Source organism: Allomuricauda sp. R78024 (assembly GCF_044596045.1).
In the GTDB taxonomy this organism is placed as follows: domain Bacteria; phylum Bacteroidota; class Bacteroidia; order Flavobacteriales; family Flavobacteriaceae; genus Flagellimonas.
On sequence record NZ_CP138995.1, the window covers coordinates 3,583,529 to 3,641,199 of the forward strand.

Here is a 57,671-nt window from a genome sequence, read left to right on the forward strand (position 1 = left end):
AATAAGTTTAATTTTTTAAAAGTAATGCTTTAAATAAAATCAGTGCTAAAAGTAATTCAATAATGCTGATATACCGTTGTAAGAAATAAGACAGGCGAACATCAAAGAAAGTATTAAAATCATATTAATCCATTTGCTGGTACGATGCTCTTTCATTATTTTTTTATTGTTGATAAGAAGAAGAATCCCAATAATTACAAGCGGTAAGACAAACACATTAAATACTTGAGATACAATTTGCATCTCAATTGGATTGGCACCAAAAATGGGCACAATTAAGGCGAACAGACATGCAATGGCCGTAATTATCCTGAATTGTCGTGAATTGGTATCTAATTTTCCAGATTGATAATCTGCTAACAATATAGGCGCAATCAATAAACATGGAAAAATTGAAGAAAGTCCTGCACTTAGTGTTCCAAAGAAAAATAAGGTTAGCGCAAACTTCCCCGCTACGGGTTCTAAAGTTGAAACCATATCTAAAACATGGGTTACAGGTTTTCCTTGATGGAACAACGCTCCGCTTGCCACTGCCATGATAGACGCACTTATAACAAAGACCAAAACAGCTGCTAAAATCGCATCTTTTTTCTGTTGCCCTCTATTGGTCATATCCCAACCCTTCCCTTTTACAAAGAGCGGTCTGGACAAGAACGTAGCTGCCGCCATGGTAGTGCCAACAAAGGCGGCAACAAGCATTTTACCCCCTTTTACATCAGGAATTGAAGGAATCAATCCTTTAGCGACTTCTATTGGTAATGGATATACCATAAAAAGTGATATTAGAAAAGATAATCCCATAATGGAAACAAAAATCACTAATATCTTTTCAAAGAAGGTGTACTTTCCTATCAACAGCAAACCATACATTATCGCTATTACAACAATAGCAATCAACAGAACAATCTCATATTCTGATGCTCGAAGGTCTGGAAAATAAATAGCAAATATTTCAAAAATAATATTGGCACAAATACCTAAAATGCCCATAAGGGAATTCCATTGACCAAATGATATCCCTATAATAATGAGGATTGCTATAAGTTTACCTCCCTTAATGTGCCTTTTAAAACTATACAGCGCTGTTTCTCCAGAAATCAAGGCATAATTACCATATGCATACATTAATACACCAGAAAAAAAACAACTAAGCAGTAACACCCATAACAATTGCATACCATAGGTACTTCCTGCAACAATCATTGAAGTCACGCTTCCTGTGCCTATCGTATAGCCAATAGCAAAAATACCTGGCCCAAAACCCAATATCAGACCAAGTATTTTCTTTAATAGTGATTTTTTCACCTCCATATTAGATCATTAGGTAAAAACAGTGATGAAAAAATCTATGAACACAATTAAGCTCTTAACTTTTGTATTGTTGTCAAAGTACTTTTAACCAACTGCTCGAGGCCGTTAAAATCATTTTGCTCCAAAATCTCTTTTGAAATCAGTTTGGAACCCATTCCCACACAGGTCACTCCAGCATCAAACCATGCTTTTAGATTGGACTCTTCCGTGCTGACGCCTCCCGTAGGCATAATGCTGGTCCAAGGCTGTGGGCCTTTTATTGCTTTTACAAAACCGGGGCCATAGGTAGATCCAGGGAATAGTTTTACAACTTCACAGCCCAGCTCTTCTGCCCTATTGATCTCCGTCAACGAGCCACAGCCAGGCGACCATAGAACTTTTCTTCTGTTACAGGCCATGGCTATGTCTTCTCTTAAGGATGGGGTAACAATAAAATTCGCCCCCATCTGCATGTACATCGAAGCAGCGGCCGCATCCGTAATGGAGCCCACTCCCATAATCATCCCAGGGAGTTCTTTTATGATGAACTTGTTCAGTTCTGAAAATACTTCGAAAGCAAAGTCGCCTCTTGCCGTGAATTCCATGAGTCGCGCTCCGCCATCATAACATGCCCTTAATACTTTCTTGCCCAGTTCGATGTCTGGGTGATAAAACAAAGGAACCATGCCCGTTTCTTGCATCACCCTTACTACTTCTATTCTTGAATATTGTGCCATTGTCCTTATTATCTTGCTACTCTTCCTGATGCATCCCCGCTCATCAATTTTTCTACTTCTGAAACCGTTGCCAAGTTGGCATCGCCTTTTATGGTATGCTTTAAGCATGAGGCGGCCACAGCAAAGTTCAGTGCGTTTTGGTCATCTTCAGGGTATTTCAACAAGCCATATATCAATCCGCCCATAAAGGAATCTCCCCCTCCAACCCTGTCCACGATATGTGTGATCTGGTATTCTGGGGACTTGAACATGGTCTTTCCATCATAGAGTACCCCTGCCCATGTGTTATGGGAAGCTGAAATGGAACCCCTCAATGTCGTAATCACTTTTTTGGCCCTTGGGAACTTTTCCATCATCTGTTTGCAAACGGAGAGGAACGCTTCCGCTTTTACATGCTCTCCCTGGGTGGTAATGTCCAATCCTTCCGGTTTAATGCCAAAATGTTTCTCCGCATCTTCTTCATTGCCCAAAACGATATCACAATAAGAGGTCAGTTCTGTCATTATGGCTTCACGGTCTCCCCTGTATTTCCACAATTTGGCCCGGTAATTTAAATCTGTTGAAATGGTAACTCCCAACCTACTGGCTGCTTTCACTGCTTCCAAACAGGCATCTGCAGCTCCTTGGGAAATTGCCGGTGTTATCCCGGTCCAATGGAACCATTCCACATCTTCAAAAACATGCTCCCAATCAATCATTCCCTTTTCTATCTCCGCGATTGCAGAATGTGCCCTGTCGTAAACCACCTTGCTTCCCCTGCTCACAGCACCGGTCTCCAGAAAATAAATGCCCAATCGGTCTCCTCCGTATACGATCTTGTCCGTGCCAACGCCTCTCTTGCGCATTTCCATCAATGCACATTGTCCTATATCATTGTCCGGAAGACGCGTTACAAAATCAACAGGGACACCATAATTTGCAAGGGACACCGCCACATTCGACTCTCCCCCTCCATATACAACATCAAAACTGTTGGTCTGGGAAAACCTTAAAAATCCAGGAGGTGCCAATCGCAACATTATCTCTCCAAATGTTACTACTTTTTTCATCTAACTAATATATTTTATTTGATTGATTTTATTGTTGTAAAAGTTAACTAAAGGCTAATCCACCATTTATATCAATATTATTCCCAGTTACGAATGAAGCCTCATCTGAAGCTAAGTACGCCACCAAATCGGCAATTTCGTCAGCATTACCTTCTCTTCGTAGAGGTGTCCCGGCCGCAACTTTAACACGTATTTCATCTTTAGTAAAATCATCATGAAATTTCGTTGCTATTAAACCCGGACAAATTGCATTAACTCTAATTCCTTTAGGACCAAGTTCTTTTGACATAGCTCTAGTAAATGTGGTTACGGCACCTTTAGAAGAAGCGTATAATGAAGACCCACCACCACCACCATCTCTAGCGGCTTGCGAAGAAAGGTTAATAATTGAAGCTCCTTTACCCATTAAGGGTTCAAATACCTGGGTTACGAAAACGGTAGACTTAAAATTAACATTCATGACTAAGTCATAGAATGACTCATCTAGTTCTTGAAGGGTTTTACGTGCAAAAAGACCTCCTGCATTACTTACTAAAACATCTACTTTATTTCCAAAAGTTTCAACCACTTTTGTCTTTAAATTCTTAATATCATCTAATTTTGAGACATCCGCTTTGACAGCAATAGCTTCACCTCCAAAAGATTTTATAATATCTAATGTTTCATTAGCTCCGGCTTCAGAATTAAAGTAGTTTACAACTACTTTGGCACCTTCTTTTGCTAATTTAACAGATATTTCCCTACCTATGTCTCTAGCACCTCCAGTAACAACTGCTACTTTGTCTTTTAATCTACTCATTTTATATTCCTAAAGCTTGTCCACCGCCAATTTGGATAGTTTCTGCTGTTATGAAAGATGCATCCTTGCTTGCTAAGAAAGAAATAACGCCAGCTACATCTTCTGGTTGACCTAATCTTCCCAACATAATATTATTTGCCCAAGACGCAAAAACTTCGGGTTTCGTTGCTTTAATTTGAGCATGAAATGGAGTATCAATAGTACCTGGTGATACTGCGTTTGCCCTAATCCCATATTCCGCTAAATCTTTTGCCAATGCTCTAGTTATAGCATGAACACCTGCTTTAGAAGTTCCGTAAATTCCAGCTCCTGGTCCACCAGCGGTCCACCCTGCATTTGACGTATAGTTAATTATAGAAGGGTGTTCTCCTTTTTTAAGGAAAGGGATTGCAGCTCTTGAAGCAAAAAATACAGAATCAAGATTAAGTGCCATTACAAATCTGTAAAAATCTGTTGTCATTTCTTCAAACCTAGATCTTCCGCCCAATCCGCCAGCATTGTTAACCAGCACATCTATTTTTCCATATTTTTCACCAATTTTGGTGATGTTAGAAGTTACAGCTTCTTCGTTTGTAACATCAAAACCGTAGTATTCCGCTTTTATTCCTTGTGCTGTAAGTTCTTTCACTCTTTCTGCTCCTGCGTCATCTTCTATACCATTTAAAACTACGGTATATCCATCTTCACCTAATCTTTTTGCAACTTCGAAACCTATACCTCCTGTAGCCCCTGTAACAACGGCTATTTTCCCTTCGATTTTACTCATTTATTTTATTTTTAATTCTAAAATTTATTCTTGTTTTCTTTATTACAACTCTACTGTTTTTCTTACCGGTTCTATATTCTTGATCAAAGCGAAAATTGCAACAACCCCAAGTACAACCGAAACACAGATAGCAATAAATGCTGGCGTATAGGACTGGGTTGTAATTTGACCAACAAACCAATTCATAATCATTGGAGAAACGGCAGCGATTGTACCTGCCAGTCCAGCCAAAGTCCCAACTGAGGGTCCTCTAAACAAATCACTCGAAATCGTTTGGATATTACCGATTGCAAATTGAAACCCAAAAAGTGCCAATCCTGCAAAATAAATGAAGGTCATAAAATTGTTTTCCTTTACCAGTGTTATAATACAGACAAAGGCTATTAATATTAGTACTCCTCCTAAGGTTATTGTTATTTTTCTTGCTGCATCTACCGAAAGCTTCTTCATTAATTCTTTGGTAAACATCCCGCCAAGAATACTTCCAGCCGCAGCCATAAGATAAGATATCCACATGGTCGCTGCGATTTCTTCAATACTTAATCCGAATTTATCATTTAAGTAAATTGGCATCCATCCTGCAAAAAACCACCAGATTGGTTCTATAAAAAATCTACATAACAATACACCCCAAGATTGCTTATAACTTAATATTTTACCAACACTTAGACTTTTTACTTTGGCATCAATATTCTCTTCACCTTTATCTATTCTACTATCAAGGATTAAACTTCTTTCTTTCTCTGTCACCCAAGGATGCTTTTCTGGGGTTGATTTGTTTAAAAACAACCATGGTATTACCCATAGCATACCCACTGCTCCCAAAATTATGTAGGTGGTTTGCCACCCAAATTTTGTATATAAGAATACTATAATAAAAGGCGCGATAACGTTTCCAATAGAAGCTCCTGCATTAAAAATACCTTGTGCTATTGCTCGCTCTTTAACAGGAAACCATTCACCATTGCTTTTTACGGCACCTGGCCAATTACCTGCTTCTCCAAGACCTAACAGCCCTCTGAAAATAGAAAGCGTAATAATACCCCGAGCAAAGGCATGAAACGCCGAAGCAACTGACCAAACAATAATGGAAACTGTAAAGCCCAAACGTGTTCCAATGGTGTCGTATAACTTTCCGGATGCAAATTTTCCAATAGCATAACAAGCCATAAAAACATTTAGCATGATAGCATAGTCAGACTTATCCATTCCTAAATCTTCACCCATTTGAGGCCAGAGTAAGGCAAATGCTGTTCTATCAATATAATTGATAACAGTAGCTATAAATATCAAGCCTATTATCCACCATCTTAAGCCTTTAACTTTCATATTAGTTGGTTTTTATAGTCAATGGGATATTATAGAAATGTAATCAAGGAAAGTACCATTATTGATTTTCCTATTATACAGTCTCTCACAACATAAAACTTATAAAAACTAAAACCTGATGGATATGGTAAGCCGCATATTGGCAGGATCTATAATGTTCTTGTTAAGTTTTACTTCCCTCCTTTTTTTATAATTGAAGACAAAAGCGTGCAATTTCATCCTCTATCTTATTTTTTAATCTTTTATATTATAACAGTATTGGTATAAAATTTTAAAATGAACCTTCATTTTTTCTTTTGCCATCTTAGGATCTTGATTTTTTATTGCTTGATAAATATCCTCATGCTCCTGAATGCCTAAAAAAGATTGGTTATTATCACAAACATGATACTTTTCAAAATTGGTGATAATCTCTGGGGTTATAATCAACATAAAAGTATTCATGGTACTATTCTTACTGGCATTGGCAATGGCCAAGTGAAACAACAAATCCTCCTCTACTGCATCTTTCCCATCTAATACTTTTTGTCTATAAGCATCTAATGCTTGGCGCATTTTTTCAAGGTCTTCTTCTGTTCTTCTCAGGGCAGCCAATCTTACCGTTTTTAATTCGAGTAAAATTCGAGTTTCGACAAGGGATTTAAAATCTGGATCCTCCAATCTCAATATATCATCCAACATTCCACTCATGGCCACTCTTCCAATATTGGCGATAAAAGTACCGCTCTGTGGTCTTGATTTTAGGATGCCAAAAAACTCCAGTTTTTGAATAGCCTCTCTGACATTACTTCTGCTAACTTCAAACTTTTCTGACAACATCCTTTCAGATGGCAATTTGTCTCCAGGTTCTAAGTTTTTATAATTTATTAAATCCCTCAGTTTAGAGATAATACCTTTCTGTACCTCTTGATTTTCATTCTTTGTAAGTATCTCAACTCTCATATTCTTATATACACTCTAAAATTGGTTAACCAGATTGGTTTGTTAAATTTAAGCAAATTAGTTTAACCTATAAAGCATTCTTTTTATTCTTATTCACTTTAATTTCCAAGTCTGGATAAAAAACTATTGGCCAAAAATTTTAGCCAATAGTTTTTGGTATTCAACTAAACTAACTCAAAAAAATACTCTTAATGTTCAACCTCTAAATCATAATATTTTACCCGAGCATATGAACCTTCATCAGACGTTTGCAAATAATTTCCTGCCTTGAAATAGTTCTCAAAAACACCCCATTTTTTTATATCATCACTTTCATATACGACTGATTCTGTATCATTTAAAATCACCTCCATTCTTCCATCAGAAACCAAGACTTCCAATGAAAACGTATTGAACCCTACTTCTTCGTTAAAATTAAAACCTTCATCATCCGTCCAAGAATCAGTGCGTAAGATGTCTGTATTGGAAACATTTGGGTCTTTTAAAACCTTTGTCTTTACCCTTACTTCACCATTTTGCCAGTAAATCTTAAGCATTGGTGGCGCATTATTATCTTTTTGGCCAATTAAATCTCTTTGTTCATTTGTCAAACGACCATGAATCTGCATAATGATGGTTCTATGGTATTTGTCATCTGAATCTTTAGAAATATCATCCATTGCCAATGTACCTTTAAGCCTCCCTCCTTGGGAAAACGTCCAATTAACCGAATTGCTGCCAGGTTCCATCTGTTCTCTAAGTTCTGTTCTTGATCTAGAGGAATTTGCGGTAGTGGCTCCGGGATAAGTGTAGAAAACCAAAGCACCCTCGATAGAGTCATTATACATGAACGATTTTAGCTTTTCATTGGTAGCGTATTCCAATATTTCTGGAGGCTCCACCTCATCAGGGCGTCCTATTGGCAGCGTTACTTTCCAATTGCTCAAATCAATTTCCGGTAAGATAAAAGAAGTTTCTTCCGGATCTGGATCTGGAATATCTACTACATCGGTTGTGGGCTCATCAATAGATACTTCTTCTTTTTCTTCAGCAACTGAATTGTTATCCTGACATGAGCCAAGAATTAGCAAAAGACAAATAAGACTGGGTAGATTTTTAAACATTCGTAATTGGATTAAAACAGTCATTTTTTTATTTGTGGTTTTGAAACAGTTAATGTTCAACAGATAACTCGTAAACTTTCACGTTCGCAAATGCTCCTTCATCTCTTGTCTGGAAATAGTTACCAACCTTAAAGTAGTTTTCAAATATTCCCCATCGTTTTATACTTGCATTATCGTAAACAAAAAATTCACTGTTATTTAAGGAAACTACCATTTTACCGTCACTGACCTTAACTTCAATCGTAAATTTTCGAAAACCTACTTCTTGCTCAAAATTTTGGCCTTTATCATCTGTCCACGCTTCTTTGTGTAAAATTGCTTTCTGGTCTACACCTGCGTATTTTAGCAATTTAGTTTTTACACGGATTTTACCATTTTGCCAATAAATCTTTAAAATGGGTGGAGCATTATTATCTTTCTGTCCGATCAAATCTCGTTGTTCATTTGTTAGTCTACCATGTATTTGGGCAATAATGACCTTATGATACTTTCCGTTTTCAGCCCTTGAAACATCACCCATGGCCATTCTAGCTTTCAAAGTACCGCCTTGAGCAAATGTCCAATTTACTTTATCGTTACCAGGTTCCATTTGTTCCCTAAGTTCTGATCGCGAATATTTAGTATTGGCCGTGGTGGCATTGGTTGGATAGGCGTGAAAAACCAGCGCACCAGAAGTTGAGTCATTGTACATAAAAGGTGCTAAAACATCACTGTTTGCATAATCAAGAATTTTTGGCGGTGAAACACTTATTGCACCTCCTTTACCTTTACCCTCTGGAATAGTAACCTTCCAATGGCTTAAATCTATTTGAGGAAGTTTTACCTTCTTCTTTTTCTTCTTCTTATCGCGTTTTTCAATTTTACTATCCGATTCTGCAACGCTACTTTTCTTGTTTTGAGAAGTAGCACTAACAGTTAGAAATACCATTAAAAAAATTGCTAGGGATTTCTTTCGGAAAATTTTCATTTTATAAATCAATTATTAATTGTAATAGTTACTGATATATAACCACCCAGTCCCAATTTAAAGCCTGGGTGGTTTAATCCTATAATAGTTTGTCCTTCCCCTTATTAATCAGTGATTTCTATGTTATCAAAGAAGGCCTCGGCAGAACCATCTACAACATCTATGTTCCTGACATAAATAACTATCTCATTTGTAGATGCTGTGAATTGAAATGTACTGGTAGCATATGCATCACCATCCGTGGCGAAAATGTTCGGAATAGCAAAGTATGCATCAATGGCAGCATCAGAAGTAGAGGCATTAATACCTGTTTCATCTGCGATTTCTGTATTCAATATGAATACCTCGGAAGTAATACCTGCTGCAGTATGGCTTGCATCAATAGAGAACGTGTATGTTGAACCTTGCTGAACTGTTACCACTTGATACAAACGACGGCCTCTCTCATCTAATTTAGCTCCTCTAGTGCCATCATTTCCGTCACTGGTTGATCCAGCTTGCTCGCTATTATCACCGTATTCTGTGTCAAGCCAGCTATCCAATGGGCCATTATCCCAAAGGTCTGCGTAGGGACTGGTAATTTCCGCTCCATCACAATCGAGAATAGTCGCATTAGTTGTCATATCCCATGGGTCTGCGTTGTCACCAGTACTTTCCCCATTACATCCTGGTGTTGTACCGTAAAGGTCAAAATTTCCATTGATTACCTGCACAACAAAGCCTTGAGCCACTACAAGCTCTTCGGTCGCGGCGCTTATGTTTCCAGTAATACTTGTGGCCGTTAAAGTTACAGTGTAAATACCATCTTCCGCATAAGTATGTGAAGGATCCATTCCTGTAAATTGGAATCCATCGCCAAATTCCCATAATAGAGATACTGCATCCACTGAAGCATCCGTGAAAGTATACGTTCTGTAGTCCATTGCATCAACCTCGGAGGTGAAATCTGCAGTGACCGGTGCTTGTATATCTATGGTCTGACTTAAGGAAGTGGATAGATTTGTATCGCCTGTAGCCGTAAGTGTAACCGTATATTCAGCAGGATCCATATAAACATGGGTAGGAGATTCCTCTGTTGAAGTATTTCCATCGCCAAAATCCCACTCATAAGTTACGGCGCCAGTTGATGAGTTCGTAAATGTATATTCTAAAAAATTGATTTCACTTTGCGCAGAACTAAATCCTGCCGAAGGAGGCACAGCACCGGCAGCTCCAACCTCAATGGTGAAATCATCCAATCTAGTTTCAACATTGGCATCATTCCAAAAATAAATGGCGGCCATGTTATTAATTCCAGAATTAAATGACAACTTCTGTTGAACATATACTTCAGGATCTTCAGTATCATTTACTGTAACCGAAGCTATAATGCCAGCTTCTGCATCTGCAATACTGCCAATTGGCCCATGCTCCGTAACTCCCACAACAGCAATTATTGCCCAAGGATCGGTAGAATCATCTTTCATGGTATACCAGAATGTTATGTCATAATTTGTTTCTGGCTCTACCACAAATTCTTGATAACCCTGCCTTGCATTACTTGCTTCCAGTTTAGCAGCCTGATCTCCAAAGGTTACTGGACTGCCTGAAATACCAAAAATAGCTCTTTCATCACTCCAATCGGCTCTCCATGAGTCTCGTCCATCCCCGCCACCTTCTGGCAGCGTGTCATCTTCAAAACCTGCTTCTAGAATAATTGGTTGGAATGGACCTTCAACAACCATAACGTCAATGGTTATAGAACCCGTAATACCATTTGCATCACTTGCAGTTAATGATACCGAATAGGTACCCTCTCCACCTTCAAATGTAAATAAGGGATCCTCTTCGGTTGAAGTATTTCCACCTCCAAAATCCCATGCGAACGTAGAAGCTTCAGAGGAAAGGTTTGTGAATTTAATCGTTCTAAAATCATCTTGAATGGAAGCGTATGAAAAATTAGCTGCCGGAAATATAGTGTCCGCTTTGGAATTAGCGTCCGGCAAATCATCTCTAAAAAGGCTCTCATCACAACTAGAAACACTACTAGCCATAATTACACTCAAGAGTAATAATGTTGTTTTATGGAAAATATTTATTTTATTTTTCATAGTTCACGTATTTAATATTAATATCCTGGGTTTTGTGTTAAAAGACCATCGCTTATATTTATTTCTCTTGCTGGAATTGGTAGCAATAAGGCTCTGGAACTATAGACATATCCCATTTCGGCTGCGTGAGCTGTCAATATCTCATCCGCAACCCCAAATCTTAACAAATCAAACCAGCGCTGATTCTCAAATGCCAGTTCCACGCGTCTTTCAAGTAAAAGTTCATCTTTTGATATACTTGATATTAGGTTTGGAGCAGTATCTGGAAACGCTCTATCTCTTATTCTTTGGAAAGAAGTCAAAGCACCTGGAACACTTGTTGACGAACCTCCCGCCATAATAGCTTCAACATGCATTAACAGCACATCGGCAAAACGTAAGGCAATGTAATCGTTACCAGCGTTTCTAGCACTTGGACCGTAAGGATCAGGATCGGCATTCACATCAAATCCATCCGGGAAAAACTTTGCTACTTCATTTTCATCAGGTGCAAGTGTCCCATCAAAATCGGTAATGGAAGTTGCTGTTCTTATTCCCCCACTGGAACCAAATGCTATTCTAAGATTATCATTTACAATGTTTTGACCATCTTCTCTACCTGCACGAACAGCGGATGTAAATTCAGATGAAAAACTTTGACTTTCCTGAGCATTTCCTGATTCATATTGAATTGCAAAAATTATTTCATCATTCAATTCTGAATAAAATACGTCAGCATAATCACTTTCTAAATCAAACTCTCCACTATTAATAATAGCTTCACATAATTGTTGTGCACCTGTATAATTGGGACTTGCCTGAGTTAAGTACACCTTGGCCAGTAACGCCTGAGCGGCAGCTCTAGAAGCTCTTGATTTAAATGAGTTGTCTAAAACGTCAACGGCTTCCAACAAATCTTCAACAATTTGCGCATAAATCTGTGCTTCTGGTATTCTAGTAAAAAGAGCTTCTTTATCTATAGGTCCGACTACTTCGGTTACCAAGGGGACATCGCTAAACAACCTAACCAATTTAAAGTACGCATAGGCTCTTAAGAATTTGGCTTCTGCCGTATAACTTGCTTGATTACTTGCGTCTGCAACATCAATAAAATTCAAGATATTATTGGCTCTAAAAATCACCTCATACATGGAAGCATAATAATCTTCAGATTCTACATTGTTAGCATTTACCACATATCTATGAAAATCAGATTTTGAACCTTCAAGTGTGGCATTTCTAGTGTTATCGGTACGATGCTCCGTTAAAAGATGTTCAAATTGTATCCCTCTGTTCGCATTACCAATATTTGTTACGGTATTTTCATTGACCCCTTGAACGGCATCATAGATTCCAATAACTCCAGCTAATACATCTGCATCGGACTGAAAAAATGCATCTACCGCAACTGAGGTATCTGGTAATGGGTTCAAAAACTCATCACTACAGGAAGTGAGAACAAATCCTGTGATGGCTAAGATTAAATATTTTATATGTTTCATAGTTTATTTTTTAGTAATTAAAAATCAATGTTCAACCCTAATGTCATGGTTCTGAATATCGGTGTTCCTGCTCTTTGGGAGCCATAGGCTCTTGGATTACCATTATCATCATGTTCTGGATTGAAACCGTGATAATCATCAGCAGTGATATAAATCAGATTCTGACCGGTGACATAAATTCTTAAAGCGCTTAAACCGAATTTGGATAGTACATCATCTGAAAAATTATAACCAAGGTTTACATTACGTAGCGAAAAGTAATCTGCACTTGCAATAACTTCACTTGTCAATACTTTTTCTTGAATGAAAGATGGATGTGGAACAAGGCCATCGGCTACTGCTTGTAATTCGCCACCACTTCTGGTCCTATTTCCAAACCAATTATAGAAGTATTGATCTCCAATGTTATTTACTTGGGCCCCTAGGCTTCCTTGAACCTGAAATGATAAATCGAAGGCGCCTAATTGAAAATCATTGGTAAAACTGTACAACAAATCTGGATAAGGGTCTCCTAAAATAGTTTTGTCCTCTTCAGTAATAATTCCGTCACCATTAAGGTCTTTAACGATGGTGTCATCAGCTTGGCCGTTAATTCGATTCCATGGATTGTCGACATATGTTGTTCTAAACTGGGTATCATCATATACATCAGTATCTACAACATAACCCCAATAAGATGATATTGGCTCGCCTATTCGATTGATCCATTGAGAATTTCTACCGTAGGTATCCTCTATAAGTGCATTGTTCGAATCGCCAAAACTCAACAATTCATTTTGGTTGGTAGAAGCAATTAAAGTAGAGCTCCATCGAAACTTCTCGTTAACAATATTTCTCGTTCTAAGTTCAAGCTCCAACCCTCGGTTTTGTACTTCTCCCAAATTCACGATACCATTATTAAAACCTGTGATATATGAAACCGGATTATTTAATAGTAATTCGTCACTATTTCTTTGGTAATAATCTATGGAACCGGAAATTCTATTGTTTAAAAAACCGTAATCCAATCCAACTGTGAATTCTTCAGAAGCTTCCCATTGTAACAATGCATTTGCAATATTAAGTGGCGAAACACCCGGAGCTACACTACCATCAACAATGGCGTTGGAATTTTGCAACAAGGCCAAGTATGGCCAAGTATTTACAGTTTGGTCTCCTACATTAAAATTCTCTGAACCAGTAAGACCATAACTGGCCCTAAGCTTTAAATTGGTGACAAGGTCGCTGTTAATTAAGAAGTCTTCCTTGGCTACATTCCAACCTGCGGATACGGCGGGGAAATTACCATATTTGGAATTTATACCAAAAACAGAACTACCATCACGTCTAAAAGAGGCATTAAATAAGTACTTGTCCTTGTAGGCGTAATTAACCCTGGCAAAGTAGCCCACCTTTCTAAGTTCGGTATTGACCTCTGAAAAACTTGCGATTGCCGTTGCTCCTTGTAGGTTTTTAAGTAAATCATTGGAATATCCATTACCTGTAGTAATACTTTCTTCGGATTTCCGTTGCTGCACTGTCATCCCCGCAAGAAAACCAAGATCGTGATCACCAAATGTTTTGCTGTAGTTCAGCGTATTATCGGAAATCAGTCTTGTACGGAATCTGTTCTGTAAATTATATTGAGCTCTGCTGTTACCAGCGGCATGGTGCTTTGTGCCATCCCATCTTCTTCGTGTTCTTTGCTCTAAAGTTATCCCTAAAGATGTTTTTGCTGTAAGTCCATCCAAAATTTCGTAGCTGAAATATGTGGAACCAAATAACTTGGTGTTATCCTCGAAATGTTCACGTTCAACGTATTGGGCGAATGGATTTGAATCACCTGAAGTACGAGGTCTTTCCGTATTGCCATCATTGTCATAATCTCTGTTTTCCAAATGGTTTTCAAAGAAATAATCTCCAACACCTACATCTGGATAATTGCTTCTATTTATAAATTCAAGCGTTTCCTCAGTATGATAGATAGGCAACCATGGTGACTGACGTGTTGGGTTATGTATTGATGTTGGTAACCTTCTTTGCTCTGTGAAAGATGGTGAAGCTCTAAGCCCAAATCTTAATTTGTCAGTCAATTTTGTATCCAATTTCAAATTTACGATGTATGATGTATAGTCATCTGTGATAACAACACCCTCATCATGTAGTGACCTTAAAGATGCACTGAACTTGGTATTTTCAGAACCTCCTCTTGCGGAAAAAGAATGACTTATAACGTTTCCTCCATCAAAGAAAACATCTTGCCAATCTCTGTCAATTCCAGTAATCCTAACAAGATCCTGCGCGTATAAGGTTTCGCCAGAAAGTGTACCGGTAGCGGCTTGCTCTATTCTTGACCAATCTGCAACACTCTTCCTATAATCATCACTTCCATGAGCTTCCTTAAAACCTAAGTAGGTTTGATAGCTGAATTGTGTTTTACCAGCCTTACCAGTTTTTGTGGTAATAAGGATAACACCGTTAGAGCCTTCACTACCGTAAATAGCCGCCGATGCTGCATCCTTTAATACTTCGAACGATTCCACATCGTTCATATCAATATTTGCCAAAAATTCAGAGCTTACAACTATTCCATCGACCACTAATGCAGGGCCAGAGTCCGCAGTTATCGATCCAAAACCACGAATGGTAATTGTAGGAGCGCCACCTGCTTCCGCATTGGTTGCTTGAATATTGACCCCGGATACTTGACCAATAAGGGCTTCATCTACCCTTGACACCGCAATTTGGTCCAAATCATCATTAACTACTTTGGAAATAGAACCGGTTAATGTCGATTTCCTCTGCGTACCATAACCAATAACGACAACCTCATCAAGTTGGCTGGTATCTTCTTGTAGCGTTATGTTTATTGATGCTTGCCCACTAATAATAATAGTTTGCGTAGCATAACCAATATATGAAAACTGTAATACGTCTCCATCGGAAACCTGGATGGAGTAATTACCGTCAAAATCGGTTTGAGTTCCTCTTGTTGTATTTAAAACAACAACATTCGCTCCAGGGATTGGAACGCTGTTTGCATCAGTAACTGTGCCCGCAAGACTGTAGTTCTCCTGGGCAAACAATTGAATATTGGACAGCAATATTGCAATTAATAATAGTTTAGTTTTTAAATTCATTTGTTTAGTTAGTTTCAATAATTCGTGTCAATTAACATTACAATTCCATCCCTTTAGCGTAGCTGTGATGGCATCTCACTTTCACTGTTAAAACACGTTTAGCCAATAAATTAAATTTCCTTAATTTTGACCTATGCATTTTTTAAGTAAAGTGTATCAGTTTAAGTATTACTTCCCTCCAAAGAAGTGATATCATTTAAAGGATAGGCGTGCACCTATCCTTTTTTTTATTGCGTTACATTTTCATAATAGTGTTACTTTAATTGGTATTCCAAACTGGTCAACCAAATTGGTTTACCAAATATATGTTATATAAAGGTTAAAAAAAAACCTATTTAAGATTAAAATGTTAAAATTTTAAGGTATTATTCAATTCAAGCTTAGTAAAACATCAAGAATTGATTTATAGATGCCTTTTTTTATCGGTTTAGCATAAAGTCTTCCCGTATTGGGCTAAATACATCTATTAAAACTCCGCTTTTTTTACAGATTGCTCCGTGCATGGCGTGTGGAGGGATGTAGAAAGAATCGCCACCTTTCAAGGTTTGTGTATTACCATCTATAGTGACATCAAAACTTCCACTTTCAATGTAGGTTACCTGAGAATGGTAATGTTCGTGCATTTGACCAACGGCCCCTACTTCAAAATGAACCTTTACCAACATAATCTTATCGTCATAGCCCATAATTTTACGTTTTAGGCCTTCGCCCACGACCTCCCAGTCAAGGTCTTCTCCTTTTATGAATTCTTTACTTGCTCCGAATGTTTTCATATAATAGTGTTCTTATAAAATTCAAAATGTAATTCTCTCAATTGTGTTATTTCGATTTAGTTTGGTGGAATGCCAGGACCCACGGTTCCTTCTCTAAACCATACTTCCGTATAACAACCATTCTCATATTGTTTGGCAATATCACCTCCATAGGTCTCCGCCCCAGCGCACCAAACCCTGTTGGTTTGAGGATCTTTTCCATTGGTTTGGTTATAAGCTCCTTGTTTGAAATAACCTAACTCACCTTTATAGGCAGTTGCCCGTTCTGTTCCATCTTGCCCAATAGGCACAAAGAGTCGCTTCACCTGTTCTGGAAGATCGGATGGATTGACATAATCCGATACAATAAGATTTTTTGTAAATGTTTTTGTTTCGTGGTTATCACTTTTGAAAGTCAGATACATGATGCCTTCATATACATTTACCTCGTAGCTAAACTCTTCTCCCAATTCAATACCATCCGATGGCTCCTCTGGATAGTCATTTTTATCTTTTCCAATAACGGACATATCATGACCCCATACCGCGCTTGAGAAATCCCATCTTTTAGAATTATCGTCACCTGCTGTGTTTATCTCATAATTCCAAAAGACGGAGCCTTTTGTATGGCCAGGGAATTTTTTGTAAAATATTTTTAGGGGTTCATTTTCATGGCCTTCACCACCATGAATTTGCCCAACAACCACAGAGTAAGAAGCTGCAACCGTTGCATCACCTGAAACAGAGACCTGCATAACCTTGCATGTACCTGTCAGATTACCTCCTTCTTCAGGTGTCCATTCTCTTTTTTCATGCAACTCGGTTCTTGTATTACTGGAGTTTTTTGAGGTAACACCTGAATTTGGTGTTTTGTAGACCACCCATCTCCGGGTACCATCAATTGCAGTGTAGAAAAAATCCTTGTGTTCGAAATCGATAAGGTCTTCCACATGCGTTCCATCCCCCATCAGAATTTTAAACTTGTCCATAAAAGGAATTACCTCACTGGGGTATACCGATTTTGCACTTAGGCCATCATTTGCTTCAAAATACCCCGCATTGGATATGGCATCTTCCGGAATAGTGATACTTGCGGATTTAAACCAGACTTCAGCGTAATTTTCGCTTTCATATTGTTTTTGCAAATCGCCACCATAGGTTTCCGCTCCGGAACACCATACCTTATTTACCTTAGGGTCTTTTCCGTTTGTTTGATTATAACACCCCAGCTTAAAAAAGAGTCCTTCATTAGCGTATGCATTTTTACGTTCTATACCATCTTGCCCTATGGGCACAAACAAATTTTGAACCTGTTGAGGGATGTCCTCCCGTTTCGAATACTCGGAAGTTATCAAGTTCTTAGTGAATGTTTTAGTCTCATGCCCTTCACTGGTGAACGTTAGGTTCATGATGCCACCCTTAATTTCCACTTCATAGCTGAACTCTTCACCCAAAGCTATTCCATCTTCTGGCTCCGGAGGATGCGTGTTTTCATCTATTCCAACCATGGAGAAGTTATAGCCCCAAATAGGATATGAATAATCCCATCGTTTAGAATTATCATCCCCTGCTGTATTGATTTCATAATTCCAAAAAACAGAGCCTTTAGTATGACCTGGAAATTTTTTGTAAAATATTTTTAATGGTTCATTTTCATGACCATCCGCACTATGAATCTGACCAACAACAACAGAATACGTTGCTGCAACACGGGAATCCCCAGTAGTGGCCACATTCATTACTTTAAGGGTTGCCTTCATATTGGCTTCAGTTTTTGGCAACCACTTTTTTAATTGAGCAAGTTCGGTTCTGGTATTGTTTGAAGTCCCATGTGTATTGCCAGCATTAGGTGATTTAAATACTACCCAATCCGCCTTGTCGTCACCTGTGGCATAAAAGAAATTCTTATTCTCAAAGTGTGTCGCCTGACCCACGTTGGAACCATCGCCCAAAATTAAATTCCAATGTTGGAAAAAGGGTATGATGTCGTTTGCATTCATCACCATTGCTGATTTCTCAATCTGCTTTGCCAAGCTTTGCCTTTTGTCAATATTTCTGCAACTACTCAGTAGCAAGACAGCACTCGCCATTAATGAATAACAGCCAAAAGTTGATTTAGTTATTTGAAAGCTCATGATATTTCTTTTATATGGTACAATTAAAGTTGTTACAATATCCAGTTTAGCTTTTCAACATCCAATTACTTCTTCAAGGTAGAAATGAGGCTGCTAAGAATCAAAATAAAGCCACATTATTATTTAAAGAATACTGAATATCAATAATTGGTTAACCAGATTGGTTGACCAAAAATACATATATTTGCAAGACTTCCAAATTTTTAACACAAATTCTATGGACAAAACACAAATCAGCATTTGATTATGAAAAAAGATGAAAAAGGTATTTCGAGAAGAAACTTTACAAAATTGTCGACCACTGCATTAGGAAGTATTCCAATTATGGGCTTTAGCAATACGCTATTAAATACGTTCCCAAATCAGAAAGATGATATCAGAGTAAATTTGTTCTCCAAACATTTACAATTTCTTGATTACAATGAGATGTCGGAAGCTGCGGCAGAAATTGGTTTTGATAGTTTGGATTTGACGGTTAGACCAAAAGGGCATGTGCTACCTGAAAAAGCAGTTGATGATTTGCCCAAAGCGGTGGAGGCGATGAAAAAATTCGGAATCAACCCAAGTATGATGACCACAAATATCTGGGATGCCAACAATTTAGGACAGCGTACCGTTTTAGAAACTGCAAGTAAGTCTGGTTTCACACATTATCGAACGGGTTGGTTAAAGTACCCCGAAGACCAAAGCATTGCTGAAAGTCAGGCATTATATGGGCAACAAGCCAAGAAATTAGAAGCACAAAATAGTGACCTGGGACTGATTGGTTGCTATCAAAATCACGCGGGTAATCACGTAGGAGCGCCTATCTGGGACCTTCCTCCTATTTTAAAGGCAACCAATAACGAACATTTTGGTATCCAATATGATATTCGACATGCGGTCGTTGAAGGCGGAAGCAGTTGGGAGCTTGGTTTAAGACATATCAATACATTTATAAAATCCATAGTCATCAAAGACTTTAAATGGGGAAAAGAAAATGGTAAATGGAAACCCATAAACACTCCATTGGGAAAAGGGATGGTTGATTTTGACCGCTATTTTTCACTTCTTAAAAAATATCAAATCAATGTACCGATTTCGCTGCATTTGGAATATGATTTGGGGGGAGCGGAGCATGGAGCCTCCAAGATAACCATCGCCCAAAAAGAGGTCTTTCATCAAATGAAAAAAGACTTGACCTTTCTGAAGGAAACTTGGAAAAATGCAGAATAATTATAATTGAATAAAATGAATGACAATTCAATCTCCATAAAAGAAAAACTAAAACAGGTAAGTACGGCGACGATTGCAACTTGCCTTTTTAAAAAGGGACTGAAAAATCAGTTTATCCAAGATGTAAGTCCTCTCAAAAAAGGAAAACCAACCATGGTAGGTGAAGCCTTTACCTTAAGATATATTCCCGCTCGGGAAGACTTAAACCCTATAACGGTATTCAAAGACCCAAAACATTTACAACGAGTAGCTGTTGAAAAATGCCCAAAAGGGGCTGTGCTTGTCATTGATAGCAGAAAAGACGCTCGAGCCGCTTCCGCAGGTTCAATATTAGCCACTCGATTGATGAAACGCGGTGTCTCAGGATTGGTCACCGATGGCGGATTTCGGGATTCCGCTGAAATAGCGGATTTGGACTTTCCAACATATCATAATAGACCTTCGGCACCTACCAATCTTACATTGCACCAAGCTATTGCCATTAACGAACCTATCGGTTGTGGAGATGTGGCGGTTTTTCCAGGAGACTTTATGGTTGGTGATAATGATGGTGTTATGGTCATACCTCAACATCTGGCTGCTGATGTAGCGGACGAATGCTTAGAAATGACTTTGTATGAAGAATTTGTAATTGAGAAAGTTGGTGAAGGTGCATCTGTGATTGGGCTTTACCCTTTAACCAACAATACACTCAAAACTGAGTTTGAAACTTGGAAACTCTTAAACAAAAAAGTCTGAAAATCATAGATCTTCAGACTTTTTAGAATCAAATAAGAGCTTTTTGTGACCACGGTAGGATTCAAACCTACGACCGCTGGAGCCGAAATCCAGTGCTCTATTCAGCTGAGCTACGTGGCCCTATTTTATGAGCTTAATTTTGCCTTAACAATGCTCGAAATGGCTTTTCCATCTGCTTGTCCAGCCAATTCTTTGGAAACAATCCCCATAACCTTTCCCATATCTTGCATACCTGATGCGCTTATGGAATCAATGGTCATGACCACCACTTTTTCTATTTCTTCTTCTGTTAGTTGTTCTGGTAAAAACTTTTCAATTATGGCCACTTGTGCCAACTCAGGAGCTGCCAAATCTTCTCTTCCTTGTTCCGTAAAAATTGCAGCACTGTCCTTACGTTGTTTTACCAGTTTTTGAACAAGTTTTATTTCATCTTCTTCAGAAAGTTCTCCTCCACTACCTTTATCGGTGTTGGCCAACAAAATTGCAGATTTAATCGCTCGCAATGATTCCAATGCAACAGTATCTTTTGCTTTCATTGCTGTTTTCATCTCTATCATTACCTGATCTTGCAAACTCATTTTATCTCTATTTTGGGGAGCGAAGATAAAAAAATAAACCCGAAAGTCTCTTAACCAACGGGTTTATGCTTTCCATCTAAAATGGATTTCAATTTAAACACTACTAATCAACATTATCATGCAAAAAAGAGTTGTTGGAACGTAATTGTAAATCGTCATTACTATCCTCGCTCAGTGTTGTCCTAGAGACCTTTTGCTCTTGGGGAGTATCATCTAAATCCACACCCTGTCTCTTATAAGCAGGCTGCTTTTCAATCTCATCTATACTATTCCTATTGTTCTGGAATTTGTAATTGAAATTCTTTAATTTTTTTCTACGTTCGTCTGCACGGTCTTTTAATAGATCATTTATGGAACTATTAAAAGGATCTACATTTCCCGAAGCATTTTCCCCACCTGTAGAAGCTTCTGTTTTTATGGTCTTTTTCTCAAACACCAATTCATCTTCAACCAATTTGGGCTCATGGGTTTCCGCCACAGATCTAGCACCTGTCAATTGGGTTTCCAACTCCATGTACTCTTCTAAATTGTAACGGGTCTCTCCTTCTTTTTTATACTCCAGCACTGGCTTTACCTCTACATATTCATTTACATCAATATCTTTTAAGCCATCATCTAAATTGAATGTAATGGTATGTTCCTTTTCTTCTTCTACCTCTGTTTCTTCAGTCCTGTTTAATGGCATATCAAAAGTCAATGCAAATTGATCTTCCGCAGCCTTTGCCGAAATAACTTCTGGATCAATTACCTCAATATCATTAAGTATGCTCTTTGCCTCTATAATTACAAAGTCTTCTTCAACACTTTCAGGAACGACTTCCTCATAGAAAACATTAAAGTTTCGGATGTAATTTGTTGTTGGAATAAGCTCTATTTCTTCTGCTTTTGGCTGTACTTCTTCCACTTTTTCCTCCTCTTCCATTTCCAGCGTATGTTTAACTATCACTGGTTCCATCTCCATTGGTGCTTCAATTTTAATTTCTTGAATTGTAGTAGTATCAGGAGTTAGCTCCTGCTCTGCAATTTGCTCATCTTCAAGGGTATAAAAAACCTTTTTGGTTTCTGTATTTACAATATCATCTTGCTGATCAATGTTAAATCCCGTGGCTATAACAGTTACCGCAATGGCGTCTCCCAAGTTTTCATCTTCTCCAACACCCATAATAATGTTTGCGCCGTGTCCCGCTTCAATCTGGATATAGTCATTGATTTCCCCTATTTCATCAATGGTGATTTCTTGTGAACCAGAAACAATAAGTAACAATACGTTTTTGGCTCCATTTATTTTGTTATCGTTCAATAACGGTGAATCCAATGCTTTCATTATGGCTTCCCCTGCCCTAGCAGAACCAGAGGCTGTAGATGAGCCCATTATAGCGGTGCCACTATTGGAAAGCACTGTTTTAGCATCCCTAAGGTCAATATTCTGTGTATAGTGATGTGTAATTACCTCCGCAATTCCCTTTGCTGCGGTTGCCAAAACTTCATCTGCCTTTGAAAAGCCTGCCTTGAAACCAAGATTGCCATAAACTTCTCGTAATTTGTTATTGTTGATTACAATTAACGAATCTACGTTAGAACGCAATTTTTCAATACCGGCTTGCGCCTGTTTGTTACGCATAGCCCCTTCAAACTGAAAAGGTATGGTAACAATACCCACTGTAAGAACATCCATCTCTCTAGCCACTTTGGCAATAATTGGAGCGGCACCTGTTCCTGTACCACCACCCATACCAGCGGTAATAAAAACCATCTTTGTGGTATGCTCCAGCAATGTCTTTAAATCTTCCATGCTCTCCAATGCTGCTTGCTCACCAACATCTGGATTGGCACCAGCGCCAAGTCCTTCTGTTAAGGATACGCCCAATTGAATCTTATTTGGAACTGTACTATTTTGTAAAGCTTGGGCATCTGTATTGCAGATTACAAAATCCACTCCATTGATACCAGCCTGGAACATGTGATTGATGGCATTGCTACCTCCACCACCTACGCCAATTACTTTTATTACGTTGCTTTTGTTCTTGGGAAGATCAAAACCTATGTTATCAAATTCGGTGCTTTTACTCATGATAGTTTATTGTTACTTATTAGGGTATGCTCTCTAGGGTTATTACTCCGCGTTGTCCAAAAAGTCCTTTAGCTTTTCAGACCACTTGTCAAAAATGGATTTTCTTTCTTTCATCGACATATTTGCCGATTTGCTGCTTGGCACATGCTCTTGACCTACCAAAACCTGTTCATCTTCTTGCATTTCTTCTTCCAGAACGGTGTTCATGGATGTCGTTTCCAAAGCATTCATTAAAAGTCCTACAGCAGTTGCGTATAACGGGCTTGCAATTTCTTCTTCTGAATCTCCAGCCAAATGCTCATTAGGATACCCAATACGTGTATCCATTCCTGTGATATATTCAACCAACTGCTTCAAATGCTTCAACTGGCTTCCTCCTCCTGTTAATACAATACCAGCAATCAGTTTCTTCTTCTGCTCTTCGTGCCCGTAATTCTTTATTTCAACATACACCTGTTCTATAATCTCCACAACTCTAGCATGGATAATTTTGGATAGATTTTTCAAGGTGATTTCTTTAGGCTCCCTACCTCTTAGTCCTGGAATAGAAACAATCTCATTATCTTTATTTTCGCCAGGCCAGGCAGAACCAAATTTTATCTTCAGTAATTCAGCTTGCTTCTCTATAATTGAGCAACCTTCTTTTATATCTTCTGTAATTACGTTTCCTCCAAAAGGTATTACAGAGGTGTGACGAATAATCCCATCTTTGAAAATAGCAAGGTCTGTTGTTCCACCACCTATATCAATCAATGCAACCCCTGCTTCTTTCTCTTCTTGACTTAACACCGCTTCTGCTGATGCCAACGGTTCCAAAGTGATGTTTGCCAAATCCAGCCCGGCACTCTTTATACATCTACCAATATTTTTAATGGATGAAACTTGACCGACCACCACATGGAAATTGGCTTCTAAACGACCACCATACATTCCTTTGGGTTCTTTTATTTCTGGCTGCCCATCCACCCGGTATTCCTGTGGCAAAACATGTATGATCTCTTCACCTGGAAGCATGACCAATTTGTAAACCTGATTACAGAGTTTTTCCAAATCATCATCATCGATTACTTCTTCTGAATTTGGTCTTGTAATGTAATCGCTATGCTGAAGACTTCTAATATGTTGTCCAGCAATACCAACCACCACAGAACCAATTTTTAGTCCAGAATCCACCTCCGCTTGTTCCACAGCTTGTTGAATAGATGAAATGGTCTGGGTAATGTTGTTGACCACTCCCCTATGAACACCTAAGCTCTTTGACTTACCTGTTCCTAAAATCTCTATTTTTCCATACTCATTTTCCTTACCAATTATCGCAACGATTTTGGTAGTTCCAATATCCAAACCAACTGAATAATTACCTTGTTCCATACTTTATATTTTGGTGCAAACCACTTGATTATTGAATTCTAAACTTACTATTGCATATTTCTCCAAAGATTTGTCTTTGGCAGCTTTTGCATAAAATGCCATAAAATTTTTGAACTTCTCATTGAGGTTTTCCACGCCTCCCAAATTCACTACAAAGTTTTCTAAACGAAACTTTAATTGGTACTTACCTTCTTCCTCAACATGTATACCGATAACATTTTTTCTAAGAAAATCGTCCTCGTTGATATAATTTAAAATTGTATAGGCATCCTCAAGGCTTTTACCCGTGATTTTCCCTGTAATTATCGGAACTCTAGCCGAATGATGCTCCGATAAAGGCATACGTCTTCCTAAATCATCCAAATAAAATTTAGAGATTCCCTCCACTCTTCCAATTGGTTTACGCTGAACAATCTTAGATATAAGTTCTCCATTTACAGTAAGATAGACTTGGGCGTTTTTCACCATATCATTGGACAGTATAATATCCTCTATGGTATTCAAAACTAATTCTTCTTTAGCCCTATTTTTTACCGAGCCATAATTTTGTATTAACAATTTATTAACTGAGGCCTCTGTGAGGTATAAGTTATTGTCTCCCAGAAATTTAATGGATAAATCACCCACTCTTTTTTCCTTGCTTCGGTGGTCCGCAAAACCATAAAGTCCAATTATGGCCACCGACAAAAACGTCAATTTTATGTAATTCCAATTAACTTGCATACGCTAATTCCTTTTTTATTTTTGGTATTTCCAGTCCTATATCACCTGCTCCCATTGTAACCAAAACTCCCGTTTTACAATTCTTTATTTCGTCAATCAGGTTTGATCTTGAAACCAACTTTTTCTTTGGGTTATCAATTTTATCCAACAGCCATGCTGAAGTAATTCCTTTAATAGGTTCTTCTCTTGCCGGATAAATTTCCAAAAGCAAAATCACATCAAATTTTGATAAACTTTTTGCGAAGTCGTCAGCAAAATCCTTTGTTCTTGAAAACAAATGAGGCTGAAAAACCGCAGTTATTTCCTCATTTGGATGCATTTCTTTTATAGCTTCATAAACAGCGGTAATCTCTGTGGGGTGATGCGCGTAATCATCAATAAAAGCAAAATCTGAATCCTTTATCTGGTAAGAAAACCTTCTCTGTACCCCTTTAAAGGTTCCCAATGCTTTAGCAAGGCGGTGCGGCGGGGAACCAGCTTGCACTGCCATTCCAAAAGCAGCTAATCCATTAAGCAAATTGTGCCTGCCAGGTTTATTAAAACGAACGCGCTTCAATACCTCTGTTGGCGTAATCAAATCAAATATGTAGGTGCCATGTTCAATTAAAATATTTTCAATACAATAATCCGATCCATCCTCAATTCCATAGGTGACACCTTTCAACGGAAGTCCATTCCGAACAAAAAGCATCCCGTTAGGCTTTATTTTTTGGACAAAATCCTTAAAGGATTGTTGTAATTCTTCATTGGTTCCATAGATGTCCAAATGGTCGGCGTCCATAGAAGTAATACAAGCCACATCCGGAGAAAGTTGTAAAAAAGACCTATCAAACTCATCCGCTTCCACAACGGAGTATTCCGTTCCTTCTAATACAAAATTGCTATTAAAGTCCTCTGAAATACCTCCTAAAAAGGCCGTTAACGGCGTATTGGTTTCTTTTAGCAAATGTGCCAAAATACAAGAGGTAGTAGTTTTTCCGTGCGTACCAGCAACAGCAAAGCAAAAAGTATCTCTGGTAATAATACCCAATACTTCGGAACGTTTTTTTATTTCAAAACCGTTGTTTCTAAAAAATTGTAATTGAGCATGTGTTGAAGGGACAGCTGGTGTATATATAACCAGTGTATTTTCTTTTTGTTTACAAGATTCCGGAATTTGATTTATTTCATCTTCAAAATGAACTGAAATACCATAGTTGACAAGTTCGTCCGTTATTGGGGTCATTGTCTTGTCATAACCCGCAACGTTCTTATCTATATATTTAAAATAGCGCGCCAAAGCAGACATACCAATACCTCCGATACCAATAAAGAAGACGTTATGTATGTCCTTTAAATTCATTTTAATAATTTTTCAATTTCATCAACTATATGCTCTGTTGCCTTTGGCATAGCCAACTTTTTAATGTTAGCACTTAACGTATTTTGGGCATCATCTGAACCCATCAGATCGACAAAAGTTTGCTGAAACTTCGTATCCAATTCACTTTCTTTAAGCATAAGCGCAGCATCTTCTGCAACCAGTGCTTTTGCATTTTTAGTCTGGTGGTCTTCTGCAACATTAGGTGATGGAATGAAAAGTACTGGTTTGCCCACCAAACATAATTCTGATACAGAACCCGCTCCTGCTCTGGAAATGACAATATCCGCTGCGGAGTACGCATAATCCATTCTATTTAAAAAAGCAAGCACCTTCACAGAATCCGAATTATACTTTTTGTACTCTTCAAAATAAAGTTTGCCACATTGCCATAGCAATTGCACTTGCTGCTTTTTAAAAAAACTAAGCTCCTTTTCAATCAATTGATTAACTCTTCTAGCACCCAAACTGCCTCCTATAATCAATATGGTTTTCTTGTTTGCATCCAATTCAAAAAACTGGGCAGCCTCTTTCTTATCAACCTTCAGATTCACTAAATCTGAACGTACAGGATTACCCGTCTTAGTAATTTTTTCTTTTGGAAAGAATTGTTCCATTCCGTCATAAGCAACACAGATACTTTTGGCCTTGCGCGCCAATAGTTTGTTTGTGATTCCAGCGTAGGAGTTTTGTTCCTGTAGAACACAGGGAATTTTAGCACTGGCAGCCATCTTGATCAATGGCCCGCTAGCAAATCCTCCCGTACCAATGGCCACATTGGGTTTAAACTGTTTTGTTATTTGCCGTGCTCTAAACAAACTACTCATTAGTTTTAATGGAAACATTAAATTTTTCAATGTCAGTTTCCGTTGCAATCCACTTATCCACAAACCTTCTATTTTGTATCCCGCTTGTGGCACTTTTTCCATTTCCATTTTATCCTTTGCTCCAACAAACAAAAATTCAGCTTCTGGATGCCTCCTTTTTAGTTCATTGGCTATGGCTATCGCCGGATAAATATGTCCGCCAGTACCTCCTCCAGAAAGTATGAACCTATAATTGCCCACTTAATATTTCTAAAGGATTACTTTCATCTATGTCATAGGATTCCTCCTCTAAATTCTCTTTTCTATTGCTAGCGCTAAGTATAATTCCAATTGCCATGCAGGTCATCCAAATAGATGTCCCCCCCATACTGATCAATGGCAAAGGCTGACCTGTTACCGGAAACAATTGTACCACCACAGCCATATTGATGAATGCTTGAAAAACAATGGGCAAACCCACACCAATAACAAGCAGTTTGGAAAAAACTGTCTTGGCTGAATTTGCGACCACTACGATCCGAAACAACAGCAACAAATAGAAAAACAGTAACGCCCCTCCTCCCAGCAGACCATATTCTTCTATGATTATTGCAAAAATGAAATCTGATGTGCTTTGCGAAAGCATGTTTTTTATTACACTTTTCCCTGCTCCCTTTCCTAGAACACCACCTTCTGCAATGGCAATTTTTGCCAAAGTCAGCTGATGCAAATCATCTTTACCTGCTTTTTCTGGGCTCCAAAAAGTTTCTATTCTAGACTTCCAGGTTCCCGCTCTTTGCGGCAATATCTCTGGAGTTTTAAACAGTACAAACAAAAACATTCCAGATAGTACTATTCCCGTTCCCACTATTGCAAACAAATATTTTAAGGGATATCCCCCTAAAAAGCTGAGAATCAATACCAAAAAACAAATGATAATGGCGGTTGAAAAGTTCTCAGGTAAAATCAACAAAACAACCAGAGCAGTTGGCAACCACAATGGTAATATGCTTTCTTTAAATGTGATTTTAATGTCCTTTATCTTCGTTAAATACCTGGCAATCCAAATCATTAAAACAACGGATGCCAAGGTTGACGTTTGAAAATTCATCCCTACAAAAGGAATTTTTATCCATCTATTTGCTGTCACACCACCTATTCTGGTTTCTACAGTAAGTGTATATGCCAAAAGAATCAGGACAATGGGTAAAGCAATTATAGATAGTCCTTTAAAATAATGGGTTGGTATGCGGTGAATACCATAGATAATCCCAAACCCTAAAAACAACAGTACAGCATGCTTGACCAAGTGCCCCATAGTGGTCCCATCATCATTCACATAAACTAGATTGGTACTAGCACTGTAAACAGGCAAAAATGAGAAAAGGGCCAAAAGAGCTACTATACCCCAGATGGCTTTATCACCTTTCAAATTTTTAAATACCGCAAACATTTTCTATAAGTTTTTTATTGCTGCTTTAAATTGATTCCCTCTGTCCTCATAGTTTTCAAAAAGGTCAAAACTGGCACATGCAGGAGATAGTAAAACCGAATCCCCTCTCTCTGAAATTTTATAAGCCACTTTTACGGCTTCTTCCATTGAATAGGTTTCTACCATTAAATCAATCACATTACCAAAAATATCTTTCAGCTTGGAATTATCCATTCCTAAACAGACTATGGCCTTTACCTTTTCCCGTACCATGGGCATCAACTGCTTGTAATCGTTACCCTTGTCTACACCGCCAACTATCCAAACAATTGGTTTTTTAATTCCGTCGAGGGCGTAATATGTTGCATTTACGTTGGTTGCCTTAGAATCATTAATGTATTCAACATGGTTGATTTTTAAAACTTTCTCCAGTCTATGCGGAACCCCTTGGAAGGTTTGAATACTCTGACGGATAGTTTCTTTTCTAACATTTACCAATAGTGCTGCAAGCCCTGCCGCCATGGTGTTCTTTACGTTGTGCTGACCATCTAAGGCCAAAATATCTGTGCTCATTTCCAAGGTTTTATGTTCAATATTCATTTTAATCGTTTCATTTTCAAGCCAAGCTCCCTCTTGTTGTTTTTCCTTTAAGGAAAAAGGAACTAATTTGGATTGAACTGGGTGTTTTTTTAACCACTCTTTAATTACTTCATCATCTGCATCATATATCAGGTAATCATCTTTATCTTGATTCATCGCTATCCTAAACTTTGAAGCGATATAGTTCTCAAACTTATACTCGTACCGATCTAAATGATCTGGAGTAATATTGGTGAGGATAGCTACATACGGTTTAAAATCTATGATACCATCCAACTGAAAACTGCTTATCTCCAATACATAATGACCAAAATCCTGTTCGGCAACCATTTTAGCATAGCTATCGCCAATGTTCCCTGCCATACCAACATTTAACCCATCATTCTTAAGCAAGTGATGTGCTAACATTGTGGTAGTGGTCTTACCATTGCTCCCTGTAATACCAATCAAAGTGGCGCTCGTGTATTTTGATGCAAACTCAATCTCAGAGACAACAGAAATGTCATTTGCCACCAATTTTTCCACTATAGGAACTTTATCTGGTATGCCCGGGCTTTTCATAACCACATCTGCATTTAAAATCTTAGCTTCTGTATGGATACCTGATTCCCATTCAATCTCAAAATGTTCAAGAACTTTTTTGTACTCTTCTTTTATTTCTCCTTTGTCAGAGACAAAGACTTCAAATCCTTTTTTCTTTCCCAGTATTGCTGTTCCAACACCGCTTTCTCCTCCTCCAAGAATTACCAAGCGAGCCATCTACCTGATTTTTAATGTCACAATACTGACAATCGCCAGGAAAATTCCAATAATCCAAAATCGGGTGACTATTTTACTTTCGTGATATAATTTCTTCTGATAATGATGATGCAAAGGAGCCATTAGGAACATGCGTTTTCCTTCTCCATATTTCTTTTTGGTGTGTTTGAAATAGCCAACTTGCAGCATAACAGAAAGTGATTCTGCAAAGAAAATCCCGCACAGTAGTGGAATCAATAATTCTTTCCTCACAATAATGGCGATGACTGCGATGACTCCACCAATAGTTAAACTACCGGTATCTCCCATGAAGACTTGTGCAGGGTATGCATTGTACCATAAAAACCCTACTAACGCCCCTACGAACGCAGCAATAAAAATCAAAAGCTCCCCAACTCTAGGGATGTAAAAAATATCGAGATAATCTGAAAATTGGATATTACCTGACACTAAAGCAAAAATGCCCAAAGTCAATACAATAATGGCCGAAGAACCTGCCGCAAGACCATCAATTCCATCAGTAAGGTTTGCACCATTTGAAACTGCCGTAACGATTAATATCACCACTGGGATAAAAATCAACCAAGCATAATCTTCCAATCCGTCGCCCGCCCAAGTAATCCAATCAGCATAATCCAATTCATTGTTCTTAAAGAACGGCACATTGGTGCGCATAGCCTTTATATCCTGTCCATATACCTTTTCTACCTTAAAATTTTCTGTTATTCGAGTCGTATCTTTTTCCTTGATGGTAACTTCTGGGTGAAAATAAAGGACGGCTCCTACAATTAACCCTAGCACAACTTGTCCTAATATTTTAAACCTTCCCTTTAACCCCTTTTTATCTTTCTTAAAGATTTTGATGTAATCATCTACAAATCCAATGATTCCCATCCAAACGGTTGTAACAATCAGAAGGATGATATATATATTCTTGATGTCGGCAAACAACAATACTGGTAAAAGCGTTGACATAATGATGATCAACCCTCCCATAGTTGGTGTTCCGCTTTTTTGTTTTTGACCTTCAAGGCCTAAATCGCGAATACTTTCACCAATTTGTTTTTTTTGTAAAAACAGAATAACGCGCTTTCCATAGACCATTGCGATCAACAATGAAAACAAAACTGCCATTCCCGCTCTAAATGTCTGGAACTGGAACAGCGATGCTCCTGGCAATTGATATTGATTTTCCAAATATTCGAACAAGTAGTATAACATGGACTACGATTATTTATTTAAATCGGCCAAAGCCGCTTTTATTTCTTTAAAATCATCAAAATCTACCCTTACTCCATTTGTTTCTTGGTAGGTCTCATGACCCTTTCCTGCAACTAAAATGATATCATTTGCCAAGGCCAGTTTGCAAGCCGCCTTTATTGCTTGCTTTCTATTTTCAATGGCTAAAGTTTTTTTGGCGTTTTGGGGCTCAACCCCTGCTTCCATCTCTTCAATGATAGCAGCAGGAGGTTCAGTTCTTGGGTTATCTGAAGTAAAAATGGCCTGATTGCTCATTTCTGAAGCGATATGACCCATAACCGGACGCTTAGACTTATCACGGTCACCACCACACCCCACTACGGTGATGACGTTTTCATTTCCAGTCCTCAATGCATTGATTGTAACCAATACATTTTTTAGTGCATCCGGCGTATGGGCATAATCAACAATTGCCGTTATTCTTTCTTTTGATATAAAGTATTGAAACCTACCATCCACGTTTTCCAACTCGCTGATAAGTTTCAGGGTTTCCATTTTTTCCAGACCTAAAAGATCTGCCGTGGCATAAATAGCCAACAGGTTATAGGCGTTAAAATCCCCAATAAGTTTAGACCACAGTTCGTTATCATCAATTTTCAGCAACTGTCCGTCAAATTGTTTTTCCAATATCTGTGCTCTGTAATCTGCGTATGACTTAAGTGCGTAAGTGTATTTTTTGGCTTTGGTATTTTGTAGCATGACCAAACCGTTTTTATCATCAATATTGCTTAAGGCAAAAGCAGTTTTTGGCAGGTCGTCAAAAAGTTTTTTCTTAGTGTCACGGTACTCTGCAAAAGTTTTGTGATAGTCAAGGTGATCATGTGAAAGGTTTGTGAAAATTGCACCTTCAAAATGCAATCCTTCAGACCTTTTTTGATAGATTCCATGTGAACTGACCTCCATAAAGCAAAATTCCACCCCTTCTTCACTCATCTGGAACAGATGCTCATTTATAGTTAAAACATCTGGGGTGGTTAGGTTAGTAGGATATTCTTTTTCATCCACCATTATCTTTATGGTAGAAATCAATCCAACTTTGAAACCCGCTTTTTTGAACAGATTGTACAAAAGTGTACTTACCGTAGTTTTGCCATTGGTACCCGTAATACCTACTAGTTTAAGATTCTTGGAAGGGCTATCATAATAATTGGATGCTATTATGGCCAAAGCACTGTTACAATCAATAACCTTTAAATAGGTTACCCCATTGACCAACAACTCCGGAAGCTCCTCGCAAACAACAGCTTTAGCGCCAGATTCCACTGCTTTTTGGATGTACTTGTGTCCATCGGTAATCAAACCTCTAATTGCCACAAAGACATCATCCATCCCAACTTTTCTAGAGTCAAAATGAACGTGGTTGACCATTACGTTTGTATTTCCGCTTACCGCAGAAAGACTAGCCCCATACAATATGTCTTTCAGTAATTTCATGAAAGTTCCAGTACTATTTTTTTAACTTGATTAATCTCCGTTCCTTGATCAATGGACTGCTTTGTTACTTTTCCATTCCCTCTGATCTCAACTTGCAGTCCTAAATTTTCCAACAAGGAAACCGCATCCATACCACTCATTCCTTTTACATTAGGAACTTTTGTATATTGTTTTTGGGCTTGAGCGAAGTATCGTATGTATTTTTCTTCAAGAATATCTTCATTAAAAACTTCACCCTTTACTTCATCCACAGTTGGAGAAGTGGTATAAATTTTTTGAGCCATTGATTTAAAAACAGGACCTGATACATCCGCACCATAGTACCCAACACTTTTATCGGGCTCATGGATTATCACTATGCATGAATATTTTGGATTATCCGCAGGAAAGTACCCTGCAAAAGAGGAAATATATGCCAGTTTATCTGGGTCTTTGGCTACATAGTTTTTCTGACAAGTTCCTGTCTTACCAGCCATTGAAAAACTTTTTGAATATAACCCATGTCCGGTACCGTATTCTTTTTCCACCACATCTTTCAGCAATTGCTGAACTTTTTTCACAGTCTCTTTAGAGCAGATGGAAGCGTTTGTAACTTCTTTATCAAACCTTCTAAGAACTTTGTTGCCTTCCCGCACTTCTTTAATCAATCTAGGCTTTACAAATTCTCCATCATTAGCAATGGCATTGTAAAAGGCCAATGTCTGCATAGGTGTCATGGAGACTTCATACCCATGTGACATCCATCCTAATGAAATTCCAGACCATCCTTCATCTCCTGGGTATCTAATTACTGGACTCCCTTCCCCTATAATTGGAAGGTCCAATTTTTTATGAAGTCCCATATTCATTAGGCGGTCCACAAACTTTCTAGGGTTTTCCTTGTAGTTTTCATGAATTATTTTTGCGAAAGCCGTATTAGAAGAGATAGCAAAAGCTTTTGAAGCAGAAACCTTCCCATAGCCCCCCCATTTAGAATCCTTTACCACCCTATCATAAATCCTGTATCTTCCCTTCTCCGTATCAATGACTGTGCTGGTATCAATGACTTTATCCTCTAAAGCAGCAACCATGGACATCAATTTGAAGGTTGAGCCCGGTTCATGAGATTCACCAACGGCATAATTCAGCTTTTCATAATATTTCCCCTCCGAAGTTCTACCTAAATTGGAAATGGCTTTTATTTCTCCAGTAGCAGTTTCCATTACAACCACACAGCCATGATCCGCTTTATATTTTTCTAACTGTGCAAGAAGTTCATGGTGAGCAATGTCTTGAATGTTAATATCGATAGTGGAAACCACATCCAATCCGTCTTGGGGCTCCACTATGTTGTCTAACCCCACTGGCTTCCATTGGCCTTTGGCTATCTTTTGTTTTAAGCGCTTACCTTCTTTACCTCTTAAATATTGTTCGCCAAAAGCACCATCCAAACCTACTCTGGTATAGTACCCGTTTTCATCTACTTTTTCATAGCCTATACTTCTGGCCGCCATTTTACCTAAGGGATATTCACGAACCACGCGGTGTGTTTCTATAAAGCCTCCTTTATATGGACCCAACTCAAAGAGTGGAAATTGTTTTACGCGCACATAATCTAAATAGTCTATGTTTCTAGCAACTAATTTGTATCTATTGTTATTTGCCCTGGCTTTTCTAAAAAGTTTTCTGTAATAGGAAGATGGTCTATCAAAAAGATTTCCTAGAGAGTCTGAAAGTGCTGCAACATTATTTTGAAAGTTTTCTTCCGAAACTGTTTTGGCATCAAACCGAATCTCATATTTTGGCACCGAGGCGGCAAGCAAACTGCCATCATCTGAATATAGGTTGCCCCTATTTGGCTCGATGGTAAACATCTTTTCGGTATTGTTAAGGGCAAGTTCTTTGTAATCCTCCCCCTTTATCATTTGTATATCTACCAACTTGACCACGACGCAAATGGAAAAAACAACAAGGCAGCCTGCAATCAGGTATAGCCTATTCATTATATTTTTTTCCGTTATTGCCATTTATTTTTCTGATTTTACCTTGATTTTCTTTGGAGGGTTTTTGGAAGGAGTAAGTCCCTCAACTGCAACAGACTCTCTTAATGTAGATTCTAATTTTAACTGCTGCACAGTTGACCTATGCTCAAAAAATTCACTTTTCAGCATACGTACCTCCTCACTTAGAGCAGCAATTTCGTGTACTTTTTTATCTGCTTTATGACTGCTGGAAATCATCATCGCAGCTAGGAAAGATGCAAACAGTAAAAACATCCAATTTTTGGGAGCATCTCCGCTCACCAAAAACTTTCCTTTTAATATGTCCAGTAATCCTTTTTTCATTTCGTTCTCTAATCTTAAATCCGTTCTGCAATCCGGAGTTTTGCACTTCTTGCTCTATTGTTCTGCGCAATTTCTTCTGCCGATGGAACTATTAATCCGCCCACTTTTTTCAACGGAACATCAATATTCCCGTAAAAGTCTTTTTCTGGCTCTCCTTCAAATTTTCCCGCTCTAATAAATCTTTTGACCAACCTATCTTCTAAAGAATGATAACTTATCAAACTAAATCGGCCTCCTTCTTTAAGAACCTCTGGTGCTTGAAGCAAAAAATCCTTAAGCACCTCTATCTCTTGATTGACCTCAATTCTGATTGCTTGGTAGATTTGCGCCAAGATCTTGTTCTCTTTCATTTTGGGCAAAAACCGCTTTAAAATTTCTTTTAACTGGTCTGTGGTTTTTATTGGAGCTTCTAATCTTGATTCTACAATAGTGTTGGCTATGGCATTTGCATTTCTCAATTCACCGTATTGAAACAAAACCGATGCTAAATTTTCCTGGGAATATTTATTGACCACATGATAGGCCGATAATTTATTGTTTCTGTTCATCCGCATGTCCAAATCCGCATTAAAACGAATTGAGAACCCACGTTCCGCCTCATCAAACTGATGGGAAGAAACTCCAAAATCTGCCAAGATTCCATCAACTTTCCGAATGCCATAGAACTTTAAAAACTGCTTAAGAAATTGAAAATTCTGATTGATCAACTGAAATCGCTCATCATCAATTGTATTGGCCAGTGCATCTTCATCCTGATCAAAGGCAAACAATTTTCCTTCCTTCCCCAGTCTTTTCAATATCTCTTTGGAGTGTCCCCCGCCACCAAAGGTGACATCTACATAAACTCCATTTTCTTTTATATCCAATCCGTCTACTGACTCTTTCAGCAGTACTGCATTGTGGTATTGGCTAGTCATCGTCAGCAAAAATCTCTTCCGCCAAGTCTGCATAGTCCTTTTCACTATCTGCTAAGACCATTTCGTACTTGTCTTTGTTCCAAATTTCTATTTTATCAAAAACTGCATTTAGAACCACTTCCTTTCCGATTTCAGCGTATTCAACCAAATTCTTTGGTATCTGCAATCTGGCTGTATCTCCATCAATTGTTACTTCTTTCATCCCTGCAACAAAGTTTCTTACAAAAGCATCGTACTTTCTGTTGATCTTGCTTTTCTTTAGCACTTTTTGCATCAACACATCAAACTCACTCTTTGGATAAAGCTCTAGGCACTGTTGAAAAACAGATCGCTTAATCACAAAGCCTTCGTTCAAAACTGGCAACAGCTGATTCTTTAAGGAAATGGGGAGTATTACCCTTCCTTTGGTATCAGCTTTACAGTCATGTTGTCCTATGATATGGGTCACTAGAAATCAATTGATTACAAACTATAACTCAAATATATAGATTTTATTTCCACATTTCTCCACTTAAAGACACATTTGTTAATAAATATTCCACAATTCAAGAAAAAAATACATTTTATCGGAAAAATTGCTCATAACGTCCAACGTAAAGGTTTTATCCGCTTTTATTAACTGCATAAAATTTGATTTTTGAAGAACCAAATACTGTTAATCTGTGTGATCTGAATTCCCTATATTTGCCCACTTAGACCAACTAATTTTAGATGGAGGAACATATTATTCAGGAAGGTAAATACCGATATATTGAAATGGGCGAAGGCACTCCCATGATTATATTGCATGGTCTTATGGGCGGACTAAGCAACTTCCAAGGAGTATCTGAATATTTCCCTTCCAAAGGATATCAGGTTTTAATTCCTGAGCTTCCTATCTATGATATGCCCATGTTAAAAACTACAGTTAAGAACTTTGCCAAATTCTTAGAAGGTTTTATTGAATTCAAAGGATTAAAGGATGTTATTCTTTTGGGTAATTCTCTTGGCGGACATATTGGGCTTTTGCATACCAAGATGTTCCCAAAAATGGTGAAGGCCTTGGTCATAACAGGAAGTTCTGGACTGTATGAGAAAGCCATGGGTGATGGTTATCCTAGACGTGGAGATTATGAGTTTATTAAAAAGAAGGCTCAAGATGTTTTTTATGACCCAGAAGTGGCGACCAAAGAAATTGTGGATGAAGTGTTTGCCACTGTAAATGATCGTATGAAATTGGTAAAGACACTGGCCATTGCCAAAAGTGCCATTCGCCATAATATGGCTAAAGATTTACCTCACATGAAAACTCCCACTTGTATTATTTGGGGTGAAAACGATACGGTAACCCCACCAGAAGTTGCCAAAGAGTTTCATGAGTTGCTACCTGATTCCGATTTGTTCTGGATAGAAAAATGTGGTCATGCTCCCATGATGGAACATCCACAAGATTTTAATACTGTTCTTGAGGCTTGGTTGGCCAAACGTAACTTTTAAACCATGAAAATTACCTCGGCCGAGTTTGTAATGAGCAATTCCAATGTGGCCAAATGTCCTAACGAGCCTTTACCTGAATATGCCTTTATCGGAAGATCCAATGTAGGCAAGTCATCGCTCATTAATATGCTGATGGAACGTAAAAGTCTGGCCAAAACTTCTGGCCGACCCGGAAAGACACAGCTTATTAACCACTTTAAAATAAACAATAACTGGTTCTTGGTAGATTTACCGGGATACGGTTATGCCAGAGTGTCAAAAAAAGACAAAAAGGTTTTTCAAAAGTACATTACGGAATATTTTCAGGAACGAAAACAATTGGTATGTGGATTTGTTTTAGTGGACATTAGACATGAACCCCAACCTGTGGATTTGGAATTCATGGAATGGTTAGGCACCAATAACGTCCCGTTTGCTATTATTTTCACTAAAGCGGACAAGTTGAAACCCAATGCTATGGAAAGACAGGCCAAAGCATATATACAGCATTTATTAGATAGCATTTGGGAGGAAGCTCCTCCGCATTTTATTACTTCTTCTACTAACCGCATAGGAAAAGAAGAATTGTTGCGTTATATTGATGATATCAACAAAGAATTTTTCTCCTCATAGTTTGATATTTTTCAGCCAAGCAAGTTTTAACTTGCTCTATCCTTTACCAATCTAACTAATCCATGGGATGTTTTTAACTGATTAAGTTCCTCAGTAGAAATTACAACCTCCAATCCATGTTCGCCTTCCGTTAGGATAATAGGGAAAGTGAATTTATAGCCAAATTTTGACGCATATTTTTTTGCAAATTCATCTTTATGTAAAAACTCCATTTCTTGCTCGTTTGATTCTCTGAACTTTTTCCAAGTTTTGTTTTCGGCAATAACACCAAAAGTGATATCACATAAATTACAATCATAGGTCGATGGGCTTAAGACTTTATGCATACTGTCTAAAATAGCGTTACGAGCTCCTGAATTAGCATTGTAGATAAAAAGGAGCTTTGGAAGGTCTTTCTTTTTCATGCACTAAAAATACAACGCTTCTAATCTAAACTACATGAATAAAAGAGTATTTTACATGTTTAAAATACGTACGCTATGATTGCACGAATCTGGAAAGGGAGAACAAAATTGGAACATTTGGAGGAATACGAATCTTTTATGAAAGAAAGGGCTATTCCTGATTATTCAAAAACAGATGGCTTTGTAAAACTTACCTTTCTTAAACGGACCGATAGCCAATATGCATATTTTGACTTAATTACCTTTTGGAAAGATTTGGAGGTGATCAAAAATTTTGCTGGAGCTCAGTTAACAAAAGCCAAGTATTATCCAGAAGACCAAAAATACCTTATCGACTTTCCTGAGGAAGTGACACACTACGAGGTTTTTGCCGAGTAAATTTACCTAACATTCCTTTAGGTCTTTTTGCTTTCTTGTTCCGAAATTATTTTTATTAAAGGTATTGATTGGATTTTATTCAACTAAAAACCTCCCTTTTACGTTCAAAAAAGTACATATACCGTATGCGTTCCCATTGAGGCGCTCATTTCTTTTTCATATCACTCAGCGCCAATACTTTTGAATTCTGTAAAACTTTAAAAACAGATTCATGAAACTTTTAAAAAATCGGTTACCCTCATTTTTATTAATGCTTTGTATTGCTACCATGACCGCTCAAGAAAACAAAAAATCCTTCAACTTTAAGAAAGGGCAAGTATTTGATATTATCTTTTTAAATCAAAACCCAGACAAGGATGATCTATTGCAGGAATACTTTAAACTTGTATTTCCGGTGGCACAAAAAAATGGGTATAATCCTCAGCCTGGCTTTGGCATTGAAAAGTACACACAGGGCAATTACCAACCTCAAAGCATGATTCTCGGGTACTGGAACTCTTTTGACAGCAGGTCTAATTTTATAAATGAAATTGAAGTTTCCCTTCCAGATTTTCATAAACGAAGAAGAGATCTTTGGTCAACATTTGCATTGACCTATTGGGAACTCCAAGAGGACCTTTCATTTGAAATCAACCAAGATATGTACAATGTAGTTACTGCATATTGGGCTAATGAAGAAGCATCTTTTTCAAAATTTAAGAATGCCTGGGTCAGCAAAGCGAAGCAGCATGGCGCTACTTTAAAAGTGGAGCTTGCCAATGGCGCATCTCCATTTGGGTACTACTACAATCCAGATTATTTGGTCATTACCCAATGGGAAAGTGAGGCATCTTTCAAAAAATTCTATGAAACCAATTTGAACATGGACCACCAGGGTGTAAAACATGTAAATCAATTTATTCTTAAATAGCAACACCTTAAGCAGGCCATATTAGTATGGTCTGCTTATTTTAGTAATATGCAAACAATCATCAATCAGTTCGTTTATTTCGCATACTTTCAAAGCCTTTTCTTACTGTTCATTTATCTTTTTTCACCAAAAAACAGAAAAAACATTAACGGTTACTTGGCCTTTCTGATTGTTTTGTTGGCAGTTGGTCTAACTGGACGTATCATTTATATTTCAGAAGTATTTGGACAAAACTTTCGTTTTTATTCATTTTCTGAGTTTTCCATTTTAATGTTCGGCTCTACAATTTATTTGTTCACGCGTTCTTCTCTTACCGGAAAAAAATTTAAGCCTGCCGATTTACTTCATTACGTACCGGGTATTATCTACATTCTTGTCATAGTTTTTTACTTTATGATTCCATCTGATCAGGTAATAGGAGAAAGATTTAAAAGCGGAGAACTTTTTAGGACCATAACACTTCTTGTGGGTATTGGATTGGCATTTAATCTTACCTATTGGGTTTTGAGTTGCCAGCTATTTTTCAATACTAAAAAGAAACTACGCAATGAGCTGAGTTACTCAATAAAGACAAAATTTTTCTCAAATTTTCTCATAGCAATTGGGCTGTGCCTTTTATGTTGGATGGTAATATATTTTATAAGTACTCAAGGGTATGAAACCATAGAAAGAAACGCTAGAAGGACAATCTGGTTAAGCATTGCACTAATCATTCTTTTTATAGCCTATTATGGTATGAGGGAACCTGAACTGTTTAAGGTTAGTGAGCAAGTAAAGGCTAAAAAGTACCAACAATCCAAACTCTCCATAACGGAATTGGATAATTTAAAAATTGAACTGGAGAAGTTGATGATCGAAAAAAAACCTTATCTCAATAGAAAATTGGTAAAGTCTGAGCTTTCAGAAATGCTTGGCATTAGTAATCCAGAAATAGCTAGGTTACTTAATGAGCGTATTGGAATGAACTTTTTTGAATATGTGAATTATTATAGAATCAAGGAATTTGTTGAGCTTGCCAAATCTCAAAAAGTTGAAAATCTTACCTTTTTTGGATTGGCCCAAGAAGCCGGTTTCAATTCAAAAACAACATTTAATAAGTCATTTAAAAAATTGATGGGGATGCCACCAAAGGACTATTTCTACAATTGATAGATCTTTTTCGGTGTTTTTTATGCAGTGAGCTTAGGTGAAAACATCAAGTCAAACTATGCATATTTTGTCCCATTTTAGTGTTTGACCAATTAGTTCATACAATTTGTTTGTATTTTACCTTTATTTACAACCAAAACCGTTTTACTCAAAGTTATGGGAACGCAAAAACATTCACTCACCCCTAACGGATTTATTAAAACCCTCTCCATTCTTCATATGGGTTTGATCTCTGGACCTATTCTGTTCGGCACCATAATTTATTTTCAAACACAAAATACCAGTTTTGATTTCTCCAACACCAATGACATCTATTTGATGATAGTGCCCATCGTTGCAGTGAGCTGTATTTTTTTGGGGGATTTTATTTTTAAGCAGTCCATAAAAAATATTCCCGAAACAATTGATTTAAAACAAAAATTAGCACGCTTTCAAACCGCATCAATCATTAAATATGCTTTAGCAGAAGCACCTGCACTATTTGGCGTTGTAGCATTTATGATTACCGAGAATATGGCATATTTGGTAGTCTCTGTTGTTTTGATCCTTTACTTTTTCATGTTGAAACCTACAAAGGACAAAATTGTACGGTCTTTGAATTTAAATGGAGAGGAAAAGAATCAGTTTAATAGATTAAATCAACCTATACCTTAAATAGAATGGCTACTTCAATTCTAACTTCTCTGCAAAATAATCGCAGAAATCCTTCATGGTAGCAGTCATCTTATCATCCTGAGTGGCTTTCATGAATGTATCCGCCATAGTAACCAATGTTTGGTGAAAAAAGATTTTCATATCATCTACAGGCATATCCTTTGTCCATAAATCTATCTTCAACGATTCTCTGTTTTTACTATCCCAAACAGAAAGCATCATAGCCTTGGCTTCCTCATTCTCAATGCCGCCGTCTTGAGCTGACCAGTTTAATTCCTCTGGAACTCTGTTTTCATCAAGCCCAACAACTAATTTTATTTCTGAAGTATGTTCTACTGCCATTTATTTTCTTGGTTTGTAATTTGATTTCTTAAAAATTTCATCCGCAGGTAGGTTCAAAAGCTGCTGCAAGGTAAGATTGTTCTTTTCCATAAAGGCCTTAACAATCTGCCATCCCATATATCTTCCCAATCTTCCTGGAGATTCACTATCTAGTTCTAACTGGAATTTGGAAAAAGGAGCCGGGTCTAAAAATCTTCGATCCAGTTTAGCATCAGTACTATAAAGCAGTTCTTTTTCCACAAAATAGCGCCAAATCTGCTCCTCGTTGTTTATGGCCCACTCCATCTTCTCAGCAGTATATCCTATCTTCTGAGCATCAGAAATTGAAGGAAGTACCTTATCTTTTATATATAGTTCTTTTCCATAATACACCATTCTTGAGAGAAAAGATCTATTACGGGGGTATTTCAATACTTTCTTTGCAACAGCGCTTACAACATCAGAAGTTAGATATTGTTTGTCAAGTCCCGCTGCGATGTAACGTTGAATACTTTTATAAAAATGATGATCTGCCCCCAAATAGTTATCTAGACCTAAAATTAAAAGGGTATCTGCAAGAATCACACGATCGTTATATCGAACATCAGATGTAACGGTCACCACTTTTGGTGTTCTAAATTTTGGAAAATAATAGGTTACATGCTGAAAAAGAGATTCTAAATCATTCGATTCAGCCTCAAAATTACCAAAAGCCTTCTCTACTTCATCTGACAACTCAACTTGAATGGTATCTGTTAGTTTGGCAATCCAGATACTGTCCGGGAACTGCGAAGGAAACAAATAGGGATATTTAGATTTTAAGTTAGGAATACCCTCTGGTGAGGTGGCAGCAAACTCACGATCAAATCTATATATATTTAAATCAATTTGGATGTTGGAGATTTCTTTGGAAGTTTTATCCGTTTGTCTACATCCACTAAGGAATAGTATGATCAAAAAAAATGATCTGCTAAATACAGATATATTAAAGTATTTCAACAACCTCTTCATTTTTAGCACGACAGCGTTTAAATTTACAGGGCACAAAGGTAATTTATTGAATCTAAAAAGTAAGACATGCAAACTGAAAAGGTAACAGAACATATTGTAAAGTGGTTAAAGGGCTATGCGACCAATTCAAATAGTAAGGGGTTTGTAATAGGAGTTTCCGGAGGAATAGATTCGGCAGTTACTTCTACCCTTTGTGCTAAGACAGGTCTTGACCTTTTATGTTTAGAGATGCCAATACACCAAGGCGAAAATCAAGTAACAAGAGCAGATAAGCACATTGCATGGTTAATGGATAATTTTTCCAATGTAAATAGACAACCTGTTAATTTGACTCCAGTATTTGACAGCCTGGTGTCAGTTTTGCCAAAAGTGGAAAACGAGGAAGATAGGTTCATGTCTCTTGCAAACACCCGGGCAAGACTAAGAATGACAACCCTCTACTATTTTGCAGCATTAAATGGATACTTAGTAGCAGGCACTGGAAACAAGGTAGAAGATTTTGGTGTAGGTTTTTATACCAAATACGGTGATGGTGGAGTAGACCTGAGCCCTATAGCGGACCTATTAAAGACTGAAGTTTATGACGTGGGCAAGGTGTTAGGGATTAATCAAGATATTATGGAAGCCGCCCCTACTGATGGGCTATGGGGAGATAGCAGAACAGACGAAGATCAGATAGGAGCTTCTTACCCAGAGCTTGAATGGGCTATGAAAATGGATGATGATAAAAAAACGATTGATGACTTTTCTGACAGAAAAAGAGAAGTATTCACCATATATAAAAAGTTTAATACTGCTAACAAGCATAAGATGATTCCTATACCCATTTGTGAAATCCCTACTCGCTTAAAATGACCTTTTGACCTAGAAAACCCAGCTTAAGACGAAAAAAACCCCAGAAATTCTAAGGTTTTAAGAAAAAAATTACAGTTTTACGTCATCAAATCGTTAACTTGCTCGCCACGCCGCGTAAGTAATTAAGTACTAAACAAAAGAATAAAACTCAAACCAAATGATAAAAGTATTAATAGCTGACAATCATCCCATAGTTCGATTAGGCATTAAGCAAGTCCTCGAAGCTAGTTCAGATATTGAGGTCATTGCAGATGTTTCAACTACTTCTCAACTATTTGATGTGTTGGAAAAAGCTACCCCCGATGTAGTAATGCTGGAAATGGACATTCCAGAAATAAATGGTATTGCTACACTAAGAAAACTAAAACAAGAATTTCCTAACGTTAAATCATTAATGTATAGTGGACAATCGGAAGATGTCTATGCATTGAGTACTATTCGTGCAGGAGCGTTCGGTTATCTATCCAAAACTGCGGACCTGGACTATATTATCTCGGCAGTAAGAAAAGTAAGCGAAGGCAATATGTTTATAACCAATGAATTGGCTCAGCGCTTGGCTTTTGATGAAGGCACGCAAAAACCAAGGAGGTTCTTCAGAAAATTGTCTTCTAGAGAAGTAGAAGTTTTAAAACTTTTAGCTAGCGGAAAAAGAAACAAAGAAGTTGCCGAGGGTTTAAACTTAAATGAAAAAACCGTTAGTACCTACAAAGCACGTTTAATGAAAAAATTGAATGTGGATAATTTGGTGGATTTATTACAACAAGCTAAGGCTTTGGAATTATATTAGAATAACCAGTACAAACTGTTGAAAATCCCGGGCATATGCTCGGGATTTTTGTTTTAAGAAAGTACCCTGTTCAATTTGGCATTCAACAGTTTATTCAACTGTAAGTAATTTACAATTTCCTCTAAAACCTCAGAGTTATCGTCAGTGTTGCCTTCGGTACGTTCTTGTAGTTTTTCAATTCGGTTTTTAATCAGGTAACAACGTAATGTAAGTATGGTTTCGCCTACCAGTTGCGCAATACCTTGTCCTTTATCTTTTGGATAGATATCTTTTCTTGCCCAATCATCAAGCTTGTATTTTTCTTCTTCCATCAAAATAGAAGATACCTCGCTAACCGTTTCTTGGTCCAAATTAGATAAAAAGGTATTTACCTTAAATTCTTCACTTTCGTTTAAATCTTCTATCAGCTTGTAATAAATTGTCTTAAACTGTTCGTTGGTAAGCTCAATTTCATCTTCCTGAAGGTCCAAATACACCTTTTCATAAACTTTTGCCTCAACAATTTCTGGTTCCAGAACCAAATTGCCTTCTTCATTTTCTTTTAGCACCAAATCTTCAAATTCCTGCATCTGACTTCCATACAAAAGGAGCATTTCAATGATTTTTCGCTCCAATTCAAACTGCACATCAACCTTCTCAACAACCTGGTCATTTTTTACAACTTGAAACGCCTTTTGCTCTTGTTTAATCTTTCTATTGGCATCAGTAGCTCCTTTTTTATCTATTTGGGCCAGCGTATTGTATAATACTTCTTCAGAAATCTGCATTATTTTGGCACATTCCTGTATGTAGATCTCCTTCTTTATTTGATCAGGTATTTTACTAATGCTGTTTACAATATCCCTGACCGTATCTGCTCTTTTTATAGGATCATTAGCAGCTTCCTCAGCTAAAAGAGAAGTCTTGAATTGAATAAAATCCTTTGCATTCTCTTCCAAATAAAGAACTAAATCCTCATAGGTGTTGTTCTTGGCAAAACTATCTGGATCTTCACCTTCCGAAAAGGTACAGACCTTTACATTCATGCCTTGCTCTAAAATCAAATCTATTCCACGGAGAGAAGCTCTAAGACCTGCTGCATCACCATCAAAAAGTACTGTAATATTCTTTGTAAGCCTGTTAATCAATCTAATTTGCTCTGGGGTAAGCGCTGTTCCGCTGGAAGCCACCACATTTTCCACCCCACGTTGATGCAATTGAATGACATCCGTATATCCTTCCACCAAAAAACAATTATCTTCTTTGGCAATAGACTGCTTGGCAAAGTAGATTCCATAGAGCACTTTGCTTTTATGGTAAATATCGCTCTCAGGAGAATTTAAATATTTAGCCGCTTTTTTATCATTGGTCAAGATTCGACCCCCAAAGCCCAACACTCTTCCACTCATGGAATGGATAGGGAATAGGACTCGTCCTTTAAAACGGTCAAATTTTCTAGACTCCCCACCAGCTTGTTCCTTTACAATGGTCAAGCCCGTTTTCTCTAAAAACTCTAATTGATATCCTTTCTCTAACGCAGTGTTGGTAAAGGCATCCCATTGATCTAATCCGTAACCTAAACCAAATTTCTTTATGGTATCGTCTGTAAAACCGCGCTCCTTAAAATACGTTAGGCCAATTGCTTTTCCTGGTTCAGATTCCCAGAGGGTTTCCTTGAAGTACTTCTGTGCATATTCAGAAACCAAATACATGCTTTCCCGCTCATTGGCCTGTTCCTTTTGCTCATCAGATTGCTCTGTTTCCTCCAGCTCAATGTTGTACTTTTTAGCCAAGTACTTTATGGCTTCTGGATAGGTAAAATGTTCATGTTCCATTAAAAATGCAACAACATTCCCTCCCTTTCCGCTGCTAAAATCTTTCCATATCTGTTTTACGGGAGACACCATAAAACTGGGAGTACGCTCATCAGAAAATGGGCTTAGCCCCTTAAAGTTAGACCCTGCTTTCTTCAATTGCACAAAATCACCAATTACCTCCTCTAAACGGGCGGTTTCATATACTTGATCTATGGTTGTCTTTGAAATCAATATGGCATTTTAAATAGCTTCTAAAGGTAGCAAAAAACGAAGTTTTATGGAATTGAGTTTGAGAAGAATCCAAATTCTTCAATGTAAAAAAATGATATACCTGATTTTTAACTCCGCTTGCCCTAAAACATCATATTATTCTTTGGAATGAAACTTGATAATAAAAGAGAAAACCTGGAATAGACTCCTTAACATTGATAATTTAGTAAGACTCAAAATATGAAAAAATTATTCCTATATACAGCAATCATATTCACTGTAAAAAGCACTAATGCACAAGAAGTTTATTCTGTTGATGCCGATTACAAAGCAGATGTCAAAGTATTCGTTGTGGACCAGGAGTATAAGGCACATCTTTTAGTTTATAAAGTAGATGCTGATTACAAAGCCAAAGGAAACAACGGCAAATGGTACTTTACAAATGCCGATTACAAGGCCAAAAAGAAGGTTTACTTTGTTAATGCTGACTACAAAGCTGATCTTAAAGTTTATTTTGTGGATTCCGATTATAAATCCGGTTGGAAAGATAAATCCAAACAACACTTGATTTATTGAAACCCAAATAGGTTATTAAAGCATTTCCAAACTTCTTTTCCTAAATGTTTTAAAGAAGAATACTAAGTTTGCAGAGTTATGATTTTCTTCTTTGGCACAAAAACAGGTAAAAAGGAAACCAAAACATTATATAATGTTTCGTGTCCTCATTGTTATCAAACAGGAACGTTGACAACCGTTTCTCATCCAAATTATGTTCACTTTTTCTGGATTCCCATTTTTAAATTGGGAACTTCAAGATTTGCAGAATGCTCTCATTGCAAACGGGTATATTATAAAGAAGAATTTACGCCAGAAATGCAAAGAGAATTAAACTGATTAAAACCTTACCCAATTAATAAAAAACACCTCTCCTTTTATTTGATGTTATTCAAGATGACAGAGAGGTGTTGTTGGTTAATCTATAAATCGAATCTAAGGCCCAAAGAAATGTTGTTCTGTTTTACAGTTGCATCTTTAAAAATGGGGTTTAGGTCATACTTTGCATATAAAAGTATACCATCAAAACCGGCGTATGCGCTTAAACCATAAATTAAGTCGCTAGTATTATAATCTCTTTTAAATTTATCTTTTACGCGCTCCCCGTTTCTGCTATACTTTAATTTTTGACGCGTACCAAGGTTAAATCCGCCGTACCCTCCTAAACCTATCCTAAATTGATTTTGTATGGAATACCGAAAACTTTTTTCGGTTTTACGCAATCTTGAAGGTCCAAACTCAAAATGAACCGGAAACACAAGGTTGTCCATTCTTAGTTTAGATTTATCCAACTCAAATTCAAATTCTTCTAAGACTGTTTGATTCCCATTTTGTACAAAAATCTGATTATCGTCCGGCTTTAGTCCATTAAACTGGAAAGAAAAACCATAATGAAAACGTATCCAATTAGATCTTTCAAAAATTCGTGTTCGCCATTGCCATCCCATTTCAAAAAATCTACTTCCGCCAACCTTATATGGTGAATCGTCTAAAGATTGCCCTTCAATTATGGCATTGTTCAACCCAATGGCAAAGACAAAATCTGAATACGTACGCCTGTCATATTTAATATCTTTTTTCCACTCACGTGAACGGAAAGAAAAAGCAGGTTTGCCATCAATATCAATACCAAATCGAAAGCCTTCGTGTGTTATGGTATCCGATTCCATTAATACCAGCGCATCGTCTTGATTTCTCTCTAACAACAGTATTTGGTTTTCTACAATAGCAATCCTATTTTCTATGTTCTTAGCTCTTTTTTTAGCTGCTTCCGCTTTAAGTAGTTTAGCCTCTTCGGCGGATAGATCACCCTTACTAACACGCCTATTAATATCCTTAATCTGGAATTTTAGCGCATCCTTTTCTTGTTGGGTTATTTTTTCTTTCTGCGCTTTTAACACTTCTATTTTTTTCTCATACTTCTCTTGACCGGCAACCTGATGCGAAAGGAATAGTAGAAAAAGTGATGCTAAGTAAAGTGTAATTGTTCTCATGATATATCTTGATTTATTGTCCCTTCTAACCTCCCTACCCGATTATTATCGGGATAGGGAAACTAAAAAGGTCTTTTGATTGATGAATATTTTTAATTATTTCGGTCGGCCACAGCTGTTCGTAGTTTGGAGTAACCATCTTTGAGTGCATCAAAAATTTGATCTCTGAATGAATCATCCAATTCAATCTCAACTTCAGATAACAATGCCATAGCATCTACAGAAACATTTTCCGCAAACAACTGTTCAGAGAGAATTTGCCTTTGGGCAGTCCTTAAAAGTGAATCTATCTCAGCATCACTCACTTCAGCATTTGTGTTTTCCAAAAATTCTACTTGGGCCACTACTTCGTTTACTTTTTGTGCAATTATGCCATTAGATTCTTTTAAAAAACTGTCTTGTAACGGCTCTTTTACAGTCTCTTCCGTTACTTTGGTTTGCACAGGCAATACTACAAACTTGTTGTCATCGGGCTTTTCTTCAGTACTATTATTTGAATCAATTTCTACAATGGTCGATTTACTTGGTTCCACATTCTGAAAATCGATATCATCCGCTTTGGTTTGTATCTGTTCTTCTTTTGTATTATTCTCTTCTACAACTTGAATAGTATTTTCTTTGGGTTCTTCTGATTTAAAAAAGAATATTGAAACCAAAAGAACACCTATGAAACTTGCTGCTATGGCATACAAATACCATCCCTTTTGTTTTGGTTTTTCATCTATATCAATTTTAGCCGTAATCTTATCCCATGCCTGTACTGAAGGTGTTATTTTTCGCTCCTCCAATCTTTCTTTTATATGTTTCTCCAATTTCTCCATTATCATTTCTTTAATCCCCAGATTTAATTCTAGGTGACATTCCTTTTAGGGTCAAATTCTCTTGAAGCATTTTTCTTGCTTTGAACAACTGAGATTTTGAGGTTCCTTCAGAAATTTTCAACATTTTAGCAATCTCTTGATGTTTATAGCCTTCTATCGCGTACAATAAAAAAACCATTTTATATCCTTCAGGCAGCTTATCTATCAATCGTTGCACATATTCTACATCCAGTAATGAGCTACTCCCCTCTATTTCCTTAGGATGGGATTCGCATACCTCATCATCATAGACCACAAATTGTCTTTTGCGCAAATAAGAAATGCTTTCCCGAACCATGATTTTTCTAATCCAACCTTCAAAACTTCCTTTATGCTGAAATGACTTCAAGTTTTGAAAGACTTTAACAAACCCATTGATCATTACATCCTCTGCAAACTGAAGGTCCTTGATGTACTGCCTACAAACCCCGAGCATTTTGGGCGAAAATTTTTCATACAACAGTTTTTGTACCTGCTGATCTCCGGCAATGGCTTTTTTAATCAAAAGCTTTTCATTTGTATGCAAAGAAATAATCTTCAAAAGTGACTCTCGGTTTGTTTTCTATAAAGATAGACGCGACAAAATCTAAAAAGGTTGTCCAAGGCAGTATTTTTTTTTGCAAACACCTATAATCCTTGCATAAGAAAGCACTCAAAAAAAGTAAATTGGGAACATTACTTTTTACGCTCTACCACATAGTTGACCATAAGTGTAAGTGCACTTTTATAGTCGGAATCAGGGTAATTTTCCAATAGCGCCAAGGCTTCATCTTTAAAGGAAATCATTTTAGTTACGGCGTAGTCCAATCCGCCTTTTTCCTTTACGTAAGCGATGACTTCTTTGACTCGCTTTTTATCCTTATTGTGATTTTTGATGGAGTTAATCAACCACCGTTTTTTTTCTTTGTCACTCTTATTTAGTGCATAGATCAGCGGAAGCGTCATTTTTTGTTCCTTAATATCAATTCCTGTAGGCTTCCCAATCTTTTCCGCTCCATAATCAAAAAGATCATCTTTAATTTGGAATGCCATTCCGCATAGTTCTCCAAATTTTCTGAAAATTTCCACATGCTCAGAATCTGGTTTTACAGAACAGGCCCCCATACTACAACAGGCTGCAATTAAGGTAGCTGTTTTTTGGCGAATAATATCATAATACACCTCTTCCGTAATATCTAAAAGACGTGCTTTTTCAATTTGTAACAACTCCCCTTCACTCATGTCCTTTACAGCATTGGAAATAATATGTAAAAGATCATAATCTTTATTTTCCAATGCTACCAAAACACCTTTTGAAAAAAGAAAGTCACCTACTAAAACCGCAATCTTATTTTTCCAAAGGGCATTGATGGAAAAAAAACCCCTTCTTTTATGACTGTCGTCCACCACATCATCATGTACAAGACTTGCCGTATGTATCAATTCAATAATTGATGCGCCACAAAAAGTACGGTCGTTCACGGCTCCTTCATTTATCAACTTAGCGGTAAGAAATACAAACATAGGGCGCATTTGCTTCCCTTTTCTGTTTACAATATAGTATGTAATTCTATTGAACAATGCCACTTTGGAGGACATGGACTTTAGAAACTTTTCTTCAAAAAGTTCCATTTCATGTTCAATGGGCTCTCTTATTTGCGAAACTACCTTCAATGGAATTCAGCCTTTGATTAATTTGGTTTTCAGTGTCTAAAAGTAGGGAAAATGCTACAGTTCACACTTGGAAGTTTCAAGTTTTAAGATAGTAGGACAAAACCATCGATAATCTGCAAAATAGAGCTGCTTCTTTAATGGTTATTACATAACGCAACGTTGACTTAAGTTTTACATCTTTGAACTAAAGAAAGAAGATGAAATCTAAATTTAAATCAATCTTATTTGTTGGATTTTTCATATGTGTTTTAAGCTGTGGAAAAAGTGACGATGACTTTTTAGCAACATTAGAAGGGGAATATAAAGGAACATTTACTGTAGAATATCAAAATGACCAAACGTTCTCAAATCCAGTAGAAGTTTCTTTCAGTGGAGGAGAATTTTCAAGTTCAACAGGAGCCAACAGATTTCCAGCTGGGGGAAATGGAGCATATGAAGTGGAAAAAAACACTATTCAATTTACTGACAAAAATATATGGACAGCTGATTTTGATTGGAACTTAATCCTAAATGGCACATATAACTATACCATAAATGGGAATACGTTGACCTTATCGGCCAATAAAAATGATGTTGGGCTTTACAAATATGTATTGGAAAAGAATTAAAACTATTATTGACAAGTAACCTATTTTATAAACTAACTCTTATTAGCCAGTTGTCCGCATGCAGCGTCAATATCCTTGCCACGAGACCTTCTTACGGTTACGGTAATTCCATTTTTCTCTAAAGTGTTTTGGTACATCTCTACCGCAGCGTTAGAAGCTTGTTGAAATTCGCCATCATCAATTGGATTATATTCTATTAGATTAACTTTTGATGGTGCAAATTTGCAAAACTTGACCAGAGCATTAGCAGCTTCTAGCGTATCGTTGATTCCTTCCCACACAACATATTCATATGTTATCCTGTTTTTGGTCTTGCCATACCAATATTGCAAAGCTTCCCGTAAATCTTTTAAAGGAAAAGTGGCATTAAAAGGCATTATGGATGTTCGCACCTCATCTATTGCTGAATGCAAAGAGACTGCCAAACCAAACTTCACCTCTTCATCCGCCATCTTTTTAATAATTTTGGGAACTCCAGATGTTGAAACTATAATTCGCTTTGGTGACATCCCCAATCCTTCAGGTGATGTTATTTTTTCGATTGCTTTGAGTACATTATTATAGTTCATCAGAGGTTCTCCCATACCCATGAATACAATGTTGCTCAATGGTCTATCAAAATACAATCGACTTTCATTGTCAATAGCTACTATCTGGTCATAAATCTCATCTGGATTCAGGTTTCGCATTCTTTTTAAGCGTGACGTAGCACAAAACCGGCAATCTAAGCTACACCCTACTTGACTAGAGACACAGGCAGTGGTTCTTGTTGCTGTAGGAATCAAAACAGATTCAACTACCAAGTCATCATGAAGTCTTACCGCATTTTTAATGGTCCCATCACTGCTGCGTTGCATTTGATCTACCTTAATGTGGTTGATGACAAAGTTAGCTTCCAACATGTTTCTGGTTTCCTTGGAAATATTGGTCATCGCTTCGAAAGAGTGTGCTGATTTTTGCCATAACCACTCATACACCTGATTACCCCGAAAAGCCTTATCTCCTTCTTTTACGAAAAAATCCCGCAACTGTTCTTTGGTAAGTGCCCTTATGTCTTTCTTCCTAATCTCCACTTGTTAAAGATAATCAAGAAAAAATCCCGCTGATTCATTTATCAATCAAGCGGGATTTATCTTGTTTTAAACTTTTATGTTTTAGATGACCAACATTGCATCTCCGTAAGAATAAAAACGATATCCCTCTAAAATTGCCTGCTTGTAGGCCTTTTTCATAAGATCGTGTCCAATAAATGCAGAAACCATCATCAATAGAGTGGACTTTGGTAAATGGAAATTGGTAATCATACAGTTTGCTATACTAAACTCATAAGGAGGAAATACAAATTTATTCGTCCATCCTTCAAAAGTATTCAACGTATGCCCTGATGAAACCGCACTTTCCAAACCACGCATTACTGTGGTACCAACGGCACAAATACGTTGTTTATTTTCCTTTGCGTTGTTTATGATCTCTGTTGCTTTTTCATCAATAACCAATTCTTCACTATCCATTTTATGTTTGGACAAATCCTCTACCTCAACAGGGTTAAATGTACCCAATCCAACATGTAAAGTAACCTCAGCAAATTTTATCCCCTTTATTTCCAACCTTTTTAATAAATGCTTGGAAAAATGTAATCCAGCTGTTGGTGCTGCTACCGCTCCTTCATGTTTTGCATAAATGGTCTGGTATCTTTCTTCATCTTCTGGTTCAACACCACGTTTAATATATTTTGGTAGAGGAGTTTCCCCTAGTTCGCGTAATTTTCTTCTAAAATCAGTATAAGAACCATCATAAAGAAAACGTAACGTTCTTCCTCTAGAAGTTGTATTGTCAATCACCTCAGCAACCAAACTTTCATCATCTCCAAAGTACAACTTGTTGCCTATTCTTATTTTTCTTGCTGGATCCACCAAAACATCCCAAAGGCGTTGTTCTTGATTTAATTCTCGAAGTAAAAAAACTTCAATCCGAGCTCCGGTTTTTTCCTTGTTTCCATAAAGCCTTGCCGGAAAAACCTTTGTATTGTTCAAGGCCATCACATCTCCTTCATCAAAATAGTCAATAAGGTCTTTGAACATTTTGTGTTCAATTTTTCCAGTTTCCCTATGAATTACCATAAGTTTGGACTCGTCCCTATTTTCAGCAGGATATTCAGCCAATAATTCTTTAGGTAATTCAAAGTTGAAGTTTGATAATTTCATGTAAAGTTGTTTTGGATATTTTTAAAGATGGCAAATATACAATCTCGACATAGGGGATGTCAAGTAATTTGATGATTAAATGTAAATTACATTTCAATGATGTCAAATCCAAGTGTTTCTAAGTCTTTCCAGAAATCTGGATATGATTTGGAAACTACCCCAGCATCATTTATGATTAGCTTGGTTTTTAAGCCCAGAGGAGCAAACGCCATGGCCATTCTATGGTCATTGTAGGTATCTATAGAAACTCCTGAAATAATCTGTTCTGAAGCCTGTAAGGTCAAACTTTCTGCATCAATTTCAGCTTTTGCGCCCAATTTTTCAAACTCTGTCTTTAGCGCCGCCAATCTATCTGTTTCCTTTATAGGCAACGTATGCAAACCTGAGAGATGACAGCCCACATTAAGCCCCAAACAAGTAACCGAGATGGTTTGCGCTGTATCTGGAGCATTGGACAAATCATACGCAACGGTTGACAATTTACAATTGGCAATCTTTGCAATTGTTATTTTATTTTCTAGAAAAGTGGTCTCCACACCAAAATCTTTATAGATTTCTGACAGAACGATATCCCCTTGCAAAGAATCCTTTTTATAAGAAGACAATTGAATTTTTGTACCCACATCAGACAAGGCTACAATACTATAAAAATAGCTTGCTGAACTCCAGTCTGACTCTACAGTCAAAGTTGTGTCTTTAACCTGCCGCTTTGGTTCGATCTTTATGGTATTTCCCTTAAATTGTGTATTTACTCCAATTTGGTCAAGAAGGGCTAAGGTCATATTAATGTAGGGTATAGAGGTTATTTTCCCTACCAAATCCAACTCCAGTCCATTCTCCAAACTAGGTGCGATTAACAACAGTGCAGAAATGTATTGACTGCTAATGTTAGCAGGCAAGGAAACCTTACTTCTGTTTAGTTTTTTTCCAGTTATTTTTATTGGTGGATAGCCCTCATTATTGACATATTTAATTTCTGCTCCCAAATCTGTAAGCGCTTCAACCAGCACTTTAATAGGTCGTTCTTTCATACGTTTGGAGCCAGTTAAAATGACTTCTTTTCCTTGTTGTGAAGCAAAATATGCGGTTAAGAATCGCATGGCGGTCCCGGCATGGTGTATATCAACTTCACCCATAGATTTTTTCAATCCCTTTTGCATGACTTCTCCATCATCTGAATTGGACAAATTCTCAATGGTCACATTTGGAAAAAGGGCCTGAAGCAGCAATGATCTATTGGTCTCACTTTTAGAGCCTGTAATTTTTATGGCTTTGTGTATTACTTTTTCTTGAAGGTAGGAAAGTTGGAGTTTCAAACGCAGAATTCTTTATTGGTTATCCTAAAAAATAAAAGCTCAAATATAGTTTATTTGAGCTTTTCATTATTCTGGTGACGGTCATGATCTCGTTTCGCTTTTAAATCCAGTTTTTTATCAAAAGCTTCTTGCAAATCTATCCCTGTTTGGTTTGCCAGACAAAGTACTACAAAGAGTACATCTGCCAGTTCTTCCCCCAAATCTTTGGTCTTGTCCGATTCTTTTTCACTTTGCTCCCCATATCGCCTTGCAATGATTCTGGCAACTTCACCAACCTCCTCTGTAAGTTGGGCCATATTGGTGAGTTCGTTAAAGTAGCGAACCCCATGGGTTTTTATCCATTCGTCAACTGCTTTTTGGGCATTTTGGATATCCATATAATTTAGATTTTGGACAAAACTACTTTTTCTGATTGTTTTAAAACTAAATTTTTGTAATACTCTTTTAAAACGTCATAGTAGTTAGAGGGGAAAAGTGCAGTTTTAAATTCTGTTAAAACACTTACCCTAATCTGATTTTCCTGAGATGCTATTTTAAACTTAAAGATTCCAGCTTGTTCAGGTAATTGAACAATTGCATTCTCAGGTAATGACTCTATTTGATATCCTTCCGGAATGGATAAATTGATTATATACTTTTTCTGTCTGGGAAAGGTGAAATCAATTGGATATTCCCTTTTATCCATTTTAAAAGGATTATCCGTTTGAGCCAAAAACAACATTGGTCTGAAATAAATCTTTTCGCCCAAGAATTCACATTGGTTTTCTTTACTAAACTCGCAAGTCTCAATTACTGGTTTTGAAAATTCATCTTTATTCTTAATGTCAAAGGAAGAGATTTCCATTTCCCCATAATTATTTTCAAGTTCTTCCAGGTAAGTTTCTTCATCCGTACTGTCCAAAACATCTCTAAAAGATAGTGCAAGTTGATTGGAATACTGCGTTCTTGTTCTACCCTCAACAGAACCATCAACATTAATTTTAGCATTCATATAATGCAATTCCTTTGATGGCTCTTTCGGAATCAAATCAACTTGAGATGAACTTCCATCCTTACGAACAAGTCTCCCCATCCAATTTAATGCCCTGTTAGGAAGAACATCTGGATAAGTATTTTTTTCAGTGGCATCAAAAAGAATAACATCATTCATCACTTCAATGCCAGAAATAACATAATTAAATCCGTCTGTTGTTGGAAAAAGTGGAATTCCATTAGATCTTGTACTCACTAATATTGGGTTGGCCTTTAATCCAGCATATCTGAACATTGCAGTAAGCATTAAATTAATTTCAGCCACATTGCCTGAGCCTTCTCTATAAGCTTTTTTAATACCATCACTGCTACATGTAACTCCTGTATACTTGTCCCAAGTCATTTTTGATTTAACGAACTCGAAAATTAGTCTAGCCTTTTCCATATCTTCAGTTTGTGCAACTATTACATTGTCCACATCTTCTTCAAAATAATTTGTTTTTTTTAGCTCTGATCCAAAATTATTAAACTCATATATTGATTTTGCCACTCCTTCCCAACTCAAACTATAGTTTTTGTGCGGCCTGTTCGGAAATTGTGTAGAAGCTAACTCAAACTTTATTGCTGCTCTATAATTATCTATGTTATTTGTGTACATCTCCTCTTTTAAAGATGGTAGGTCATTGGCATTGACCTCATACACGTTTTCATAAAATTCCAATGCACCATTCTTACGTGATGTCTTTATAGATCTCCCTGATTGATCATCTTCCGATCTATATGACACGGTTATAGATCTACTCTTCCTTGATTCATTTAATTTTATGGGATAAAACCCCTTACTATGTCTTTTAAAAACGAAGTATTCTGGTATATCAAGCTTCAAATCCACTTTTTTGACCGGGATGGCGTACTGAAATTTAAAATCGTCCATGTGCCAATAAAGAGGAGAAGAAACTCTAAACTCTATATCTAAAACACTGCCTTCCTTAACTTCAGGCATTGTAATGGATGCTTTGTTTCTATACTTGTTTACTTTCTCAACAAAAACACCATCTTTTTTGAGTTTCTCACTTACTATTTTTCCATCAGCCATATTAAATGTGAACCCTTTTACGCTAGAAATCTTTTCTTCATCTGACCTAGATATGTATAAGGGAACCTGAAGTGTTGCCCAATCCAGTCCTTCTTTATTATAGATTTTGATTCTGTAATGAGCCTCTTTAATTACTGCCCATCCTTGCTCGTAGTCATAGTTGTAAAACACCCTTTCTTTTTTATAAAGTATTGCAGCATTGGC

Annotated in this window: 54 protein-coding genes and 1 tRNA gene (1 of these 55 cut by a window edge); 13 read left to right on the forward strand and 42 right to left on the reverse strand. The window is 37.3% G+C overall.

What is annotated here, in order from left to right:
* Nucleotides 1-45: 45 nt before the first annotated feature.
* From SJY44_RS16220 to SJY44_RS16285, 14 genes are all read right to left on the reverse strand, one after another.
* Nucleotides 46-1,311 (reverse strand): Nramp family divalent metal transporter, encoded by a 1,266-nt coding sequence (locus SJY44_RS16220; protein ID WP_396590509.1) that lies wholly within the window; start codon nt 1,309-1,311, stop codon nt 46-48.
* Nucleotides 1,312-1,358: 47 nt separating this feature from the next.
* The gene (locus SJY44_RS16225; RefSeq protein WP_298930210.1) at nt 1,359-2,027 is read right to left on the reverse strand and encodes a bifunctional 4-hydroxy-2-oxoglutarate aldolase/2-dehydro-3-deoxy-phosphogluconate aldolase; all 669 of its coding nucleotides are present in this window, start codon (nt 2,025-2,027) and stop codon (nt 1,359-1,361) included.
* 8 nt (nt 2,028-2,035) lie between these two features.
* Nucleotides 2,036-3,076 carry a PfkB family carbohydrate kinase gene (locus tag SJY44_RS16230; protein WP_396590510.1) on the reverse strand — a complete coding sequence of 347 codons (1,041 nt, stop codon included), beginning with the start codon at nt 3,074-3,076 and terminating at the stop codon, nt 2,036-2,038.
* Nucleotides 3,077-3,119: 43 nt separating this feature from the next.
* Nucleotides 3,120-3,875 (reverse strand): SDR family NAD(P)-dependent oxidoreductase, encoded by a 756-nt coding sequence (locus SJY44_RS16235; protein ID WP_396590511.1) that lies wholly within the window; start codon nt 3,873-3,875, stop codon nt 3,120-3,122.
* Nucleotide 3,876: 1 nt separating this feature from the next.
* Complete coding sequence (locus SJY44_RS16240; RefSeq protein WP_396590512.1) at nt 3,877-4,641, reverse strand: SDR family NAD(P)-dependent oxidoreductase; 765 nt, start codon at nt 4,639-4,641, stop codon at nt 3,877-3,879.
* A gap of 42 nt (nt 4,642-4,683) precedes the next feature.
* Nucleotides 4,684-5,970, reverse strand: coding sequence for an MFS transporter (locus tag SJY44_RS16245; protein ID WP_396590513.1), 1,287 nt, complete (start codon nt 5,968-5,970; stop codon nt 4,684-4,686).
* Between the two features lie 234 nt (nt 5,971-6,204).
* On the reverse strand, nt 6,205-6,912 hold the full coding sequence (locus SJY44_RS16250; RefSeq protein ID WP_396590514.1) for a FadR/GntR family transcriptional regulator: 708 nt from the start codon (nt 6,910-6,912) through the stop codon (nt 6,205-6,207).
* Nucleotides 6,913-7,100: 188 nt separating this feature from the next.
* On the reverse strand, nt 7,101-8,015 hold the full coding sequence (locus tag SJY44_RS16255) for a polysaccharide lyase family 7 protein (RefSeq protein WP_396590515.1): 915 nt from the start codon (nt 8,013-8,015) through the stop codon (nt 7,101-7,103).
* Between the two features lie 49 nt (nt 8,016-8,064).
* Complete coding sequence (locus SJY44_RS16260) at nt 8,065-8,982, reverse strand: polysaccharide lyase family 7 protein (protein ID WP_299169331.1); 918 nt, start codon at nt 8,980-8,982, stop codon at nt 8,065-8,067.
* Between the two features lie 104 nt (nt 8,983-9,086).
* Nucleotides 9,087-11,072, reverse strand: a complete 1,986-nt coding sequence (locus tag SJY44_RS16265; RefSeq protein ID WP_396590516.1) for a PKD domain-containing protein — start codon at nt 11,070-11,072, stop codon at nt 9,087-9,089.
* A gap of 17 nt (nt 11,073-11,089) precedes the next feature.
* Nucleotides 11,090-12,553 carry a RagB/SusD family nutrient uptake outer membrane protein gene (locus tag SJY44_RS16270; RefSeq protein ID WP_396590517.1) on the reverse strand — a complete coding sequence of 488 codons (1,464 nt, stop codon included), beginning with the start codon at nt 12,551-12,553 and terminating at the stop codon, nt 11,090-11,092.
* A gap of 17 nt (nt 12,554-12,570) precedes the next feature.
* On the reverse strand, nt 12,571-15,672 hold the full coding sequence (locus SJY44_RS16275) for a SusC/RagA family TonB-linked outer membrane protein (RefSeq protein WP_396590518.1): 3,102 nt from the start codon (nt 15,670-15,672) through the stop codon (nt 12,571-12,573).
* A 419-nt stretch (nt 15,673-16,091) separates the two neighbouring features.
* On the reverse strand, nt 16,092-16,445 hold the full coding sequence (locus SJY44_RS16280; protein ID WP_298930244.1) for a cupin domain-containing protein: 354 nt from the start codon (nt 16,443-16,445) through the stop codon (nt 16,092-16,094).
* Nucleotides 16,446-16,501: 56 nt separating this feature from the next.
* Nucleotides 16,502-18,559 (reverse strand): polysaccharide lyase family 7 protein, encoded by a 2,058-nt coding sequence (locus SJY44_RS16285; protein ID WP_396590519.1) that lies wholly within the window; start codon nt 18,557-18,559, stop codon nt 16,502-16,504.
* 246 nt (nt 18,560-18,805) lie between these two features.
* Between SJY44_RS16285 and SJY44_RS16290 the strand changes: the two genes are divergently transcribed.
* The gene (locus SJY44_RS16290) at nt 18,806-19,774 is read left to right on the forward strand and encodes a sugar phosphate isomerase/epimerase family protein (RefSeq protein WP_396590520.1); all 969 of its coding nucleotides are present in this window, start codon (nt 18,806-18,808) and stop codon (nt 19,772-19,774) included.
* Nucleotides 19,775-19,789: 15 nt separating this feature from the next.
* Nucleotides 19,790-20,512 (forward strand): ribonuclease activity regulator RraA, encoded by a 723-nt coding sequence (locus tag SJY44_RS16295; protein ID WP_396590521.1) that lies wholly within the window; start codon nt 19,790-19,792, stop codon nt 20,510-20,512.
* A 46-nt stretch (nt 20,513-20,558) separates the two neighbouring features.
* On the opposite strand, the gene SJY44_RS16300 is transcribed toward SJY44_RS16295, so the two are convergent.
* The 15 genes from SJY44_RS16300 to SJY44_RS16370 all read right to left on the reverse strand — a co-directional run bounded on the left by SJY44_RS16300 (nt 20,559) and on the right by SJY44_RS16370 (nt 36,595).
* Nucleotides 20,559-20,632 (reverse strand) — tRNA-Arg (locus tag SJY44_RS16300).
* Between the two features lie 5 nt (nt 20,633-20,637).
* Entirely contained in the window at nt 20,638-21,090 is a 453-nt protein-coding gene (locus SJY44_RS16305) for a GatB/YqeY domain-containing protein (protein ID WP_396590522.1), read from the reverse strand.
* A gap of 103 nt (nt 21,091-21,193) precedes the next feature.
* Nucleotides 21,194-23,161 (reverse strand): cell division protein FtsZ, encoded by a 1,968-nt coding sequence (gene ftsZ, locus SJY44_RS16310; RefSeq protein WP_396590523.1) that lies wholly within the window; start codon nt 23,159-23,161, stop codon nt 21,194-21,196.
* 42 nt (nt 23,162-23,203) lie between these two features.
* Nucleotides 23,204-24,532, reverse strand: coding sequence for a cell division protein FtsA (ftsA, locus tag SJY44_RS16315; RefSeq protein WP_298930259.1), 1,329 nt, complete (start codon nt 24,530-24,532; stop codon nt 23,204-23,206).
* A gap of 3 nt (nt 24,533-24,535) precedes the next feature.
* Nucleotides 24,536-25,255, reverse strand: a complete 720-nt coding sequence (locus SJY44_RS16320; RefSeq protein WP_396590524.1) for a cell division protein FtsQ/DivIB — start codon at nt 25,253-25,255, stop codon at nt 24,536-24,538.
* Entirely contained in the window at nt 25,245-26,597 is a 1,353-nt protein-coding gene (gene murC, locus SJY44_RS16325; protein ID WP_396590525.1) for a UDP-N-acetylmuramate--L-alanine ligase, read from the reverse strand. The genes SJY44_RS16320 and murC overlap by 11 nt, the downstream gene beginning before the upstream one ends.
* Nucleotides 26,594-27,682: an undecaprenyldiphospho-muramoylpentapeptide beta-N-acetylglucosaminyltransferase gene (gene murG, locus SJY44_RS16330; RefSeq protein WP_396590526.1), complete on the reverse strand. Its 1,089-nt coding sequence runs from the start codon at nt 27,680-27,682 to the stop codon at nt 26,594-26,596. The genes murC and murG overlap by 4 nt, the downstream gene beginning before the upstream one ends.
* A complete protein-coding gene (locus SJY44_RS16335) occupies nt 27,669-28,874 on the reverse strand; it encodes an FtsW/RodA/SpoVE family cell cycle protein (RefSeq protein ID WP_298930271.1) in 1,206 nt (401 codons plus the stop codon). The genes murG and SJY44_RS16335 overlap by 14 nt, the downstream gene beginning before the upstream one ends.
* Before the next feature lie 3 nt (nt 28,875-28,877).
* On the reverse strand, nt 28,878-30,212 hold the full coding sequence (gene murD / locus SJY44_RS16340) for a UDP-N-acetylmuramoyl-L-alanine--D-glutamate ligase (RefSeq protein WP_396590527.1): 1,335 nt from the start codon (nt 30,210-30,212) through the stop codon (nt 28,878-28,880).
* On the reverse strand, nt 30,213-31,433 hold the full coding sequence (mraY, locus tag SJY44_RS16345) for a phospho-N-acetylmuramoyl-pentapeptide-transferase (RefSeq protein WP_298930276.1): 1,221 nt from the start codon (nt 31,431-31,433) through the stop codon (nt 30,213-30,215).
* Nucleotides 31,434-31,442: 9 nt separating this feature from the next.
* Nucleotides 31,443-32,906, reverse strand: a complete 1,464-nt coding sequence (locus SJY44_RS16350) for a UDP-N-acetylmuramoyl-L-alanyl-D-glutamate--2,6-diaminopimelate ligase (RefSeq protein ID WP_396590528.1) — start codon at nt 32,904-32,906, stop codon at nt 31,443-31,445.
* Nucleotides 32,903-34,912 carry a penicillin-binding protein gene (locus SJY44_RS16355; protein ID WP_396590529.1) on the reverse strand — a complete coding sequence of 670 codons (2,010 nt, stop codon included), beginning with the start codon at nt 34,910-34,912 and terminating at the stop codon, nt 32,903-32,905. Before SJY44_RS16355 ends, SJY44_RS16350 begins: the two co-directional genes overlap by 4 nt.
* A complete protein-coding gene (locus SJY44_RS16360) occupies nt 34,913-35,230 on the reverse strand; it encodes an FtsL-like putative cell division protein (RefSeq protein WP_299169322.1) in 318 nt (105 codons plus the stop codon).
* Nucleotides 35,231-35,244: 14 nt separating this feature from the next.
* Entirely contained in the window at nt 35,245-36,147 is a 903-nt protein-coding gene (rsmH, locus tag SJY44_RS16365; protein WP_396590530.1) for a 16S rRNA (cytosine(1402)-N(4))-methyltransferase RsmH, read from the reverse strand.
* The gene (locus SJY44_RS16370; protein WP_298930290.1) at nt 36,140-36,595 is read right to left on the reverse strand and encodes a division/cell wall cluster transcriptional repressor MraZ; all 456 of its coding nucleotides are present in this window, start codon (nt 36,593-36,595) and stop codon (nt 36,140-36,142) included. Before SJY44_RS16370 ends, rsmH begins: the two co-directional genes overlap by 8 nt.
* Nucleotides 36,596-36,858: 263 nt before the next feature.
* Between SJY44_RS16370 and SJY44_RS16375 the strand changes: the two genes are divergently transcribed.
* Together SJY44_RS16375 and yihA are read left to right on the forward strand one after the other, a co-directional pair.
* Nucleotides 36,859-37,623 carry an alpha/beta fold hydrolase gene (locus tag SJY44_RS16375; protein ID WP_298930293.1) on the forward strand — a complete coding sequence of 255 codons (765 nt, stop codon included), beginning with the start codon at nt 36,859-36,861 and terminating at the stop codon, nt 37,621-37,623.
* A gap of 3 nt (nt 37,624-37,626) precedes the next feature.
* Nucleotides 37,627-38,235, forward strand: a complete 609-nt coding sequence (gene yihA / locus SJY44_RS16380; protein WP_396590531.1) for a ribosome biogenesis GTP-binding protein YihA/YsxC — start codon at nt 37,627-37,629, stop codon at nt 38,233-38,235.
* 26 nt (nt 38,236-38,261) lie between these two features.
* On the opposite strand, the gene SJY44_RS16385 is transcribed toward yihA, so the two are convergent.
* A complete protein-coding gene (locus SJY44_RS16385; RefSeq protein WP_299215107.1) occupies nt 38,262-38,639 on the reverse strand; it encodes a GTPase in 378 nt (125 codons plus the stop codon).
* Nucleotides 38,640-38,714: 75 nt separating this feature from the next.
* Between SJY44_RS16385 and SJY44_RS16390 the strand changes: the two genes are divergently transcribed.
* The 4 genes from SJY44_RS16390 to SJY44_RS16405 all read left to right on the forward strand — a co-directional run bounded on the left by SJY44_RS16390 (nt 38,715) and on the right by SJY44_RS16405 (nt 41,730).
* Nucleotides 38,715-39,017, forward strand: coding sequence for an antibiotic biosynthesis monooxygenase (locus SJY44_RS16390; protein WP_298930302.1), 303 nt, complete (start codon nt 38,715-38,717; stop codon nt 39,015-39,017).
* A 211-nt stretch (nt 39,018-39,228) separates the two neighbouring features.
* A complete protein-coding gene (locus SJY44_RS16395) occupies nt 39,229-39,927 on the forward strand; it encodes a hypothetical protein (RefSeq protein WP_396590532.1) in 699 nt (232 codons plus the stop codon).
* 48 nt (nt 39,928-39,975) lie between these two features.
* Complete coding sequence (locus SJY44_RS16400) at nt 39,976-41,076, forward strand: helix-turn-helix domain-containing protein (protein ID WP_396590533.1); 1,101 nt, start codon at nt 39,976-39,978, stop codon at nt 41,074-41,076.
* 156 nt (nt 41,077-41,232) lie between these two features.
* Nucleotides 41,233-41,730, forward strand: a complete 498-nt coding sequence (locus SJY44_RS16405) for a hypothetical protein (protein ID WP_396590534.1) — start codon at nt 41,233-41,235, stop codon at nt 41,728-41,730.
* A gap of 9 nt (nt 41,731-41,739) precedes the next feature.
* On the opposite strand, the gene gldC is transcribed toward SJY44_RS16405, so the two are convergent.
* Together gldC and gldB are read right to left on the reverse strand one after the other, a co-directional pair.
* The gene (gene gldC, locus SJY44_RS16410) at nt 41,740-42,072 is read right to left on the reverse strand and encodes a gliding motility protein GldC (protein WP_298930315.1); all 333 of its coding nucleotides are present in this window, start codon (nt 42,070-42,072) and stop codon (nt 41,740-41,742) included.
* Nucleotides 42,073-43,008 (reverse strand): gliding motility lipoprotein GldB, encoded by a 936-nt coding sequence (gldB, locus tag SJY44_RS16415; RefSeq protein WP_396590535.1) that lies wholly within the window; start codon nt 43,006-43,008, stop codon nt 42,073-42,075.
* A gap of 120 nt (nt 43,009-43,128) precedes the next feature.
* Between gldB and nadE the strand changes: the two genes are divergently transcribed.
* Both nadE and SJY44_RS16425 read left to right on the forward strand, forming a co-directional pair.
* A complete protein-coding gene (gene nadE / locus SJY44_RS16420; RefSeq protein WP_396590536.1) occupies nt 43,129-43,917 on the forward strand; it encodes an NAD(+) synthase in 789 nt (262 codons plus the stop codon).
* Between the two features lie 157 nt (nt 43,918-44,074).
* Nucleotides 44,075-44,704 (forward strand): response regulator transcription factor, encoded by a 630-nt coding sequence (locus tag SJY44_RS16425; protein ID WP_298930321.1) that lies wholly within the window; start codon nt 44,075-44,077, stop codon nt 44,702-44,704.
* 53 nt (nt 44,705-44,757) lie between these two features.
* On the opposite strand, the gene dnaG is transcribed toward SJY44_RS16425, so the two are convergent.
* On the reverse strand, nt 44,758-46,731 hold the full coding sequence (gene dnaG, locus SJY44_RS16430) for a DNA primase (RefSeq protein ID WP_396590537.1): 1,974 nt from the start codon (nt 46,729-46,731) through the stop codon (nt 44,758-44,760).
* A gap of 219 nt (nt 46,732-46,950) precedes the next feature.
* Between dnaG and SJY44_RS16435 the strand changes: the two genes are divergently transcribed.
* Nucleotides 46,951-47,286, forward strand: a complete 336-nt coding sequence (locus SJY44_RS16435; RefSeq protein WP_396590538.1) for a DUF6150 family protein — start codon at nt 46,951-46,953, stop codon at nt 47,284-47,286.
* A 78-nt stretch (nt 47,287-47,364) separates the two neighbouring features.
* Complete coding sequence (locus SJY44_RS16440) at nt 47,365-47,604, forward strand: zinc-ribbon domain-containing protein (RefSeq protein ID WP_298930330.1); 240 nt, start codon at nt 47,365-47,367, stop codon at nt 47,602-47,604.
* An 83-nt stretch (nt 47,605-47,687) separates the two neighbouring features.
* On the opposite strand, the gene SJY44_RS16445 is transcribed toward SJY44_RS16440, so the two are convergent.
* From SJY44_RS16445 to SJY44_RS16460, 4 genes are all read right to left on the reverse strand, one after another.
* A complete protein-coding gene (locus SJY44_RS16445; protein ID WP_396590539.1) occupies nt 47,688-48,758 on the reverse strand; it encodes a hypothetical protein in 1,071 nt (356 codons plus the stop codon).
* Between the two features lie 92 nt (nt 48,759-48,850).
* Nucleotides 48,851-49,579: a hypothetical protein gene (locus SJY44_RS16450; RefSeq protein ID WP_396590540.1), complete on the reverse strand. Its 729-nt coding sequence runs from the start codon at nt 49,577-49,579 to the stop codon at nt 48,851-48,853.
* A gap of 10 nt (nt 49,580-49,589) precedes the next feature.
* Entirely contained in the window at nt 49,590-50,159 is a 570-nt protein-coding gene (locus SJY44_RS16455) for an RNA polymerase sigma factor (RefSeq protein WP_396590541.1), read from the reverse strand.
* A gap of 134 nt (nt 50,160-50,293) precedes the next feature.
* The gene (locus SJY44_RS16460; RefSeq protein ID WP_396590542.1) at nt 50,294-51,271 is read right to left on the reverse strand and encodes a polyprenyl synthetase family protein; all 978 of its coding nucleotides are present in this window, start codon (nt 51,269-51,271) and stop codon (nt 50,294-50,296) included.
* 197 nt (nt 51,272-51,468) lie between these two features.
* Between SJY44_RS16460 and SJY44_RS16465 the strand changes: the two genes are divergently transcribed.
* Nucleotides 51,469-51,879: a hypothetical protein gene (locus SJY44_RS16465; RefSeq protein ID WP_298930344.1), complete on the forward strand. Its 411-nt coding sequence runs from the start codon at nt 51,469-51,471 to the stop codon at nt 51,877-51,879.
* A gap of 32 nt (nt 51,880-51,911) precedes the next feature.
* On the opposite strand, the gene rlmN is transcribed toward SJY44_RS16465, so the two are convergent.
* From rlmN to SJY44_RS16490, 5 genes are all read right to left on the reverse strand, one after another.
* On the reverse strand, nt 51,912-52,952 hold the full coding sequence (rlmN, locus tag SJY44_RS16470; RefSeq protein ID WP_396590543.1) for a 23S rRNA (adenine(2503)-C(2))-methyltransferase RlmN: 1,041 nt from the start codon (nt 52,950-52,952) through the stop codon (nt 51,912-51,914).
* Nucleotides 52,953-53,033: 81 nt separating this feature from the next.
* Nucleotides 53,034-54,083 (reverse strand): tRNA preQ1(34) S-adenosylmethionine ribosyltransferase-isomerase QueA, encoded by a 1,050-nt coding sequence (queA, locus tag SJY44_RS16475; protein WP_298930350.1) that lies wholly within the window; start codon nt 54,081-54,083, stop codon nt 53,034-53,036.
* An 86-nt stretch (nt 54,084-54,169) separates the two neighbouring features.
* The gene (locus tag SJY44_RS16480) at nt 54,170-55,399 is read right to left on the reverse strand and encodes a 3-phosphoshikimate 1-carboxyvinyltransferase (protein ID WP_396590544.1); all 1,230 of its coding nucleotides are present in this window, start codon (nt 55,397-55,399) and stop codon (nt 54,170-54,172) included.
* A gap of 50 nt (nt 55,400-55,449) precedes the next feature.
* Nucleotides 55,450-55,776 carry a nucleotide pyrophosphohydrolase gene (locus tag SJY44_RS16485; protein WP_298930358.1) on the reverse strand — a complete coding sequence of 109 codons (327 nt, stop codon included), beginning with the start codon at nt 55,774-55,776 and terminating at the stop codon, nt 55,450-55,452.
* Between the two features lie 5 nt (nt 55,777-55,781).
* Nucleotides 55,782-57,671: the 3' portion of a transglutaminase domain-containing protein gene (locus SJY44_RS16490; RefSeq protein ID WP_396590545.1), read on the reverse strand. Its footprint extends 123 nt past the window's final position; the window shows 1,890 of its 2,013 coding nt (coding positions 124-2,013); its start codon lies beyond the right edge, outside the window; it ends in the stop codon at nt 55,782-55,784.

Excerpts from the sequence above, each read along its gene's own strand:
- SJY44_RS16465 (WP_298930344.1), top strand. The coding sequence starts at position 51,469 with ATGAAATCTAAATTTAAATCAATCTTATTTGTTGGATTTTTCATATGT.
- ftsZ (WP_396590523.1), bottom strand. The coding sequence starts at position 23,161 with ATGAGTAAAAGCACCGAATTTGATAACATAGGTTTTGATCTTCCCAAG.
- yihA (WP_396590531.1), top strand. The coding sequence starts at position 37,627 with ATGAAAATTACCTCGGCCGAGTTTGTAATGAGCAATTCCAATGTGGCC.
- SJY44_RS16320 (WP_396590524.1), bottom strand. The coding sequence starts at position 25,255 with ATGCAAGTTAATTGGAATTACATAAAATTGACGTTTTTGTCGGTGGCC.
- SJY44_RS16270 (WP_396590517.1), bottom strand. The coding sequence starts at position 12,553 with ATGAAACATATAAAATATTTAATCTTAGCCATCACAGGATTTGTTCTC.
- SJY44_RS16375 (WP_298930293.1), top strand. The coding sequence starts at position 36,859 with ATGGAGGAACATATTATTCAGGAAGGTAAATACCGATATATTGAAATG.
- murD (WP_396590527.1), bottom strand. The coding sequence starts at position 30,212 with ATGGCTCGCTTGGTAATTCTTGGAGGAGGAGAAAGCGGTGTTGGAACA.
- SJY44_RS16265 (WP_396590516.1), bottom strand. The coding sequence starts at position 11,072 with ATGAAAAATAAAATAAATATTTTCCATAAAACAACATTATTACTCTTG.
- ftsA (WP_298930259.1), bottom strand. The coding sequence starts at position 24,532 with ATGGAACAAGGTAATTATTCAGTTGGTTTGGATATTGGAACTACCAAA.
- SJY44_RS16275 (WP_396590518.1), bottom strand. The coding sequence starts at position 15,672 with ATGAATTTAAAAACTAAACTATTATTAATTGCAATATTGCTGTCCAAT.
- SJY44_RS16385 (WP_299215107.1), bottom strand. The coding sequence starts at position 38,639 with ATGAAAAAGAAAGACCTTCCAAAGCTCCTTTTTATCTACAATGCTAAT.
- SJY44_RS16440 (WP_298930330.1), top strand. The coding sequence starts at position 47,365 with ATGATTTTCTTCTTTGGCACAAAAACAGGTAAAAAGGAAACCAAAACA.
- SJY44_RS16245 (WP_396590513.1), bottom strand. The coding sequence starts at position 5,970 with ATGAAAGTTAAAGGCTTAAGATGGTGGATAATAGGCTTGATATTTATA.
- SJY44_RS16395 (WP_396590532.1), top strand. The coding sequence starts at position 39,229 with ATGAAACTTTTAAAAAATCGGTTACCCTCATTTTTATTAATGCTTTGT.
- rsmH (WP_396590530.1), bottom strand. The coding sequence starts at position 36,147 with ATGACTAGCCAATACCACAATGCAGTACTGCTGAAAGAGTCAGTAGAC.
- murC (WP_396590525.1), bottom strand. The coding sequence starts at position 26,597 with ATGAATTTAAAGGACATACATAACGTCTTCTTTATTGGTATCGGAGGT.
- gldC (WP_298930315.1), bottom strand. The coding sequence starts at position 42,072 with ATGGCAGTAGAACATACTTCAGAAATAAAATTAGTTGTTGGGCTTGAT.
- SJY44_RS16485 (WP_298930358.1), bottom strand. The coding sequence starts at position 55,776 with ATGGATATCCAAAATGCCCAAAAAGCAGTTGACGAATGGATAAAAACC.
- SJY44_RS16450 (WP_396590540.1), bottom strand. The coding sequence starts at position 49,579 with ATGGAGAAATTGGAGAAACATATAAAAGAAAGATTGGAGGAGCGAAAA.
- SJY44_RS16305 (WP_396590522.1), bottom strand. The coding sequence starts at position 21,090 with ATGAGTTTGCAAGATCAGGTAATGATAGAGATGAAAACAGCAATGAAA.
- mraY (WP_298930276.1), bottom strand. The coding sequence starts at position 31,433 with ATGTTATACTACTTGTTCGAATATTTGGAAAATCAATATCAATTGCCA.
- SJY44_RS16355 (WP_396590529.1), bottom strand. The coding sequence starts at position 34,912 with ATGGCAATAACGGAAAAAAATATAATGAATAGGCTATACCTGATTGCA.
- SJY44_RS16230 (WP_396590510.1), bottom strand. The coding sequence starts at position 3,076 with ATGAAAAAAGTAGTAACATTTGGAGAGATAATGTTGCGATTGGCACCT.
- SJY44_RS16235 (WP_396590511.1), bottom strand. The coding sequence starts at position 3,875 with ATGAGTAGATTAAAAGACAAAGTAGCAGTTGTTACTGGAGGTGCTAGA.
- SJY44_RS16285 (WP_396590519.1), bottom strand. The coding sequence starts at position 18,559 with ATGAGCTTTCAAATAACTAAATCAACTTTTGGCTGTTATTCATTAATG.
- SJY44_RS16360 (WP_299169322.1), bottom strand. The coding sequence starts at position 35,230 with ATGAAAAAAGGATTACTGGACATATTAAAAGGAAAGTTTTTGGTGAGC.
- SJY44_RS16225 (WP_298930210.1), bottom strand. The coding sequence starts at position 2,027 with ATGGCACAATATTCAAGAATAGAAGTAGTAAGGGTGATGCAAGAAACG.
- SJY44_RS16240 (WP_396590512.1), bottom strand. The coding sequence starts at position 4,641 with ATGAGTAAAATCGAAGGGAAAATAGCCGTTGTTACAGGGGCTACAGGA.
- SJY44_RS16435 (WP_396590538.1), top strand. The coding sequence starts at position 46,951 with ATGAAAAAATTATTCCTATATACAGCAATCATATTCACTGTAAAAAGC.
- nadE (WP_396590536.1), top strand. The coding sequence starts at position 43,129 with ATGCAAACTGAAAAGGTAACAGAACATATTGTAAAGTGGTTAAAGGGC.
- SJY44_RS16250 (WP_396590514.1), bottom strand. The coding sequence starts at position 6,912 with ATGAGAGTTGAGATACTTACAAAGAATGAAAATCAAGAGGTACAGAAA.
- SJY44_RS16400 (WP_396590533.1), top strand. The coding sequence starts at position 39,976 with ATGCAAACAATCATCAATCAGTTCGTTTATTTCGCATACTTTCAAAGC.
- SJY44_RS16255 (WP_396590515.1), bottom strand. The coding sequence starts at position 8,015 with ATGTTTAAAAATCTACCCAGTCTTATTTGTCTTTTGCTAATTCTTGGC.
- queA (WP_298930350.1), bottom strand. The coding sequence starts at position 54,083 with ATGAAATTATCAAACTTCAACTTTGAATTACCTAAAGAATTATTGGCT.
- SJY44_RS16335 (WP_298930271.1), bottom strand. The coding sequence starts at position 28,874 with ATGTTTGCGGTATTTAAAAATTTGAAAGGTGATAAAGCCATCTGGGGT.
- SJY44_RS16220 (WP_396590509.1), bottom strand. The coding sequence starts at position 1,311 with ATGGAGGTGAAAAAATCACTATTAAAGAAAATACTTGGTCTGATATTG.
- SJY44_RS16425 (WP_298930321.1), top strand. The coding sequence starts at position 44,075 with ATGATAAAAGTATTAATAGCTGACAATCATCCCATAGTTCGATTAGGC.
- SJY44_RS16295 (WP_396590521.1), top strand. The coding sequence starts at position 19,790 with ATGAATGACAATTCAATCTCCATAAAAGAAAAACTAAAACAGGTAAGT.
- SJY44_RS16445 (WP_396590539.1), bottom strand. The coding sequence starts at position 48,758 with ATGAGAACAATTACACTTTACTTAGCATCACTTTTTCTACTATTCCTT.
- SJY44_RS16260 (WP_299169331.1), bottom strand. The coding sequence starts at position 8,982 with ATGAAAATTTTCCGAAAGAAATCCCTAGCAATTTTTTTAATGGTATTT.
- SJY44_RS16280 (WP_298930244.1), bottom strand. The coding sequence starts at position 16,445 with ATGAAAACATTCGGAGCAAGTAAAGAATTCATAAAAGGAGAAGACCTT.
- SJY44_RS16390 (WP_298930302.1), top strand. The coding sequence starts at position 38,715 with ATGATTGCACGAATCTGGAAAGGGAGAACAAAATTGGAACATTTGGAG.
- SJY44_RS16350 (WP_396590528.1), bottom strand. The coding sequence starts at position 32,906 with ATGAAATTACTGAAAGACATATTGTATGGGGCTAGTCTTTCTGCGGTA.
- SJY44_RS16405 (WP_396590534.1), top strand. The coding sequence starts at position 41,233 with ATGGGAACGCAAAAACATTCACTCACCCCTAACGGATTTATTAAAACC.
- SJY44_RS16290 (WP_396590520.1), top strand. The coding sequence starts at position 18,806 with ATGAAAAAAGATGAAAAAGGTATTTCGAGAAGAAACTTTACAAAATTG.